Source organism: Microbacterium sp. SLBN-111 (genome assembly GCF_049739645.1).
In the GTDB taxonomy this organism is placed as follows: Bacteria; Actinomycetota; Actinomycetes; order Actinomycetales; family Microbacteriaceae; genus Microbacterium.
This window is the reverse complement of the sequence record NZ_JBMGQH010000001.1, coordinates 3,636,837-3,693,092: the sequence shown is the minus strand read 5'-3', so window position 1 is coordinate 3,693,092 and position 56,256 is coordinate 3,636,837. Positions and strand designations below refer to the sequence as shown.

The following is a 56,256-nucleotide window of genomic DNA, read 5'->3' as shown; positions in this document are numbered from 1 at the left end:
GCGCCTCCTCGGGGTGCCCGATCGATCGCGCGAGACCGATCGATCGCAGCAGTTCGTCGCGGGCGAGTTCGCCCTCACCGGCGAACAGGGCGCGGCTGCCGTTCCATCGACGCAGCTCCACCTCGCAGAGCGCGGCCTCGTCCTCGGGCACGAGCGGCAGCAGGGCGCGCGCGTCGTCGAGGTGGGCGCGCGTCTCCTCCAACGCTCCCTGCAGCACGCACAGCCACGCCGACACCAGGAGGGCCGGAACGCGGACCCTCGGGGCGCCGCCGGGGAGCGCGAGCACGCGCCGTCCCCACCGCCGTCCCTCGGTGAGGAATCCGCCGACGCCCCAGTGGTAGCGGAGATCCGAGAACAGCTCCAGCGCGCGGTCGGTGTCGACGGTGACGGCCGTGCGCAGAGCGGCATCCATTTCCGCCCGGTCCGCGCGCTGTCCGCGCAGGATCTTCCGCTGGGCCGGGCCGTACCAGTTCGTCCGGGCCAGGTGCGCGAGACCGGTGTAGTGGTCGAGGTGGCGGCGGACGAGCTGCGGCTGGTCGCCGGACTCCTCCGCGCGGTCGCGTCCGTAGCTGCGGATCGTCTCGAGCAGGTGGAACCGTCCCGAGTCGCGGTCGGCCTCCACCAGGGACTGCTCGATGAGCTGATCGAGGGTGTCGACGGTGGACGTGTCGTCGCCCCCGGCCACCGCGATCGCCGCCGGAAGATCGAACGGCCCGGCGAACACGCTGAGCGCGGCCCACAGCGAGCGCTCCGCCGGCGTGCACAGCTCGTAGCTCCAGTCGACGACGGCGCGGAGCGTCCGCTGCCGCGACACGGGGGCGCGCGTCCCCGACCGCAGCAGGGTGAACCGCTGCGACAGCCGCCGCCCCAGCTCGGTGACGGACAGCGTCCGCAGCCGCGCCGCGGCCAGCTCGATCGCGAGCGGGAGGCCGTCCAGCGCCCGGCACAGTTGCGCCGCGGCGGCGAGGTCGGTCCGCGCGAGCGCGAAGCCCGCGTCCCCCGCGCGGGCGCGCGCGAGCAGCAGGGCGAGGGCGTCGGCGGGCTCGTCGCCCGCGGTGTCGGTGGCCAGCGGCGGGACCGCGAACACCTGTTCGCCGTCGACGTCCAGGCGGCGCCGGCTCGTCGCCACGATCGTGACGTCGGGGAGCGCGTCGAGCAGTTCGTCGACGACGGAGGCGACGGCGTCGATCAGGTGCTCGCAGTTGTCCAGCACGATCAGCGACTTCTCGCCGCTGAGCACGTCCACGACGAAGCTGAGCGGTTCGCGCGCCGACAGCTCGCCGTATGGCAGCGCCTGCGCGATCGCGTCGGTGACGCGGCGCGGGTCGCTCACGGCGTCGAGGCCCACGAAGACCGCGTGAGTGGAGGTGCGCCGGGCGTGGGCGTTCGCGGCGCGGACGGCCAGGCGCGTCTTGCCGACACCCCCGACGCCGGTGAGGGTGATCAGGCGCGCGTGGGTCAGCTCGTCGGCGAGCGCCGCCAGCTCTCGGCGACGCCCCACGAACTCGCTGCGCGGCTCTCTGATCACGACGGGCGTCCTTGCTCTCGGTGGCTCTCATTATGTGCGTGCGCGGAGTCCACCGGTGGGGATCCGGGGCCGATTACGTCATTTCACGGATAGACGGGACGGATCGCCGCCCTCCGACAATGGCCGCCGGACCCGCCGGGTCCTGTGTTCAACGACGAACCGGGAGAACTCCATGCGCAGAACCGTCCCTCTGGCCGCCACGGCGGCCCTCGCCCTCGTCCTCACCGCCTGCTCGGGCGGCACCGCTTCCGGTTCCGCTTCGGGGCCGGTGAAGATCGGCATGGTCGTCCCGCTCACGGGTTTCCTCTCCGCGCTCGGGCAGGGCGACAAGGAGGCCGCGGAGCGCGCCGTGGCCGACATCAACGCGGCGGGCGGCATCGACGGACGTCAGGTCCAGCTCACGGTCGTCGACGACAAGGCCGACGTGACCGAGTCCGTGAAGCAGTTCAACCAGCTCGCCTCCGACCCGTCGTACTCGGCGATGCTCGCGAGCAGCTTCGTCTCGGCCGCGACCGCCGTGGGCAGCACCGCCCAGTCCGCGAAGATCCCGACGATCGCGCTCGGCCCCGTCGACGCGTTCGCCGACGGCAGCAACCCGTACGCCTTCACGTCCCCGCCGGTGCCCGCCGTCTACGCCCGGGCCCTGGTGGACTACTGGGTCGCGCAGGGCGTGAAGACCCTCGCGATCGGCTATACCGGCGGCGACCTGTACGGCGGGAACGGCGAGAAGGCGACCGTGGAGTTCGCGAAGGAGGCCGGCATCCAGGTCGTCCTCGACGAGGCCTACGACCAGACCTCGACCGACTTCACGCCGCTCATCACCAAGGTGGTCGCCGCGAAGCCGGATGCCTTCGTCGTGTGGGGAGCGGGACCGGCGCCGGTCATCATCACCAAGCAGATCGCAGGCAAGGGCATCCCGACGTACTTCACCGGGGCCGAGGCGTCCGACCTGTACCTCCAGCCCGCGGGGGACGCCGCCGAGGGCGTCGTCGCCGCGGCGACCGTGGCGCTGGCGGGTGACGCGTTGCCCGACGGACCTTACAAGACCAAGGTCATGGCGGTCGCGCAGCCGTGGAAGGACGCCAACGGCGGCGCCTACCCGCCGGAGTTCGCGTTCGGCGGAGCGTCGGGCGTGGAACTGCTCGCCTCGGCGATCGACCGCGCCGACTCGACCGATCGGCAGAAGATCCGCGACGCTCTCGAGCAGACCGACCTGCTGACCTCGAACGGGCACTACTCCTACAGCGCCACCGACCACATGGGCCTGGATGCCACCTCGCTGGCGATCTTCCAGGTCAAGGGCGGGAAGTGGGTTCCGACCGAGTACGCGACGAAGAAGTTCGCGACCGAGCTGCCCCAGTGAACGACACCGCACCCTCCGCGGGCCTCTCCGCCGGCCTCGAGCTCTCGGGTCTGTCCCGTCGCTTCGGCGGCGTCTACGCCAACCGCGACGTCTCCTTCACCGTCGCCCCCGGCGAGGTGCGGGGCGTGATCGGGCCGAACGGGGCCGGCAAGTCCACCCTGTTCGGCCTGATCAGCGGTCACGTGCGTCCGCAGGAGGGCAGGATCCTGCTCGACGGCGCGCGCATCGACCGTCTGCCCCCGCACCGCCGTGCCCGCCGTGGCATCGCGATCGTGTTCCAGGGCGCGCGGCTCTTCCCCGGGATGACGGTCCTCGAGAACGTCGCGGTCGGCGCGCACGCCCGCACGCGGGCGGGAGCCGTGGATGCCGCGCTCCGCCTGCCCCGCCATCGCCGCGAGGAGAGAGAGATCCTGTTCGACGCGCGCGAGGCGCTCGAGCGCGTCGGGCTGTCGGACTGGGCCGACCGGGGCGCCGAGCAGCTGCCGCTCGGGCAGCAGCGGCGTCTGCAGGTGGCGCGGGCGCTCACGGCCCGGCCCCGGGTGCTGCTCCTGGACGAGCCCGCGTCGGGCCTCCGCGCCGACGAGCGCCGTGACCTCACGTCGCTCATCCGCGAACTCCACGCGGACGGCACGACGATCCTGCTCGTCGAGCACGACGTCGCGATGGTGATGTCGCTGGCCGACCGCATCGCCGTGCTGGACCTCGGACACGTGATCGCCGACGGCACACCCGAGGAGATCCGTCGGGACCCCGCCGTGATCGCCGCGTATCTGGGAAGCGAGGCCGCCGCATGATGCTCGACGTCGCCGATCTCGTCGTCCGCTACGGCGCGGCGACGGCCCTCGACGGGGTGTCGCTCCGCGTCGAACCGGGCGAGCTTGTCGCCCTCGTGGGCCCCAACGGGGCCGGCAAGACCTCGCTCGTCAACGCCGTCAGCGGACTCGTGCGCCCCGCGGCGGGCGTCGTCCGCGTGTCCGGGACCGTGGCGCAGGTGCCCGAGGGGAGGCAGATGTTCGGCGACCTCAGTGTCGACGACAACCTGCGCCTCGGCGCGTGGCGCCGACGACGACGGAACACGGATGCCGTGTACGAGCTGCTGCCGGACCTGCAGCGTGTGCGCCGTCAACGGGCGGACACGCTGTCCGGCGGTCAGCAGCAGATGGTCGCGGTGGGCCGTGCGCTCATGGCCGAGCCCGACCTCCTCGTCGTGGACGAGCTCTCGCTCGGTCTCGCCCCGCTCATCGCCGCCGACCTGGTCCGTCACCTCGCCCGGCTCAACGCCGATCGCGGCACGGCCGTCCTCCTCATCGAGCAGGAGGTCGGATTGGCCTTCGAGCTGTGCTCGCGCGCCTACGTGCTCGACGCCGGGCGCATCGTGGCGGAGGGGCCGACCGAGCAGCTGGCCGCTGCACCCGAACTGCGCGCCGCGTACCTCGGCGGCTTCGACGGACAGGAGACCCCCGCATGAGCGACCTCGTCACCTACCTCCTCAGCGGCCTCGCGCTCGCCGGGTCGTTCGCCCTCGTCGGGAGCGGCATCGTCGTCGTGTACCGCGTCACGCACGTCCTCAACTTCGCGCAGGGCTCGTTCGTGGTGTTCGGGGCCTTCCTCTCGCAGACCTTCCGGCAGATCGGTCTCCCGCCGGGGCTGTCCGAGCTGGCGGCCGTGGTGGTCGTCGGTCTCATCGGGTTCGTCGTCGGCGCCGTCGCCATCGGGAAGCCCGGAACGCACCCCATGACGTCGCTCCTCATCACCCTGGGCATGTCGCTGGTCTCCGCGGCGGTCATCATCGCGGTGTGGGGGCAGAACCCGGTCTCGCCGCCGGGATTGACGGGAACGGTCACCGTGCTCGGCGCCACGATCGAGGTGCAGCGCCTGCTCGTGCTCGTCGTCGCCGTCGCCGCGCTGGCGTCGCTGAGCCTGCTGTTCGCGCGCACCGACATCGGCCGCGCCCTCACCGCCGCGGCATCCAATCCGCGCGCCGCACGCCTCGTGGGCATCGACACGCGCGTGATGGGACTGCTGTCCTTCACGATCGCGGGCGTCCTCGGCGGCCTCGCGGGCGTGCTCATCGCCCCGACGACGGCCGTGTCGGTCACCTCCGACCTCCCGTTCGTGCTGAGCGCGCTGGCCGCCGCCGTCTTCGGGGGACTGCGGAACCCGTGGATGACGTTCGTCGGCGCCCTCGTGCTGGGCGTCACCGGGCAGCTCGTCGCCGGATACGCCAACGGCTCGTACCAGACCCAGATCGCGCTGATCATGATGCTCGTGCTGATGATCGCCCGCTCGCGCTCGTTCACCGCCGAGGAGGCGAAATGACCCGCATCGTCACCATCCTGGTCGCCGTGGCCGCCGCCGTGGCACCGCTCCTGCTGGTCGACCAGACCTTCTTCGTGCAGACCGCGCTCGCCGCGATCGTCGTCACGGGGCTGTCCCTGTTCATGGGGTACGCCGGTCAAGCGTCCCTCGGCCAGGGGGCGTTCGTCGCCGTGGGCGGGCTGACCGTCGCCGTCGGCACCGTCTCGCTCGGCATCCCTCCACTGGTCGCGCTCGTGCTCGCGCCCGTCCTCGGTGCGGCTGCCGCGGCTCTCGTCGGCTGGCCGCTGCTGCGACTGCGCGGTCACTACCTCGCGTTCGGCTCCCTCGCGGTGCTGCTGATCATCCAGACCGTGATGGCGACGGTCCCGCTGTTCGGCGCGGGCGTCGGCATCTTCGGCATCCCTCCGCTGTCGGTGGGCGGCCTGGTCGTGACCGACCAGCGCGTGTACTCGTACCTCGCCCTGGCGGGGCTGGCGCTGGCGCTGCTGGTGTGCCGCAATCTCGTGCGGTCGCGATTCGGCCGTGGCATCCGAGCGCTCGCCGGCAGCGAGTCCGCGGCGGCGTCGAGCGGTGTCCCCGTGCTGCGCAGCAAGCTCACCGTGTTCGCGGTCGCCGGGGCGTTCGCCGGGTTCGCGGGTGCGCTCGGCGCCTTCTTCACGCCGTACGTGAGTCAGGACACCTATCCGCCGTTCGTGTCGTTCGGCTACGTCGTGATGGCGGTCGTCGGCGGCCTCGGCTCGGTGTGGGGCGGCGTCGTCGGAACGCTGGCGCTGAGCCTGTGGCTGCAGGTGCTCAGCACCCTCAGCGCGACTCCGGGGATGCCGGCGGCGGCGGGGCCGATCCTGCAGTACGCGGGCTACGGGGTGGTGCTCGTGCTCTTCCTCCTCTTCGTCCCCCGGGGGATCGTGCCGACCGTCGCGGGGCGCTGGGCGGCCCGGCGCGGGAGACGTTCCCGGACGCGCGAGAGGGGACGAACCGCCCCGGAGGTGGACGATTCCCTCGCCGCATCGTCGGCCGCTCGCTGAGTCGCCCGGCCCCTCTCCGCGCCGAAAGTGACCATGTATACGTGGTATATCTGAAGGGGGCGACGATACTGCTGCGAGAGGGGCCGGATGCAGGACGGGGCGAATTCCTCGCGGATCGGCGCGAGTGCGCCGCGATTGGACGCGAGGCGCATGGAAGCGAATGCTGCGATCCTCAGCGTGCTGCGTTACATGACGGGCGACCTGTCCCTGACGGAGGCGGCCTCACGTGCCGAATTGCCGCGCAGCGTCGTGGCGGAATTGAGTAGCGAGTTCGCGGGGTTCCTCCTGCCTCGCGCGCTGCGGTCGATTCGTCATGCGAAAGATCAGGCGAATCCTAGCGACGGCCGGGAGCGCGCGATTACGAATCGTTAACGTGCCACACTGGCGGGGCGATGTGTACGTGGAATTCCGACAACCTGGTCCCGTGGTAGGCGGCGGCTCGATCGACCCGTGGGCGGAGTACTCGCGGGTCCTGGGATTGAACCTCCAGAGCGCGCGCCTTCGCGCCGGGCTCACGCAGGAACGCGTGGCCCACGCGGCGGGGCTCTCGACCTTCACGTACCAGAAGCTCGAGAAGGGCGAGTCGAACCCGGGCACCGCGGCGAACCCCCGGATGCAGACGCTGGTGTCGCTCTCCCTCGTCCTCGAGGTGACGGTCGGCGACCTCCTGCCGGTTCCGACGCTGGAGCTCTTGCGCGGCGGAAGCTGACTCCGGCGGGTTCGCTCGCGTCAGGGGACCAGGTCCTCGAAGATCCTGGTCAGCGTGCGATGCAGGCGATGCGCGCTCTCGACGGTCAGCACGAGGCTGCGCCGGACGCTGTCCTCGGGCGAGATCCAGACCCAGGTGTCGCCCCAGCGCTGTTCGACTCCGACGGTCAGGTCCCCGGCGGCGACGCGATCGAAGCCCGCGCCATCCGGGCCGGGGCGCCGTTCGACGACCGGGGCGAAGGAGGCGTCGCTGCGGTGCGACACCACCTGGCCGTCCACGTGGTCGTGTATGCCGTTGCACCATATCGGGCAGGTCGCTTCGGACGGCGACGGCTCTGCATGCATGGTGCACCTATCTCGCGGGCATCTCTGCCGGGTGGGTCGTGCCGTCGGTCGCGCGCCGCCACCGTGAGGCCCCCCAGCGCTTTGGGGGGACAATACCACGCATACATGGTGTGTGAATTGCGCTATCGGGCCGTCAATTGTCCCACCCGTGGATTTCCACATGCCACTCGCCGGTCGTGAGGTGCCACCGTGCCGTCCCTCCGCTCACGGGCTCGAGGTGGAGGCCGGCGGCCCAGCGATTGGCCACCGAATTCTTGCGCAGGGACCCGCGGGTAGGGGTCCCCACGACCGTGACATATCCCTCCCAATGGTCGACCGACCAGGACAGGGGAGGGAGGTGCAGGGTCCGCCCCCACTCATTGAGCGCGCGTCCGATCGCCGTTCGCAGAGTGGCGTCGATTTCGCGCGCGACGATCTCGGTCGGGAGTTCCCGCGCATTGTTCACCATGTATGCATGGTAGGGAGGAATGTGGTGCGGCCCCAATTCGAGAACCTGTGGGGGAGCGCCCGACGCGGGCGCCGCCTCGTACGATCGAAGGACCGTCCACACCCCCCCCGGAGGCCCTCATGCCCGAATTGAGCAAGGACACCACCGTCTGCATCTCGCTCGCCGGTCGTCCGTCGAACATCGGCACGCGCTTCCACAACTTCCTCTACGCCGAACTCGGTCTCGACTTCGTCTACAAGGCGTTCACCACGACCGACATCGCCGCGGCCATCGGCGGGGTACGCGCACTCGGCATCCGGGGCTGCTCGGTGTCGATGCCGTTCAAGGAGGCCGTGATCCCGCTCGTCGACCGCATCGAGCCCTCGGCTGCGGCGATCGGGTCGATCAACACCATCGTGAACGACGGGGGAGTCCTCACCGCGTCGAACACCGACTACGAGGCGATCGCGAGCCTCATCGAGAGTCACGGTCTCGACCCCGCGGCATCCGTCCTCGTGCGCGGCTCGGGAGGCATGGCGAAGGCCGTGGTGGCGGCGTTCCACGGCGCCGGGTTCCACGACCTCACCGTCGTCGCCCGCAACGACGTCGCCGGCCCCGCTCTCGCCGACGCCTACGGGTTCCGGTGGGTGGCCGACGATCCCACCCCCGGCGCGGACATCATCGTCAACGTCACCCCGCTGGGGATGACCGGACCGGATGCCGAGGCCCTCGCGTTCTCCCCGCAGCACATCGACGCGGCGACCACCGTGTTCGACGTGGTCGCCTTCCCCGCCGAGACTCCGCTGATCCGCGCGGCACGCGCCGCCGGACGGGACGTCATCACGGGCGCGGAGGTCATCGCCCTGCAGGCCGCCGGGCAGTTCGCGCGCTACACCGGGGTGACTCCGACGCCCGACCAGGTCGCCCGGGCGTCCGCCCACTCGCGCTCCTGATGCGGCGAAGGCCCCGCGATCGTCGCCGACCGCGGGGCCCGAGGTGCGCGACGGTCACTCGTACCGCAGCGACTCCACCGGGTCGGCCCGCGCCGCTCGGGCGGCCGGAAGGCTGCCGGCGAGGAACGCGATGCCCATGATGACCAGCGACGTCACGACGATCGACACGGGGTCGAACGCGATCAGCTGCAGCCCGGGCAGGTTGCTGAACAGGGTGCGGGCGAGCCCCGCGCTCACCGGCACGCCGACCGCGATCGCCACGACCGCGCCGAGCACGCTGCCGAGGAGTCCGAGGACGACCGCCTCGAGGCTGAAGAGCGAGAAGACGCGGCCGCTGCCCATCCCCATCGCCTTCATGAGGCCGATCTCCCGCGTCCGTTCCTGCACCGACATGAGGAGGGTGTTGACGATGCCGAAGCTCGCGGCGAGGAGGGCGATGACGGCGAACGCGTTCAATACCAGCACGATGCCGTTGATGACGGCTTGGAACGTGCCGAGCTGGTCGGCGACCGTGCGGCCCGTGTATCCGGCATCCGTCAGCGACGCCTTCACCGCGTCGATCTGCGCCGGCGTCGCCGACGAGGCGACGGTCACGTTCGCGGTGGCGTAGCGGTCGAGTTGGTCCTGCGGGACCCCGGTGTTCTGCGCGGTGTACAGGGCGTCCTGCAGCGCGGTGTTCGTCGTGAGGGCGGTCGTCGTGGTGAACGCCGCCTCGGTGACGCCGGTGACCGTGGCTTCGACCAGGTGCTGCGTCCGCAGCGGATCGGTGACGGCGATCGTGACGGTCTTCCCCACCGCGTCGGCGTCGTCGGAGAAGCCCAGCGGCCCTACCAGGGCGGTCGGCAGGGCGACCTGCAGCGCGTCGGCGGCGTTGTCGGGGGCGTCGCCGGCCGAGAGCTGCGGCGTCTGTCCGCCGATGAGACCACCGGCCGACGCGACATAGCGGTCGCCGCCGTCGTACTGCACGTAGTCGACGGTCGCGGAGCGGACGGGAGTCACGCTCTCGACGCCGTCGATGCCCTCCAGGGTGGTGATGTCGGCATCGGTGAGAGCGGACACCTCGCTGCGGGCACCAGGGCGGCCCGGGCTGGTCTGCGCCGTCGCGATGGCATCCGGATCGTACTTCTGAGGCGTGTCCGACGTCGCATCGGCGGTCGACGTCTTCGACACCGTCAGCACGTTCGACGCCCCGATCGACGACACGGTCGAGTCGATGAAGCGGTTGATGCCGGTGCCGAGGCCGTTGGTCAGGGTCAGGGTGAAGGCACCGACGAAGATCGCCAGCACCGTGAGGATCGTGCGCGTCTTCGAGCGGAACGTGTTCGAGAACGCGGTGGCGATCAGGTCGGTGGTCTTCATGCTGCGCGTCCCTCCTCGGAGACGATCACGCCGTCGCGGATCTGGATGCGGCGGTCGCAGCGCGCCGCCAGGTCGTCGTCGTGCGTCACGACGATGAGGGTGATCCCGTGCTCGCGGTTGAGTCGGAAGAGGATGTCCTCGACGACCGCCCCCGTCTGGGAGTCGAGGTTGCCGGTCGGCTCGTCGGCGAAGATCACCTGCGGGTCGTTGACGAGCGCGCGGGCGATGACCGCGCGCTGCTTCTGCCCGCCGGAGAGCGCCGTCGCCTTGTTCTTGGCCTTGTCCTGCATGTCGAGCTCGGCGAGGGCCGCGAGACCCCGGCGCTTGCGCTCGGCGCGTCCGACCCCGGCGATCTTGAGGGGCAGGACCACGTTCTCCAGCACCGTGGCGTTCGGGGTGAGGAAGAACTGCTGGAAGACGAAGCCGAACGTCTTGTTGCGCGTGCGGTTCAGGCGACGGCCGCGGAGGGTGCCGGCATCCGTTCCGTCGAGGGCCACCGTGCCGGTCGTCGGGGCGTCCATCAGGGCGAGCAGGTGCATGAGGGTGGACTTGCCGGAGCCGCTCTTGCCGACGATGGCGACGCTCTCGCCGCGCCGGATGTCGAGCGAGACGCCGCGCAGGGCGTCGAAGCGGGCGGATCCGCGGCCGTAGGACTTGTGCAGGTCGACGATCGAGAGGAGCGGGGGTGGGGTGTCGGGTGTCATGGCTCCACCCTCGTCGGGGCCGTGGTTCCGCGCGTCCCGTCGGAGGGGTGGATGCCTACCCCCACGGGGGGATCCGTGTCTGCCCCGGAACGGCGATGGCCCCGCACCGTGTGGGGCGTCAGACTGGGACGATGCGACCCGCCCCCACGATCGACGCGGCCCCGCGCCTGCTGCCCTCGGTGCCGGTGTGGGTGCGCGACATCGTGACCGCCGTGCTCGTGATCGTCCCGGCTTTCGCCCCGGTGCCCTTTCCCGAGCTGCGCCCGTCGAGCCCGCTCGTGTTCGCGCTCGCCGTGCTGCCCGCGGCCGTCCTCCCGTTTCGGCGCCGCTGGCCCCGCGCGGCCCTCGCGGTGTGCATCGCGCTCTACGTCGCGGCCCTCGCCCTCGGCACCCTCGCGCCCGGGGCGGGCCTCGCGGTCGTCATCGCCGCGTACGGCGTGTCCAATCGCCTGGATCGTCGCGCCGCGTTCCCGGTGAGCGTCGCCGCGGTCGGGGTCGTCGTCGCCGCGAGCATCGTCGTCGAGGTCATGACGGGCATGGACACGCGCTTCCTCCAGATCGGACTTTCCGTCGCGCTCGCCGGAGCGGTGGGGGATGCCACCCGCTCGCGCCGCGCCTACGTGCTGGCCGTGATCGAGCGCGCCCGCCGCGCGGAGCAGACGCGCGAGGCCGAGGCGAGTCGCCGCGTCACCGAGGAGCGGCTGCGGATCGCGCGCGACCTCCACGACGCCGTGGCGCATCAGATCTCAGTCATCAGCTTGAACGCCGGCGTCGCGTCGTCGGCGCTCGAGACGCGGCCGGAACGGGCGCGCGAGGCGCTCGCCACGATCCGGACCGCATCGCGCGACGTGCTGGGGGAGATCGGGTCGATGCTGACCGTCCTGCGCACGCCCGACGAGGTCGGCGTCCGCGAGCAGCCGGGGCTCGCCCGCCTGGGCGATGTCGTGGAATCGGTCCGCGTCGCCGGGTGGGATGTCGTCGTGCGAGACGAGACCGCGGGGGAGCCGGTGCCGCTCGGCGTCGACATCGTCGCCTACCGCGTCGTGCAGGAGGGCCTCACGAACGCCCTCAAGCACGGCACGGCGCGCCGGGTCCACGTCCTCCTGCGGCGGGACGGCGACGTGCTCGAGGTGGTCGTGACCAACCCGCTGGACCACGTTCCCGCGGACCCCGAGCTCCCGCCGTCGGGCTTCGGCCTGGTCGGGCTGCGCGAGCGCGTCGACTCGGTGGGCGGTGCGCTGGAGGCGGGTCCCGCGCCCGGCGGGTTCCGGCTCGCCGCGCGCCTTCCTCTCGCGGCCCCGGCGACCGGTGCCCGCCCCGCTTCCGGAGGTGTCGCGTGACCACGGTGCTCGTCGTCGACGATCAGGCCCTCATTCGATCCGCGGTGCGCGACCTCCTCGACGCGGCGCCCGGCGTCGAGGTCGTCGGGGAAGCCGCGGACGGCGAGGCGGCCGTCGACCTCGCCCGCACCCTGCGCCCCAACGTCGTCGTGTGCGACATCCGGATGCCACGGATGGACGGCATCGAGGCGACCGAGCTCATCTGCGGCGACCCGGCCCTGAGCGACACGCGCGTGCTCATCCTCACCACGTTCGAGGAGGACGACTACGTCGTCGCAGCGCTCCGCGCGGGAGCGAGCGGCTTCATCGGGAAGGGCGCCGAGCCCGAAGACATCGTGCAGGCCGTGCACGCCGTGCACGACGGCGGCGCGCTGCTGTCGCCGGCGGCCACGCGGGCGATGATCGAGAAGTACGTGCGGGGAGCGGCATCCGAGGCTCGCCGTCCGTCGCCGGCCCTCGACGTCCTCACCGAGCGCGAGCGGGAGGTGCTGCGGCTCGTCGGCCGCGGGCGCTCCAACGATGAGATCGCCGCGGATCTGTTCATCTCGCCGCACACGGCCAAGACCCACGTCAAGAACACGATGATCAAGCTGGGCGCGCACGACCGGGCGCAGCTCGTCATCGCGGCGTACGAGAGCGGGCTGGTACAGCCCGGGCACTGAGCCCGGGTCAGCGGAGCCGGTGCAGCAGCCGCGCGGCGAGGTAGCGCGCGCGACCCCGGGGTGAGAGCGGGTCGTAGCCGAGGGCGCGGGTCCACGTCTCGTGCCGCGCCTGCAGCGTGCTGTGGTGCAGGAGGAGCGTCGTGGCCGCGGATCGGATGCTGTCGCTGTCGACCACCACGTCGAGAGCGTCCAGCGTGCGCGCGTCCAGCGTGGCGAGGACCTCGACGTCCGGGTACGCCTCGGTTGAGCGTTCGTGGGCGCGGGCCAGTCCGATGAGGACGCCGAGGTCGGCGGCGTCGACGACGGGATGCCGGGCGTCGGTCAGGCGCAGGGCCAGGAGCGCGTCGGCGCACGCGCTCGGGATGCCGTCGAGATCGGCGGCGAGGCTCACGCCCGCGGGAGCGGTCGGCGCGGGGCCGTTGCCGAGCCCGATCCAGACCGGCCCTCGCGGAGTCGCGAGGACGGTCGCGGGCCCGACGAAGGGCTGCGGTCCCGGCGGGGGAGCCGCGACGATCCGGACCGGTCCGTCGAGCTTCAGCCGATGCGCCGCGGCCTGGCGATCCACCGATGACGCACCCGCGTCGATGACCCGATCCACGGCGCTCGTCATCGGCGCACTGCGCATCTCCACGATCGCGAGGGCGAGACGCGCACGATCGAGGATCATCGCGTCATTGACGGTCGGCTCTCCGTCTCGCTCCAGCCAGACGCTCTCGGCCGGCGTCGCTCGGTCGCCGTCCCCGTCGTCGACACGCGCGCCGTCGGCGTCGATGCGGACGACCCGTCCCCGGACGCGCGCCCCCGCGGTGGTCGCACCCAGGATCGCCGCGGCCCGGACGATCGCCTCCGCCCCGGCGCCACCGGCGACGAGCGCGTCGAAATACTCGATGATCTTCAGCGACTCGCTCGCCGCGGGATCGAGCACCGTCAGTCGGCCCAGCAGTTCGCGCATGAGGTCACCCCCGTCTCGCGCTCAGCTTAGGACCGCGCTCACCCCCACAGGCGTCGGATCCAGCGGTCGCGAGCGTCCACGGCATCCTGGGACAACGCCGCCTGCGGCGCCAGTCCGTCGAACGCATGGAATCCGCCCGGCCACACGTGCAGCTCGGCGACGCCGCCGGCCGCCCAGATCGCCGAGGCGTAGGCGACGTCCTCGTCGCGGAAGACCTCGGCGCTGCCGCATTCGATGAACGCCGGCGGGAGTCCCGCCAGGTCGGTGGCACGTGCGGGTGCGGCGTAGATCGAGACGGAGTCGGTGCCGACGCGGTCGCCGAGCAGCGACGTCCAACCCAGGACGTTGCTGCCGCGATCCCACACGCCCACGCCGTCGATGTCGTGCGTCGATCCGGTGGCATCCCGATCGTCGAGCATCGGGTAGAGGAGCACCTGACCGGCCAGGTGCGGTCCGCTCCGGTCACGGGCGAGGAGCGCCACACCCGCGGCCAGGCCGCCCCCGGCGCTGCCCCCCGCGATGATCAGCCGGTCGGCCTCGATCCCGAGCTCGTCGGCGTGCGCCGCGGTCCAGACGAGCCCCGCGTAGCAGTCCTCGACGGGGTACGGATCCGGGAACTCGGGGGCGAGGCGGTACTCGACCGTGACCATGACGGCGTTGTACGTGTGCAGCCATCCGGCGAAGCCGAGCGCGGCGGTGAACCGATCGCCGATGATCATGCCGCCGCCGTGGGTGTGGAAGATCCCCGGTCCGGTGCCGGTGCGGCCACGGGCCTGGATGACGGAGACGAGGATCTCGTCGCCGGCGTGTCCCGGGATGACGACGTCGCGGGATTCCAGGTCGAGTTCCTCCATCTGCTCCTGCGGGGTCGGCATCCCCGGGACCCCGCCGGCGCGCATCGCGGGGATCATCTCCGCCGTGAGGGTCGGCGGCATCATCGCGGAGATCACCTCGAGCATCGGGGCGAGTTCGGGGTCGAAAGGGGGTCGCGTCATCGGGAATCCTTCCTCGGGAACGCCTCGTCGCGTTCCCCTCGATTCTCCGACGCACGCGGGACCGCCACCCCCGCCGGGTGGCGGAGGATGTCGCCGACGGACCCGACGACCGGCGGGCGGCGTCGGCTCGTCGGGTGTCGGCCGCGCTCGCGCGCGGGCGGGAGCGTTCGCGCGCCGGCGTCGGCTGGAGAGCGTGCGGCCCTGACCGCGCTCGCGCGCCGGCGCCGGGTGCTGGTAGAACAGTTCGCGTCCCCCCGACGACTCCCCCCGGAGGTCTTGCGTGTTCCCCCGACCGCCGCGATCCGCTGTCCTTCTCCTCTGCGCCGCCGCCGCCGTCGCCCTTGTCGGGTGCGGCGCGGTCGCTCCGGCCACCGACGCGCCACCGGCACCCGCGGCCGGCGCGGAGGACGCCGCATCGACCGACACCCCCGACACCCCCGACGCCGGTGCGTCCCCCGCGACCGGGGGAGGCGACTACCCGACCTGCGACGAGGTGTACTCGGCGCTCGGTCCCGAGGCATCCGATCTGGTCATCGCGGCGGATGCCGACAACGGCGAGGTCGAGGGCTCGAGCGGGCGCGAATTGAGCTGCACCTGGATCACTCCGCAGGCCGCCGCCAATTCTCTCGACATGCAGAACTACGGAGGGTTCGGCGTCGGCATCCACCGTGACCCGAGCTACATCGAGAGCGACTACGACGCGCTCGGGTGGACGATCGACGACCCCCGTCTCGGTGCCGAGGGCGCCTGGGCGCTCACCGCGGGAGGGAACTACGACGGCGGGGCCGTCGTCGACATCGGCAGCGTCCAGGTCGTCCGCGACGGCACGATCGTCACGATCTCCGCGACCGGCGCGATGCTGAACAAGGTTCCGCAGCTGGCCGACCTGACGCAGTCGTGGGCCGTGGGAGCGGGGCTGCGGATCCTCGATCTGATGCGCTGACACGCGGGGTCCGACGGCCGCCGGTCAGCGCTGCGCGGATTCCAGAGCGGCGTCCCGCTCGGCGCCGGAGGGTGCTGCCCCGGAACGGCGCCCACGCGTCATCGTCGCGGCGAGCACGATGACCGCCGCCGCGGTGATCCCGGCACCGATCCACAGCGGGGACGTGTACCCGAGGCCGGCCGCGATGCCGATGCCGCCGGCCCAGGCCCCGAGGGCGTTGCCGACGTTGAAGGCGGCGATGTTCGCACCCGAGGCGAGCGTGGGTGCCGAGCCGGCGAAGACCATCGTGCGGCTCTGCAGCGCGGGGACGGTGGCGAACCCGAACCCGCCCATGAGGAACAGGGCGATGATCGTCGCGACGCCCGATCCCGCGAACGCCGCGAACGCGACGAGGACCACGAGGAGCGCCGACACCGCGACGAGCAGCGTGCCGTCGATGGAGCGGTCGGCGAGGCGGCCGCCGAGGGCGTTGCCGATGACGAGACCGATCCCGAACAGCACGAGCAGCCACGGCACGGCGCCGCTGTCGAAGCCGCTGACCTCGGTCAGGGTGTACGCGATGTAGGTGAACGCGCCGAACATCCCGCCGTAGGCGAGGACCGTGACCACCAGCGAGATCCACACCTGGCCCGAGCGGAACGCCCGCAGCTCGTGGCGGAGGCGGATCTCGGCATCCGGTCGGGGGAGTTTCGGGACGAGCGTCAGGATGCCTATGAACGCCAGGATGCCGATCCCCGCGATGACCCAGAACGTCGAGCGCCAGCCGAACTGCTGGCCGAGGAACGTGCCGAACGGCACGCCGAACACGTTCGCCGCCGTGAGTCCGGTGAACATGAGCGCGATCGCGCCGCCGCGCTTCTCGGGGGCGACGAGGCTCGCCGCGACGACCGACCCGATGCCGAAGAACGCGCCGTGGCAGAGCGCGGCAATGATGCGACCGACCATCGCGACGCCGTAGTCCGGGGCGAGGGCGGTCAGCGCGTTGCCCAGGACGAACAGAACGAGGAGGCCGAGGAGCACGGGCTTCCGGGGGAGCCGGGTCGTCGCGGCGGTGAGGCCCAGGGCGCCCACCACGACGCTCAGGGCGTACCCGGAGATGAGCCAGCCGGCCGAGGACTCGGAGACGGCGAAGTCCGTCGCGACCTCCGGCAGGAGTCCCATGATGACGAACTCCGTGAGTCCGATGCCGAATGCGCCGACGGCGAGGGCGATGAGTCCTAGGGGCATGAGGGGTCTCCTGATACACTCGAGATAGTTGCACGCGCGCTCTTTTGCAGCGGCGAGGGAAATAATTGCACACGCAAGTAAAGCGCGCAAGCAAGTATCGAGGAGGAGTGCGCCCATGGGAATCGCTGACGACGCCGTCGAGATCCGCGCACGCGGCTGGCGCACCCTGGCGGCGCTCCACGGGCTCATCGAGGCCGAGCTCGAGCGAGCGCTCGGCGTGGTCGAGTTGTCCGTTGTCGAGTACACGGTGCTGGACGCGCTCGACCGCCAGGACGGGTGGCACATGCGCATGCAGCAGCTCGCGCGGGCGGCGGCACTCAGCCCCAGCGCGACGACGCGACTCGTGAACCGCCTCGAAGACCGCGGCCTGCTCACGCGCGTCCTGTGCGCCGACGACCGACGCGGGATCTACACCGAGCTCACCGTGGCCGGGCGCTCACTGTACGAGCGCGCGCGGCCGGTCCACGACGAGGCGCTCGAGCGCGTGCTCGCGGATGCCGAGAAGCAGCCCGAACTGGCGCCGGTCGTCGACGCACTGCACGGGGTGGCGCTGCCGGCCTGACAGCCGTTCTTCCGGCGGGGGCGACCGGCGCGGTCGTCCGGCGGCGGTGACCCGCCGCGGTCGTCAGGCAGCGGTGACCGCCGCGGGCGTCAGACGATGCCGCCGATCATGGCATCCCGTCGGAGCTGATCGTGCGTGGCGTGGAACTTCCCGTCGGCCGTCCACCAGGCCTCGTGCCCCGCGGCATCCGGATGCTGCTCGACCACGACGGGCCAGTGGGCCTTGATGTCCTTGAGGTAGTAGCGGATCTCGCCGCCGATCGTGCGCTTCTCGACCTTGTCGGAGGCTTCCAGCTGGTCCTGCGTGGGCTCGCTCATGGCGTGAGCCTAGGGCCGGGCTCGGCCGGCGGGACAGGGGTTGCGGGCAACGGCTGCCCCGCGCGCAGGAGGTCTTTGAGCTCCGCGATCTCCGCCCGCATCGCCTCGACCTGCGCCTCGGTCGCCGCCGTCGCCTGCTCGTTCTCCATCGAGACGCGCTGCACGATCCACGACGCGAGGGTGGCCGTGACGACACCGATGAGCGCGATCCCTCCGATCATCAGCCCCACGGCGACGATGCGGCCGCCGATCGTGACGGGGAAGTAGTCGCCGTAGCCGACGGTGGTGATGGTCTCGAACGACCACCACACGGCGTCCCCGAACGACGAGATCGGACCGTTGCTGCCTTTCTCCTCGTCGTACACGGCGAGGGCGGCGACGAACACCGTGAGCGCGGTCGCCCCGATCGTGTAGATCGCCACGCGGCCGCGCAGCATCGACTCGGTGTTGCGCTGGATGAGCGCGATGATCGTGAAGAAACGCATGAGGCGAAGCGGTCGGAACACCGGCAGCGCGACGATCGCAAGGTCGAGGAGGTGACGCCAGAACCAGCGCCACCGGTTCTCGGCGATCGAGATGCGCACCACGTAATCGACGGCGAAGGCGACCCACGTCACCCGCTGCAGGATCTCGGCGATCGTGCCCACCACGCCGCCCGGGTGCGCCAGGATCTCCGCGGCATACGAGGCGAGGAACACGACGGCCGCCACGACCATCGGCCACTGTGCCGCACGTTCCCAGCGTGCGAGACGTTCTCCGTACATGGGGTGATTATGGCGCAGCCGCGGGGCGGCGCCGGCCGCGGGTTTCCGCGGCTCGCGGCCGCGGCTCCGGGCTCAGTCGGTGGCGCGTTCCATGCCCCGTGCGCGGATCTCCTCGATGTCGAGATCGGCGAGGATCCGGCGGGCGACGAGGTCGTCGATCGTGCCCTCGCGGCGCAGGCGCAGCAGCACCTCGCGCTTGCGGTCGAGGATCGCCAGGCGCAGGCGGGTCGCCTCCTTGTGGCGCAGGATCGGGGACCGCTGCGTGAGGTCGATGTCGTCGCTCACGGCGATCATCTCGAGCTGCCCCGTGGGCCGGCGGCCGTCGTCGTCTCCGTCCATCCCGGGAGGAATCGGCCCCATCCGGGACGCGGCGTCGTCGCCGCCGGCATCCATGTCGTCGTTCTCGCGGTCGCGCTCCTCGGCCGCGCGCTGACGCGCGACCGCGCGGGCGTTCGCGAGTTCGAGGCGCTCGTAGCCCTCCTGTCGTGCCCGGTCGCGGACGAGGTCGCTGACGCCGTGCTCGGCCGCGAGATCGTCGAGGGCGGTGAGCGCGGCACCCGAGATCGCGCGCTGGGCGAGCTCGAACTCCTCGATCGCCGCGTCATCGGCGGGGAGCTTGGCCCACCGGATGACGGCGGGGAGGAGTGGACCCTGCACGAGCAGGGTCAGCACGATCACGCCGGCGGTGATGAAGACGACCGCGTCGCGTCCGGCCACGGGGGTGCCGTCGGCCGTCGTCAGGGGCACGGACAGCGCGATCGCCAGCGACACCGCGCCGCGGAAACCGGCCACGGTGCTGACGACGCGGGACCGATGTCGCAGGGAGCGCGACGATCCGGTGCCCGGCCGGGAGAACGGCGAGAAGAACCACTGGAACATGTACCGCACGATCGCGAGGACGATCCACGCGGCCACCGTGATGAGCAGCAGCATGCCGATCTCCGACGGCGAGATCTCGTGCAGCACCAGCTGGATCTCGAGGCCGATGAGCACGAACAGCGCACCGTTGAGGAGATAGACGCCGAAGGGCCAGGTGGCATCCGCCGCTCTGCGCGACATCGCGGTCGTGATGCGGGGCGCGATCCACGCGACGATGAGTCCCGCGAAGACGACCGCGAGGACTCCGGACGCGTGGGCGACTTCGGCCACCAGGAAGGCCACGAACGGGACGAGGGCGAGGGTCAGGTTGATCGTGAGCGTCGATTCCATGCGGCGCAGGGCGAGGTATGCCAGTGCGGCGACCGCGACACCCGCGGCGGCACCGCCCACGTACGACAGGACCACCATGCCCGTGATCTCCCACGGGGTGACCTGGTTGCCGATGAGGAGCGATACCGCGATCGAGTACAGCACCAGCGCCGTTCCGTCGTTGGTGAGGCTCTCGGCCTTCAGCTTCATGAACGTGCGTTCGGGAAGCAGGCGACCGAGGGCGGCGACGGCGGTGGCGTCGGGGGGAGCGACCGCCGCGCCCAGCACGAGTGCGGCCTCCCACGGCACGCCCATCCACGTCGCGACGCCGGCGACGGCGAAGGCGGATGCCACGACCAGCAGCGTGCTCATCGGCACGATGTAGCGCAGTGACCGGCGGACCGAGCGCAGCGACGTCGTCCACGCCTCGCGGAACAGCAGGACGGGGAGGAACAGCAGCAGCACGGTCTCGGGCGGCAGCTCGATCTGCCGCAGCTCGGGCACGAAGCCGAGCGCGAGCCCGATCACCAGCAGCACGAGCGGCGTGGCCACCCGCAGCCGCGGGGCCAGCACCGTCCCCACGAGCATCGCGAGCCCGAGCAGAACCGTGACCTCGAGTCCTTGCATCCGCAACCGCCTTTCCCGCGCCCTCAGCACACAGCGTAGAGAAGGGGTGGTACATTCCCTCGGCCGTGTTCGCTGTGAGCGTGCGGACCCGGTGCGGGTGCTCGGCGGCGCTCGCTCAGTGATTCGCGGGATGTCGGTCGCGTGCCGTGGATTGCGGCTGAGGTTGTGCGGATCGCTGAGGTTGCGCGCGGCCGGATGCCCGGGCTGCGATCGCGCAGGCTCAGTGATCCGCCGGATGTCAGCCGATCGCCGCAGGGTTTGGCTGCCGTTGCGCGGATCGCTGAGGTTGTGCACGCGAATGGATGCCACGGGTGCCGAACTGGAATCTTTCGCGTCGTGGTCGGATAGGTGAAATTGGTCCAATGACCCGCTCTTTACGCCCTTTCGATGCATTTCCCAGTCCAATCGCCGCCGATTGGACCCTCATCGAGCTTCTGGAGTGGATCGGTGCGGACGACAGCCGGTGTCACGACGACCGGCTGCGGGGACTCCTGGATGCCATCGACCCCGGCGCCCCGGTCGGCTCGGGCGCGGTGGTCGTGCTGGTCCGGTCGCTCGCCGCGCGCGTCGTGGCCGACCCGGCGCTGGGTGCGATGAGGGTCGGGGATGCCGTCGGGAACCCGGACGAGGTCGTCGACGCCGAGCGGGTTCTCGTAACCGTGTGAGGGCCCCGGTCGCGCGCACAGCGACCATGGTCAAACGGGCAGCCTGGCGTGCTGACCCCTCAGAGTTCCTCGGCGACGTTGACTTCGAGTCCGTCCTCGGAGATGAGGTTCCGAGGATGAGACGGGTCCGACAGATCGACGACCGGAAGCGCTGCTGCGACGTAGCGAGCCGAGTTGTCGGGGAACGTTGCAAGGAAGGTTTGCGCAGCGACGGCAACTCGCTCGTCGGCCGTCGTCGAGGCCAACCGGTCCCGCAGCGTCGTGACGTCCACAAGATTCCCCTCGATCAACCCCCGCACGAAGGTGTGGTCTTTTGTGCGATTGGCCAGCAGTTTTGATGCGCAGAGATCGTGCACGTCCAAGCACCAACCGATGCAATACGAGGTCGCCTCGCTGGAGATCGGCACGAGGCGGTCCAGCCAGCCGTGTGGGAGAACGGCGGTCCGCGGTCCGACACCCTGCGCGTAGCTTCCGTGCAACTGGTGAAACTCCGACATCTCGCCGAGGACACCGTCGATGACGGTCGCCAGATGTTCGTCGGCGTCGTCCTGCACCGGTCGGACGTCGGCCTCGGCCGAGAACGTCGCCACCTCGGGCAGCTCCTACTCGTTGTACGTTCCCAGAATCGCCTGCGAGCCGATGATGATGATCTGGTTCTCGCCGATGACGGCGCACGCCGCCCGGATCAGGTGCTCGAGATCCTCACGAAACACGACGGAGGCCCATAGCGATGTCCGCGCGGATGTCGAAAGGGAGAACTCCCGCCAAGGGAGTCATTTGCCGCAGATCGTTGCCGCGTTCTCCTCGCATCCGAGCCACGGCCACGATGCCCTCCGGGCCAGCAGCCCACGCGCTTTCCCACTCGTCGATCCATTCGTGAGCGAGAGGACCGCGTGCCCGGGTGCGAAGTTTCGCCAGGTTCTCGCCGATGATGCGGGAGGCCCTGCCCCAGTCGGAGCGGACATACGGAATGGCTGCTTCGTGCAGAGCGATGCTCAGTACCGACGTGCGATCCGCGTAACCGTCAGGTCCGACAGGCTCATGCCCGGAATCTCGGTCGGTGACCACAGCAACCCTCACTCCCGTGGTGGAGATTATCTCAGGTCCTTCCCCGAGGCGGCAGGGTCGCGGAGGGGCTGGCCGTCCGCGACCGGGATCTCCCGCGGCGTGCGCACCCGGCAGCAGCCTCACGCCCCGGCCGGCAGCGCCACCTTCGCCTTCGCCCACGACCGACCGCGGGTGTCCTTCAGGATGTCGTACTCGACGTCGACGTGCGGCTCGATCGCGCTGTACTTGTCGTTCGGCGCGCCGATGACGAGCTGGAACCCGAGGCCGCGCCACGCGCCGATCGCGCGCTTGGTGAAGTGCGCGTCGGCCTTGATGAGCGCCTCGTCCAGGAACACCGGGGCGTAGCGCGGGCGCTCGGCGCCGGCATCCCCGAGCTGGTAGCGCAGAGCCGCGCCGACGATGAACGCGATGAGCTCCTGCGACTCGCCGCCGGACTTCTCGCCGATGTGGTCGTACAGCGCGACGTGCTCGCCGGTCGCGGCGCGGAAGCGCTCGGCGCTCACCCGCACGTGGTTGCGGACGTCGACGAGGTCGGCGAAGTCGGGCGCGGTGGGCCGGATGCGGCCGATGAGCCGCGCCATCCGGCCGTACACGGCCTCGCGCTCCTCGTCGGTCGAGGCGGCGTCGATCGCGGCGCGCACGTCGCGCAGTTCGCGGCGGAACCGCCGGCGCACCTCGGACTGGCTCTCGCGCGGCACGATCTGCAGACGGTGCTCGTCGTCGTAGAACGGCAGGTCGCGCATGATGTCGTTGATCGGCGCGATGCGGTCGCGGATCTCGCGCAACGCGCGAGTGAGCGACGCATCGAGGTTGGTGAGGTCGTTGCCTGAGAGGCGCAGCAGGCTGTCGCGCCACTCGGCCTCCAGCTCGTGCAGCCCGCTGGCTTCGAGGTCGGCGAGGATCCGCTCGAAGTCGCCGAGCGACTCGTCGGGGTCGGCGAGCAGGTTCGGGCTCGGCCACCGGTCGAGGAACGCCGTGAGCGTGCGGCGCAGGCTTTCGCGCTGCTCGCTCCAGGTCTCCTGCGCGACGCGCTGGTCCTCCAGCAGCCGCTTGGATGCGGATTCGAGTGCCGCGTCGAACCGGGCGAGGCGCTGCGAGGGAGACGCGTCGTCCCCGGAGGGCGCGACGAACAGCGCGTCGAGGTACGCGGCTTCCTCTTCGGTGAGCGCGATTCCCGCGTCCTCGGCGCGTTCGAGCAGGATCTGCGCGGCATCCACCTCGTCCGTGACCTCGGCCCAGCGGGCGGCGAGACGCTGCTGTTCCGTCTTCGCGCCGCCGATCTCTTCGCGCAGCCGCGCGGCGCGGGCGCGCGTGCCCGAGATCTGCTCCTGCAGCTCGGCGATGCGGGGGTTGCCGGCGGTGATCTCGGTGAGCGTCTCGGTCCAGCGCTCGATCTCGCGATCGACGGATGCCGTGTCCACCTCGTCCCAGGCGAGGTCGGCGATCTTCTCCAAGGCGCTGCGGCGATCGTCGAACGCATCGAGGGCGGCCGCGGCCTCGTCGACGGCGGCCTGGGCCGCGGCGAGGTCGCGGCGGACGGCGGCGATCTCGTCGCCGAGCTCGCTCAGACGGACCCGGCTCGAGAAGCCGAGGATGCTGTGACGGGAAGAGCCGCCGTGAGCGCCGCGCGCGCCCTGGCTCGTCTGCCCCGAGATCGTCAGCGCCATACGGTGCCGGGAAAGGTCGGAGACACTGTCCACGCACACGAACGCGAACTGCTGCTCGAGCCGGTCCTGCAGCCAGCCGGTGAAGGGCGAGGGGCGGTAGTCGAGGCGCCCGGGAAGCGTGGCGGGGTCGAGGCCGGTGCGCTCGGGAAGACCGGTCGTCACGCCCTCGAAGCGCAGACGCTCCGAAAGGCGGACGCCGTCGATCGCGGCCCGGAAGGATGCCAGGTGCGCGGCGTCGACGAGGAGCGTCGTCGCGAAGCCCCCCAGCGCGAGCGTGAACGCTCCGCGCCACGGCTCGAACTCGGTGCGGACGTCCACCAGCTCCGCGACGAACGGCAGCTCGGCCGCGGTGAGACCCGCCGCCTCCGCCAGCGCTTCGCGCGCCTCGTGCAGGCGCGGCGGGATGTTGTCGTCGCGGGTCTGCGTGCGGCGGTGCTCGGTCTCGAGCGTCGCGAGCTGCTGACGGAGGGCCGTGTGCCGGCTGCTGGCGGCGACGAAGGCGTCGCGCACGGCGGACTTGGCATCCGTGTCGCCGAGGGTCCGGCGCGCCTCGTCGACGAGCGCCGCGAAGCCCTTCGCGTCGGCGACGTCGGTGCCGAGCGTCGCGAGCGCGGCGTCGAAGCGGTCGCGGTCGCGCTGCATCCCGGCCCGGCGGCGTTCGAGCCCCCGCAGTTCGCGCTGGGCGGCGTCGAGTCGATCGCCGCCCGCGGCGCGCAGCACGTCGACGAGACCGTCGCGCTCCGCCTCGGCGGCGTCGGCGAGCGCCTGACGTTCGCGCACCAGGGCGTCGGTGGCGTGGGTGCGTTCGCGCAGCTCGTCCTCGACGGCGCCGAGCAGGTCGATGCGGCGCTGCGCGCGCCACAGCGACGCGCGCGACGCGGGATCGCCGAAGCGCCCGAGCGCCTCGATGATGCCCACGCGTTCGGCGGCGTCGTCGATGCGCGCGGTGATGGTGCGGATCGGCTGCAGCGCCCGCACCTGCTGGCGCGCCTCGAGCATGCGGGTGCGCGTCGACTCCAGACCGTCGAAGTGCGCGACGACGGCCTCGGCGGTCGCGAGGGTCTCGGGCTCTTCGAGGACCATGCGCTTGTACAGGTCGTCGACGGTGGTGATCTGCTGCCCGGCCTGGATACGGGCGAGCAGGCTCATCGCCTTCGCCCCGGCCCCGGCCGCGCCGATCCCGAGCACGGCGTGCAGTCGGGCGGAGAACTCGCGGTCGGTCGCGAGCGTGTCGAGACCGGTCGCGCGGACCGCGGAGTCGGACAGATGCTGGGATGCCGCCCGCTCGAGCGCGCGCAGGTCGAAGGCGCCGTGGATCGTGCCGCGCACCTTCACCGCGTCGTCGAGCACGCGCGCCGCGGCGGGGATGTACCAGGCGCGCACCGCGGTGAAGCGGGCGCCGTCGTGGTCGACCCAGGTCATCGCGATCGCCGTCCACGTGTCGGTGCCGTCGCCGCGCAGCACCCGGACCTTCGTGCCCTCGTCGGTGCGCGACTCGTCGAGCTTGCCGCGGCCGTAGGACAGGATGTTGCGCTGCTCCTGCCCTCGCGGGCGGCCGACCACCGCGCCGTTGGAGGCACCGTTGAACGGGGTCGTGTGCGGCATCATGAGCGCGACGTACGCGTCCATGAGCGTCGACTTGCCCGACCCGGACCCGCCGCACAGCAGCGTCGCAGTGGGCGCGAAACGCACGCGGTGCTCGCCGTCGTAGCCGCCCCAGTTGATCAGCTGCAGTTCCTCGGCGACCCACTGCTGACCGCGCGACGCGGCGGGGATCAGACCGAACAGCGTCTCGAGCATCGTCATGCGTTCTGCTCCTCGCGAAGGGATGCCACGGCCTCGACGTCACCGGACGTCGCGGGCTCGGCATCCGGTGTCTGCTCGTCCAGCCAGCGCTGCAGCTCGCGCAGCACCTCGGCGCTGAGCACGATCTCGATGAGCGGCCCGATGCGGTAGCGCCCCTCGGACTCCTCCTCGATGATCCCCTCGCGGTCGAGGCGCGCAATGGCGGTGCGCACGGCGCGCTGCTGGCTCGCGCGCGTGCCGTCTGATTCGGCGAAGTACGTGAGGACCGTCTGCTCGACCTCTTCGACGTCGACGCGGGCCGACGGCGCACCCGAGGTCGTCTCGCGCTGGAACACCGTGCGGAGGTACACGAGCACGAGTGTCTCGGCGCGCGAATACGCCTCGTCCTTCAGGAGGATCGGCACGTCGACCTCGTCGCTGCGGACCTGCTCCTTGTACGCGACGCCGCGATCGTGGTCGACGACGAGCCGCACGAACAGGTCGTTGAGGCGCGACTCGATCATCTGCTGGTGCTCCAGCAGCAGCTTCCACTCGGCGGGGGAGTTCTCGGCGAGCAGGAACCGGCGCTGCAGGATCCGCACGAGCACGCGTCGCACATCGGCATCCAGGATGCCGCGATCCCCGGCGAACAGAGCGTCGGGGTCGTTCTCCATCGCGACGGGGGCGATGAAGGCGGGGGTGTCGTCGGGGGTGGGAGCAAGCGCGGACGTGTCGACGTCAGTCATCGGCATCCGTTTCTGTCGGGCGGACGGCGGTGACCGCCGTGAAAGCGAAGCGGCGGGTCGTGCCGTCGGGGCGGACCGCCTCGACCACGGAGACCTCGTCGCCCTCGGCGAGTCCGCGTCGGTGGGCGATTTCGAGGAGGCCGACGAGATCGACGGGGCGGCGCGTGTACTCCTCCGCTCCGGCGAAGGCCTCGGCGAGGTCGAAGCGCTCGCCGAGCGTCTCGACGTAGCGTTCCAGCTCGGCGTAGTGCGGGCCGCCCCACGCGCGGGTGTCCGCGTCGACGAACTCGACGTCGGCCTCGTCGGTCGAGAGGGGTTCGGGTGCGCCGGCCGGGCGGATGTCGCTGAGCGAGCGTCGCAGGTGGCCGATGTCGGCGAGGGGCAGGGTGCGCACCGGCTCGACGCGGCCGGGGGCCTTGGTCTGGCTCCACCGGTGCAACCCCGCCATGACGGAGCGGAGCAGGTCGTCGACCTGGCGGTCGCGGATCGGATCGTGCGTCTTCACCTGCACCGTGATGACGTGCGAGGCGCGCCGCTGCGCCGTGAGCACCTCCAGCACGCCCGCCTCGACGCGGCGGGCGATGGCATCCAGTTCTCCGCGCTGCTCGGGGGTCATGAGCCGCGCGAAGGGCTGGGTGAGCACGGCGTGCAGCTGTTCGGTGAGGTCGTCGATGTGCTCGGGGTCGCCGATCAGGCGCAGCGCGCCTTGGAACGCCCGACCCTCCGGAGTGGCCTGCATGACGTGCCGGCCGCGCTCGAGGTACTCGCGCAGGACGTCGCCCGTCGGGCGCGCGTCGCGACGCAACTCGGCGACGACGTCGCGCTGCATCGCGGTGATCGACTCCGCGACACGGGAGAAGTCCGCCGGGAGCTCGCGTGCGAGGTGGATGACGTTCTCCGCCTCCTCGAGGAGGTGCTCGTCGTCGGGCGGCTCGATGACGCCCTCGTCGAGCGCGGCGATCTCGGCATCCAGGGCCGCCCGCTCGGCGAGCAGGGCCTCGCGGCGCCGCTCGGGATCGGTCTCGGCGTCGCGCGCGAGCCGCTCGACGGCGTCGAGCAGCGTCCGGACGCGGGACCGTGACACGCGTGCGCGCCCGCCGCCCGCGCGCCCGGCGATCTCGAGCGCTCCGACGGCGTGGGCGGAGAGGCGGTACACCTCGACGTCGTCCTCGATCTGGAGGCTCAACCAGCCCACGCGCACCCAGCCGCGGCAGATGTCGCGCGCGGACCCGGCGGGGATGCGACGGTCGTCCTCGGTGTCGTACCCCGCGGCGCGCAGCTCGTCCATCGCCTCGGCGACCTCGACGTGCGCGTCGGCGACCGCGACCGCGGGACGGTCGGGCGAGAACACGTTCGACAGCACGGCCACGACGAACGGTGCGAACCGCCCGTGCAGCAGGTCGAGCATCGGGTTCTTGAACGCCGTGACCGAGCGCAGGTAAGCGGCTTCGGCGCGGGTGGTGGTCACTGGCTCGAGTCTACCGGCGGGGCGGGGCGGCCCCGATTCGCCTGTGAGTGGCCCGCGCCCACGTCACCCCCGCGTGGCCCGCGCCAGCCCCGAGTCGGCCCGACGTCACCGGCAGGTGTAGAGGGTGAACGACGTCACCCCGAACATCTCGCCGCCCTCCCTCGGTGCCGTGAGGTTCCAGGTGCTGTCGCGGCGGCAGTGGTCGTCTCGTACGAGCGCCCGGACCGGGTCGCCCTTCCGCGTCGTCGACGCGACGACGAAGAGGTGAGCGCGACCGCTGGCGACCAGGGAGCGCAGAGCACTTTCGCTGAACACCGGAGCGGACCCCGAGTACCCGCCGTCCGTCAGCACACTGTCGCCCGTCGCGACGATGACCGGTGCCGAGAGCGCCCACGAATCGCTCACGAACAGCGGGCGTCCGTCGACGCCGCCGCCGTTCTTCTGGGCGGTCTGGATGAGTTGCGTGAGCGCCGGCGACCTCGACGGCTCCCCGCCCCATGGTGACCACGCCGACGGGGTGAAGGTCTCGTCGGGGTGCGCCGACCTGGGTGAGACGCCGACATAGGCGTCGCCGCCGCCGCCATCGCGCGCGGAGTCGAGGACCTGGGTGCTGAACGCGATCGGACCGCACAGGACCGCCAGCGCGAGCATCGCCGGGATCACCGCGTCCCGGGGACCCCGGACCGGATGCCACAGCCGCGCCGCCGCAACCATCGCCGCGATCAGTCCCGCAGCCCAGACCGCGACCGTTGCGGCGACGAGGAGAAGCGGCATCCGTCCGGCGACCGAGAGGTACGTCCACCACGCGCCCTGCGCGACGAGGAGCAGGGGAGCGGCGAGCCGCGGCCACAGCCGCGCCGCAGCCCGCAACCGCACGACCTCGCGCCAGGCGAGGGCCGCGAGCAGCGCCAGCGGCACGCCGAGCCCGGCCACGTACGCGGTGTGCGGAACCCTCGCCGCGCTGAGGAAGGTCGCCGAGACGACCGTCCAGGAGGCCAGCGCGACGAGCATCGCGCGGTCGACCCGCGCGGCGGCTTCCCGGCGCGGTCCGGCCGGGCGAGCCCGTCGCGGCCACCACCGCACCGCCCCGAGGACGATGCCCGCGATCGCCGCGGGGTACAGCCACCCGATCTGCGTCACGAGCGGCGACTCGAGGAGCTTCGTCATGGAGGCCGCTTCGCCGCCGCTTCCCGCGTTCGCGGCGGAGTTCTGCGCGGCGAGCATCAGGGCGCCCAGGATCCCGCCGTCGGTGGGGTGCGACCCCACCGCTCCAGCGACGGCATTGGGCACCAGGCGGTCGATGCCGTTGTAGCCGAACACCATCGCGAAGATGTCGTTGTCGGTCGAGCCGTCGACGAACGGGCGGGCGCCGGCGGGGGTGAGCGCGAACAGGAACATCCACGAGAGCGAGGCTGCGATGCTCGACGCCGTGAGCGCCGCCGCATGACCCCATGCCCGCCGTGCGCCGGCAACGGCGAGGAACGTCGCGACCACGAGCCCCGGGAGCACGAACCAGGCGGACATCATCTTCGCCTGGAACCCCACCCCGATGAACAGCCCCGCCACCAGCAGGGGCCACCACCGGCCGGTCAGGATCGCCCGCTGCCACCACACCAGGGCGACGGCGAGGGCCATCGTCAGCAGTCCGTCCTCCATGGGATGCCCGAACATCGACACGAAGATCGGCGTCGAGGCGGCCGCCGCAGCCGCGACCAGGCCCATCCCGCGCCCACCCCAACGCAGACCCACGACCGCGCACGCGAGGATCGTGACGACGCCCTCCACCACCTGCGGCAGCGCGACCGACGAGGTCGACATCCCGAAGAGGTCGATGCCGAGCGCCTGCGGCACCGCGAACCCGGAGAGCTTGTCGAGCGTCACGGTGGCCGCGGGGTCGAAGGCGCCGAAGAGGAGCGCTCGCCACGACTCGGACATCGAGCGCGCTGAAGCCTCGTAGAAGGAGGAGTCGCCGCCCTTCGACAGGTTCCAGGTCATCAAGACCGTGGCGGCGACGACGATGCCGAGGAGCGTGAGCCGCGCCCACCAGGGTTCGCGCCACCAGCGCGCGAGAGGGACGGGTGGAGTCACGCCGCTCAGGATGGAGCCGGTGCTCCAGGGTGGCATAGGGAGGGGTTATGAGAGCGCTGTGACTCCGCGCGACTCCGTCGGAACGCGGCGGCACCCGGTGTCACAGCCGGTGCGGCGCGGTTTCTGCAGGAGTCGTGCGGCGCTGGGACTCCGGAAACGCGAAGGCCGCGGCATCCCTCCCGGAAGAGGGGATGCCGCGGCCGAGGCGGTGCGGGTCAGATCTCCGAGCGCGGGCCCGGGACGGTCTTGTTCACACCCGTGACGGGCTGGTTCTCGTCGAACGAGGCGATCGGGCGCTGGAAGCCCCGGGTGAGGACGACGAGGTACACCACGCCGATACCGGTCCAGATGAGACCGCCGATGAGCGCGTGCGCGTCGAGGTTCACCCACAGCAGGCCCGTGAGCAGCATGCCGATCCCGGGCATCACGATGTAGCGGAAGATGTCGCCCGGCGTCTTGCGCAGGCCCTTGCGGATCGCGAACCACGCGATCACCGAGATGTTCACGAACGTGAACGCGATGAGCGCGCCGTAGTTGATGTACGCGGAGATCTGCTCCAGCGTGAACGCGATGGCGAGCAGGCTCACGACGCCGACGATGATGATCGAGATCGTCGGGGTGTGCGTCTTCGGGTTGATGAACCCGAAGATCCGACGGGGGAGCACGTTGTTGCGGCCCATGACCATCAGCATGCGCGAGACCGAGGCGTGCGAGGCCAGCCACGAGGCGAGCGTCGCGGCGAAGCCGGCGGCGGTCAGCACGGCCTGCAGCACCGGGCCGCCCACCTGGACGCCGATCTCGGGCAGCGTGCTGTCCTCGATCGCCTCCTGCGGGAACGCCGTCGAGTCGGGGAAGCGCAGCTGCGTGAAGTACGCCGCGACGAGGAAGATGACGCCACCGGCGACGAGCGTGAACAGGATCGCGCGCGGCATGATCTTCGGCGTCTTGGCCTCCTCGGAGTACATCGACACCGCGTCGAAGCCGATGAAGGAGAAGCAGACGACGGTCGCGCCGGCGAGCACGGCGCCGAACTGCACGTCGCTGTGCGCGAAGGGTGCGAGGGACACGGGCGTCCCGGCGCCCGCACCACCGACGAGCTGCACGATCACCATGACCACGAAGACGGTCATCACGAGGATCGAGAACACCAGCAGGATCATGTTGACGTTCGAGGTGCCGCGCATCGTGAGGTAGATGACGCCGGTGACGCCCGCCGTGAAGACGACGACCCAGATCCAGCCCGGGACGTCGGGGAACAGCGCCTCCATGTAGCTGCGCAGGATCAGCGCGTTCACCATCGGCAGGAGCATGTAGTCGATGAGGGCGGTCCACCCGACGACGAAGCCGACGCCCGGGTGGATCGACTCGCGCGCGTAGGTGTACGCGGAGCCGGCGCTCGGGATGACGCGCACCATCTTGCCGTAGCTGATGGCGGTGAAGACGAGCACCACGAGGGCGAGCGCATACGCGGCGGGGACGACGTTGTTGGTCTTGTCGGCGACGAGGCCGAAGGTGTCGAAGACGACGGTCGGGGTCATGTACCCCAGGCCGAGCCCCACGATCGACCACAGGCCGAGGGTGCGGGCGAGCTTGGCTCCCGAGTTGGACGGGGGCGCCACGGCGGCGCCGATGTTCTCGTTCGTGGCTTCTCCTAGGAGGGAGGGTCGGAATCGGGTGGATCCGACCGGGCGAGTGGTGTCAGGGTGGTGCGGCGGTGCACCGCTCCGTTCGGGAGCGGGTGGGGCGGGAGCGGATGCCACCGGGGTGGGGCGGCATCCGTTCCGGGTCAGAGGCGCGTCCAGGCCTCGGTGAGGACGGAGCGGAGGATCTGTTCGATCTCGTCGAATTCCGACGGACCGATGGTGAGCGGCGGAGCGAGCTGGATCACGGGGTCGCCGCGGTCGTCGGCGCGGCAGTACAGGCCCGCGTCGTACAGCGCCTTCGAGAGGAAGCCGCGCAGCAGCCGCTCGGACTCGTCGTCGTCGAAGGTCTCCTTGGTGACCTTGTCCTTGACGAGTTCGATACCGAAGAAGTACCCGTCGCCGCGCACGTCGCCGACGATCGGGAGGTCGAGGAGCTTCTCGAGAGTCGAGCGGAAGACGGGGGAGTTCGTGCGGACGTTCTCGAGCAGCCCCTCCTCCTCGAACACGTCGAGGTTCTCCATCGCGACGGCGGACGAGACCGGGTGGCCGCCGAACGTGTAGCCGTGCGGGAATGAGGCGTCGCCGTGCGCGAACGGCTCGTACACGCGGTCGCTGACGATCGTGCCGCCGAGCGGCGAGTACCCGCTGGTCACGGCCTTGGCGAACGTGATCATGTCGGGCTGGTAGTCGTACGCCTCCGCGCCGAAGTAGTAACCGAGGCGACCGAAGGCGCAGATGACCTCGTCGCTGACGAGCAGCACGTCGTACTTGTCGCAGATCTCGCGCACCCGCTGGAAGTACCAGGCCGGGGCGGGGAAGCAGCCCCCGGCGTTCTGCACCGGCTCGAGGAACACCGCGGCCACGGTCTCGGGACCCTCGAACTGGATCATCTGCTCGATGCGGTCGGCCGCCCACAGCCCGAACTCCTCGGGCGTCCCGCCGCCGAATCCCGACTCCGCGGCGCGGTAGTAGTTCGTGTTGGGGACGCGGAAGCCACCGGGGGTGACCGGCTCGAACATGTGCTTCATCACGGGGAGTCCGGTGATGGCGAGGGCACCCTGCGTGGTGCCGTGGTACGCGATCGCGCGCGAGATCACCTTGTGCTTGGTGGGCTTCCCCTGCGTCTTCCAGTACTGCTTGGCGAGCTTGAACGCGGTCTCGACGGCCTCGCCGCCGCCGGTGGAGAAGAACACGTGGTTGAGGTCGCCGGGGGCGAGGTGTGCGATGCGGTCGGCCAGTTCGATCGCCGCGGGGTGGGCGTACGACCACAGCGGGAAGAACGCCAGCTCCTCGGCCTGCTTCGCGGCGGCCTGGGCGATCCGGCGGCGCCCGTGGCCGGCGTTGACGACGAAGAGGCCCGCGAGGCCGTCGATGTAGCGCTTGCCCGCGGCATCCCAGATGTGATGTCCCTCGCCCTTGACGATGATGGGGACGCCCGGGCCCTCGGTCATGACGGACTGGCGCGCGAAGTGCATCCAGAGGTGATCGCGCGCCTTCGTCTGGAGGTCGGACTGCAGGTCGATTTCGTGAAGCGTCATCGCGTTCCCCAGTTGTAGAGCTGTCGGTGGAGTTTCAAGTACACGAACGTCTCGGTCGCGACGACGTCGGGCAGCGACCGGATGCGGTCGTTGAGCAGGTCGATGAGGTCGTCGTCGCTCTCGCAGACGACCTCGACGAGGAGATCGAAGGAACCGGCCGTGGAGACGACGTAGATCACGCCCGGCAGTTCGGCCATCTCGGCCGCGATCACGCGGGTGTCTCCCGACACCCGGACCCCGATCATCGCCTGCCGCGCGAAGCCGAGCTGCAGGGGGTCGGTGACGGCGACGATCTGCAGGACGCCGGCGTCCTGCAGCTTCTGCACTCGCTGCCGAGTCGCCGTCTCGCTGAGACCCACCGCCTTGCCGATCTCGGCGTACGAGCGGCGGCCGTCTTCCTGCAGCTGCTCGACGATGGCCTTCGACACGCTGTCGAGGACCGGACGCCGTTCCGCGGAGATGCTCATGATGTGGCGACGGTATCAGCGCTCACACCGGTTACTCAATGATGAAATCGAGACTTATTCAGGTGTAACAGCGCGGAAACCGTCGTTCCTGGGCCTTTCGGTGCCGAACCGGGCCGGTCGTCCCGGCGCATGGCAAGCTGGGCGGGCGACGAACGGGAGGGCCGCGCATGGCCGACGGCGAGATCACGGCGGGCCTTCGAGCCGCCCTGGAGCGGGACGACGCGTCGCTGCGCCTGCGCGCGGCGATGGATGCCGGGACCCGCCCGAACGACGCCTTCATCGCCGTGCTCGTCGCCCGGTGCGCGGTCGAACCCGACTTCTTCGTCCGCGACATGCTCACGTGGGCGCTGACGCGGCACGACCCGGAGCTCGTCGTCGCCGCGATCCGTCCCGAACTGGGATCGCCGTTCCCGCAGGCCCGCAGCCAGGGCATGCACACGCTGTCGAAGATCGGCGACCCGGCCACGTGGTCGGCGATCACCCCGGCCCTCCTTCACGACGAGGAGACCGCCGTGGCACGTGCGGCGTGGCGGGCGGCGGCGGGCCTCGTTCCGGATGCCGAGCGGGCGGGCCTCGCCGCCGCGCTCGTGCAGCATTTCGGTCAGGGCGACATCGAAACGCGCCACAGCCTCAGCCGGGCGTTCGTCATGATCGGCGAGGAGGCGCGGGCCGCGATCGACGCGGCGGCGGAGTCGGACGACGAAGCGGTCCGCGTGCACGCCCTCGCGACGCACGCGCTCATGGACGACCCGGATGCCGGTTTCGAGGGCGCGGTCGACCACGCGCGGCGCGTGAACGCCCAGCGCCACGCGCCGACGGTGCCGGAGGCGGGCCCGGACGCGGGCCCGGAGGCAGCGCAGCCGACGCCGGACGCCCCCGAGGAGACGGGGACGCCCGGCGCCTGAGCCGCGTCAGGCCAGGCTCGACATCACGTGCTTGATGCGCGTGTAGTCCTCGAAGCCGTAGACCGAGAGGTCCTTGCCGTAGCCCGAGTGCTTGAACCCGCCGTGTGGCATGTCCGACACGAACGGGATGTGGGCGTTGATCCACACGCACCCGAAGTCGAGGTCGCGGCTGAAGCGCAGCGCGCGGCCGTGTTCGCGGGTCCAGACGGATGCCGCGAGTGCGTACGGCACGCCGTTCGCCATCTCGAGCGCCTCGGCGTCGTCCTCGAATGCCTGGACCGCGAGGACGGGACCGAACACCTCCTGCTGCACCAGTTCGTCGTCCTGGCGGAGGCCCGTGACGATCGTGGGCGCGAAGAAGCAGCCGGTGTCGCCGACGCGGTGCCCGCCCGTCGCCACGCGCGCGTGCGCCGGGAGGCGGTCGACGAACCCCTGCACCCGCGCGAGCTGGTCGGGGTTGTTCACCGGGCCGAAGAAGGCGTCGGGGTCGTCGGGCGCGCCCACCTTCACGCTCTCCGCGACGTACGCCACGAGACGTTCGACGAGGGCGTCGTGCAGTGACGCGTGCACGAGCACGCGGGTCGCGGCCGTGCAGTCCTGTCCCGCGTTGAAGAACGCTGCCTGCGCGATCCCCGCGGTCGCGGCATCCAGGTCGGCATCGGGGAAGACAATCGCGGGCGCCTTCCCGCCGAGCTCGAGGTGCACGCGCTTGACCTGCCGCGCCGCCGACTCGGCGACCTGCATGCCCGCGCGGACCGACCCGGTGATCGCGACGAGCTGCGGGGTGGGGTGCTCCACGAGCGCCCGACCGGTCTCGCGGTCGCCGAGGACGACGTTGAGAACGCCCGGCGGGAGGATCCTCGCTGCGAGCTCGGCCAGCCGCAGGGTCGTCTGCGGCGTCGTCTCGCTGGGCTTCAGCACGACGGTGTTCCCCGCGGCGATCGCCGGTGCGATCTTCCAGATCGCCATGTTCAGCGGGTAGTTCCACGGCGTCACCTGCGCCACGACACCGATGGGCTCGCGGCGCACGTAGGACGTGAACCCCTCGGCGTACTCCGCGGCCGCGCGGCCGTCGAGGTCGCGCGCGGCGCCGGCGAAGAAGCGCAGCTGGTCGACCGACTGGTCGATCTCGTCGGCGACGAGCGTCGCGCGCGGCTTCCCGGTGTCCTCGGACTCCAGGTCGGCGAACTCCTCCGCGTGGTCGGCGAGCGCGTCGGCGAGGCGGAAGAGCGCCAGCTGGCGCGCGGCCGGGGTCGTCAGCCGCCACGACGCGAAGGCCCGGGATGCCGCCTGGAAAGCGGCATCCACCTCCTCCTCGGTCGAGCACGGGGCCTGGGCGTACACCTCGCCCGTGACGGGGCTCACGAGGTCGAGCAGCCGCCCGGTCGACGGCGTGCGGCCGCCGTCGACCAGGTTCGTCAGCGTCTTCACGCCGCGGCCGCTTCGTCGGCGACGGACAGGGCCTCGTCGATGACGTCGAGGCCGCGGACGAGCTCGTCCTCGGTGATGACGAGCGGCGGGGCGACGTGCACGCGGTTGAAGTGCGTGAACGGCCACAGGCCGGCCTTCTTGCACGCGGCGGCGAACGCGGCCATCGGGGCGGCGTCGGCACCGGCGGCGTTGAACGGCACGAGTGGTTCGCGCGTCTCGCGGTCGCGGACGAGCTCGATCGCCCAGAAGAGGCCCCGACCGCGCACCTCGCCGACCGACGGGTGCTTCTCGGCCATCTCGCGCAGGCGCGGACCGACGACGCGCTCGCCGAGGTCGCGCACGCGCTCGAGGATCCCGTCGCGACGGAACACATCGAACGTGGCGATGCCGGGTGCGCACGCGAGCGGGTGGCCCGAGTACGTCAGGCCGCCCGGGAAGGTCACGGTGTCGAAGTGGTGGGCGATGGCATCCGAGATCACCACTCCGCCGAGCGGCACGTAGCCCGAGTTCACGCCCTTCGCGAAGGTGATGAGGTCGGGGACCACGTCGAACGCGTCGACCGCGAACCACTCGCCGATGCGGCCGAAGCCGACCATGACCTCGTCGGCGATGTAGACGATGCCGTACTTGTCGCACAGGGCGCGGACGCCGGGGAGGTAGCCGGGCGGCGGAACGAGCACGCCGTTGGTGCCGACGACGGTCTCGAGGATGATCGCGCCGATCGTCGAGGCGCCCTCGAGGATGATCGTCTGCTCGAGGTGCTCGAGCGCGCGGGCGGTCTCCTCCTCCTCGGACGCCGAGTGGAACGCCGAGCGGTACGCGTACGGGCCGAAGAAGTGCACGACCGAGGCGTCCGCGGGCTCGTTCGCCCAGCGCCGCGGGTCACCGGTGAGGGTGATCGCCGTGGAGGTGTTGCCGTGGTAGCTGCGGTACATCGCGAGCACCTTGCGCTTGCCGGTGACCAGGCGCGCCATGCGGACCGCGTTCTCGTTGGCATCGGCTCCGCCGTTGGTGAAGAACACCTTCGAGAAGCCCTCGGGCGCCACCTCGGCGATGAGTCGCGCGAGCTCGCCGCGCGTGCCGTTGGCCATCGCGGGCTGGATCGTGGCGAGCTCGCCGGCCTGCCGCTGGATCGCCGCGACGAGGTCGGGGTGCTGGTGGCCGAGGTTCAGGTTCACCAGCTGCGACGAGAAGTCGAGGTAGCTGTTGCCGGCGTAGTCCCAGAACGTCGAGCCCTCGCCGCCGGCGATGGGCAGCGGGTCGATGAGCGCCTGGGCGCTCCAGGAGTGGAAGACGTGCGCGCGGTCGTCGGCGCGGACCTGCGCGTCGGCGGCGAGGTCGGGGGAGGTGAGCGTCATGATGCGTTCCTTTCCGGATGCCGTGCGGTCAGTGGTTGCTGGGGAAGCCGAGGCTGATCTGGCTCTCGCTGGGGTCGGGCCAGCGCGTGGTGACGACCTTGCTGCGGGTGTAGAAGTGGATCGACTCCGGCCCGTAGATGTGCGAGTCGCCGAACAGCGAGTTGCGCCAGCCGCCGAACGAGAAGGCGCCGACCGGGACCGGGATCGGCACGTTGACGCCGACCATACCGACCTCGATGTCGAACTCGAACTGGCGGGCCGTGCCGCCGTCGCGCGTGAACACCGCGGTGCCGTTGGCGAAGGGGCTGGAGTTGATGAGCTCCACGGCCTCGTCGTAGGTCTTGACGCGGACGACCGAGAGCACGGGGCCGAAGATCTCGTCGTCGTACACCTTCATGCCGGGGGCGACGCGGTCCACGAGCGAGACGCCGATGAAGAAGCCGTCGCCCTCGAACTGCTGCGTCGTGCCGTCGACGACGACCTCGGCGCCCTCGGCGGCGGCTCCGGTGACGTAGGAGGCGACCTTGTCGCGGTGCTCGCGCGTGATGAGCGGACCCATCTCGCTCGTGGCATCCGTTCCGGGTCCGATCTTCAGACCCTCGATGCGGGATGCCACCTTCTCGACGAGCGCGTCGGCGACGTCGTCGCCCACGGCCACGAGCACCGACACGGCCATGCAGCGCTCACCGGCGGAGCCGTACGCGGCGGACACGGCGGCGTCGGCCGCGGAGTCGAGGTCCGCGTCGGGCATGACGACCATGTGGTTCTTCGCTCCGCCGAGGGCCTGCACGCGCTTGCCGTTCTCGGCGGCGCGCGAGTAGATGGACTTCGCGATCGGCGTCGAGCCGACGAAGCTCACCGCGCGGACGTCGGGGGAGTCCAGCAGCGCGTCGACCGCGACCTTGTCGCCGTGCACGACGTTGAGGACACCGGCGGGGAGCCCGGCCTCCTCGAACAGCTTCGCGAGGAAGAGCGACGCGGACGGGTCCTTCTCGCTCGGCTTCAGGACGACGGTGTTGCCGCACGCGATCGCCGAGGCGGTCATCCACAGCGGCACCATGACGGGGAAGTTGAACGGCGTGATCGCCGCGACGACACCGACCGGCTGCTTCACGGAGTGCACGTCGACGCCGCGGCTGACCTGCTCGGCGTGCTCGCCCTTGAGGAGGTGCACGAGGCCGGCGGCGAACTCGACGTTCTCGATGCCGCGGCTGATCTCGCCCTTGGCGTCCGAGAGCACCTTCCCGTGCTCGGCGGTGATGATGGCGGCGAGCTCGTCGGTGCGCTCGACCAGGAGGTGGCGGAGGCGGAAGAACACGTCGGCGCGCTTGATGAGGCTCGTCGCCCGCCACGCCGGGAGGGCGGCCTTGGCGACGGCGATCGCCTCGTCGACCTCGGCGGTGGTGGCGAACGCGACCTGCGCCTGCACGCGTCCGGTGGCCGGGTCGAACACGTCGCCCGTGCGCTCCGCGGCACCGCGGGCCTCGCCGTTGATGTGGTGGTGGATGACGGTCATGCGGATCCTCCTCGAGATTCCCGGCCGTCCGGACAGATCGACCGGGAGCGCCGTAGGGTGTTCACTGCCGATTCTGCGGCACAGGGAGGGGCTGGCGCGCATGGCTGATCGTCGCGAAGAACGTTCGGACCGGACAGATCGTCCGGAGGCCGCGGATGCCGTGCTCGACCGCGGTCTCCCCACGCTCGCCGAGGTGCTGGAGTCGCCGGCCCTGACCGCGGGCGCACCAGAGGTGCTCGTCGGCGGGGACGCGCTGTCGACGCCCGTGCGGTGGGTGCACGTGTCGGACAGCCCCGGGGTGGCGCGGCTCCTCGAGGGCGGTGAGCTGCTCCTGACGACGGCGTCCGCGTGGCCGGCCGAACCGGCGGACCTGCGCGCCCTCGTCGCCCAGTTCGTCCGCGCGGGCCTGGTCGGGATCGTCATCGAGCTCGGCGCGCACTACCGGTACGTCCCCGCCGTCGTGGTCCAGGCGGCGACCGCCGCGGGGCTCGCGCTCATCGCCCTGCACCGCGAGATCAAGTTCGTCTCCGTCACCGAGCAGGTGCACCGGCGCATCATCGACGACCAGACCGCCGCCCTGCGCGCCCGGGACGAGGTGCGCACGCTCTTCACCTCTCTCGCGCTGCGCGGCGCGCCCGCCGACTACGTCGTGGAACGCCTCGCCCACACGCTCCGCGCGCCCGTCGTCCTGGAGTCGCTCGCGCACGAGGTCATCGTGGCCGAGCTCGCGGATGCCACTGCCTCGGTGCTCGACGACTGGCAGGAGCGGTCGCGGCGGTTCGGCGACGACGGCGACGACGGCCGCTCGATCGTGGCCGTCGAGGCCCGTGGCATCCGGTGGGCGACGCTCGTGGCGCTCGCCGGGCCCGGGCACCCGGCGGGGCGTCGCGCGGTGCTCGAGCAGGGCGCGACCGCGCTCGCGCTCGGGCGCCTGGCCGACCCGGACGGCGACGACTGGGCGCGTCTCGGTCGCCGGCGGCTCATGGACGCGCTCCTCGGCGGCCGCTACGGCTCGGCGGAAGAGGTGGTCGCCCTGCTCGGTGCCGCAGGCGTGGATCTCGGCCGGGCAGCCCTCTTCGGCCTCGCGACCGATAGCGCCACGGTCGCCGCCGTCGAGGCCGCCGCGTCCGAGCTCGGTGGCCGCGCACTCTGCGGGACACCTCGCGGGTCCACCGAGCGAGCGGCGGGATGGATGCCGGTCCTCGCGGCTCTTCCCGCGTCGATGACCTTCGCGGGGGCGCCCGCCGACCGCTTTCTCGCCCGCTCGCGCGGCGACGGGCCGCCGGCGCGGCTGTCCGTCGGCCCTCGGGTCGAGGGGGCGACGGGCGAAGCCGCCGTGCCCCGCCTGCTCGATTCCCTCGAGCAGGCGCTCGACCTCGCCGAGGTGGGCGACCTGCCGGAGGGCGAGGTGCACTGGGTCGTGCGGCATCCGCTCGTCCGGTTCGTCTCCGCGCTGCGCGGCGACCACCGTCTGCTCGAGCACGGCGAGAACCTCCTCGCCCCGGTCCTCGCCGCCCCGGTGGCGCGGCGCCGCGACCTGCTCGCCGCCCTGTCCGCGGTCGTGGCGCATCCCGGCAATCGCACGGCGGCGGCCGCCGCCGCGCACGTCTCGCGCTCCGTGTTCTATCAGCGTCTCGATCTCGCGGAGCGGGTGCTGGGCGTCGACCTCGACGACGGCGAGGTGCTCGCAGCTCTGCATCTCGCGCTCGTCGTGCACCGCGCGCACCGTTCTCCCGGGTCCGCGGACGGGCGCTGAGCGTGCCCGCGCCCGCCCGGGGTGACCTCGGCCGATACGATGACCCGAACGGGCAGGGGCAGGCATGGCGGAACACCGGACGTGGTCACGGCGCGCGTGGACGCGCGCGGTGTCCCTCGCGTCGATCGTGGGTCTGCTCGTGGCCGGCGCGGTGACCGCACCGGCCGCCTCGGCCGCGGGTCAGCCGGGGTGGCTGTCCACCCGGGGCTCGACGATCGTCACCTCGACGGGCGCGCCGTACACGATCAAGGCCGCCGCGTGGTTCGGCATGGAGACGTCGAACTGCGCGCCGCACGGGCTGTGGTCGATCTCGCTCGATGAAGGGCTCACGACCATCGCCGAAATGGGGTTCACGACCCTCCGGCTGCCGTTCTCGAACGAGTGCCTCTCGGCGTCCGCGACGTCGTCGATCAACGCGAACGTCAATCCCGGGCTCGAGAAGCTGACGCCGCTGCAGCTGTTGGACACCGTGATCGCGCGGGCGAAGGCCCACGGCCTGTCGGTGATCCTCGACCGGCACCGCCCCGACTCCGGTGCGCAGAGCGAGCTCTGGTACACCGCGCAGTACTCGGAGAAGCGCTGGATCGACGACTGGACGATGCTCGCGTCCCGCTACAAGAACGACTCGACCGTCATCGGCGTCGACCTGCACAACGAACCGCACGGGCAGGCGTGCTGGAACTGCGGCGACCCCGCGCGCGACTGGCGCGCGGCGGCCACTCGCGCGGGCAACGCCGTGCTGGCGGTCAACCCGCGGCTGCTGATCGTCGTCGAGGGCGTCGAACGGCAGAACGACGGGTCGAGCACCTGGTGGGGCGGCGGCCTGAAGGACGCCCGTTCCGCACCGGTCACGCTCTCGGTCGCGAATCAGGTCGTCTATTCGCCGCACGACTACCCGGCCTCCGTGTTCGCGCAGTCCTGGTTCTCCGACCCCCGTTACCCCGCCAACCTGGAAGCGCTGTGGGATGCCAACTGGGGCTACCTCGCTAAGGAGAACATCGCTCCGGTGCTCCTGGGGGAGTTCGGCACGAAACTCGAGACCGCGAGCGACCAGAAGTGGCTGTCGACCCTCGTGGGCTACCTCGCGAACCGCGGGATCAGCTACGCCTACTGGTCGTTCAACCCCAACAGCGGAGACACCGGCGGCCTCGTCGCCGACGACTGGCGCACCCCGCAGACCGCGAAGCTGCGGGCGCTGGCGCCGATCCTTTCCCCGGTCCCGCAGCCGACGCCGACCGCGACCCCGAAACCCACGGCGACGGCCACGCCGAAGCCGACGGCGACCCCGAAGCCGACGGCGACCCCGAAGCCCACGGCGACCCCGACCCCCAAGCCCACGGCGACCCCGACTCCCAAGCCTACGGCGACCTCGACTCCCAAGCCCACGGCTACGCCCTCCCCGACGCCGACCGCCACGCCGAAGTCGACCGGCGTCTCCGCTCCCGCGGCGATCACGGCCACGTGGATTCCCCAGAGCACGTGGGGCGAGGGGTACGTCGCTGAGCTGACGGTGACCGCGACCGGCGGCCCCGTGACGGCGTGGACGGTGTCGTGGTCATCGCCGGGCGCCACGGCCGTGGTCAACGCGTGGGGGATGGTGTGCGGCATCCAATCGTCGACCGTGACGTGCCGCGGGGACGGGTGGGCGGCCGCTCCCGCGCCGGGGCAGACGGTCCGGGTCGGTCTGCAGGTGGCGGCCCCCTCGGCGCCGAGCAACCCGCGCCTGACCGTCACCGCCCGATGATCCGGTTCGTCGTGGCATCCATAGCTCGCCCATAGGCTCCGCTCGGCACCGGTTAGTGGTCGGCTGCCTACGATGCGCCGGTGACCGCCGCACTCAGCATCCCGCAGACCCCGATCGCCCGGCCCGCCATCGCGAGGGCCCCGAAGCAACGCGCGTGGCCGTGGGGGCTCGCCGCCGTCGCCGCGCTCGCGCTCGTCCTGACGGCGTGGCAGGTGTGGGACGGCGCGCCGTCGGATTACTACGCCTCCATCGCGGTGTCGATGAGTCAGTCGTGGTCGAACTTCTTCTTCGGCTCGATGGACCCGGCCGGCACGGTCACGCTCGACAAGATCCCCGGGTCGTTCTGGATCCCCGCGCTGTTCGTGAAGGCGTTCGGGTACTCGGCGTGGACGGTGATCCTGCCCAACGCCCTCGCGGCCGTCGGGGCGGCGCTCATCACGGCGGTGACGGCCCGGCGCCTGGCCGGCGTGCGCGCGGGGCTCATCGCGGGGGCCGTCGTCGCGGTCACGCCCATCCTCGTCGCGGTCGCGCGATCGAACCAGCCCGAGGCGTTCTTCGTGCTCGGCTTGTCGATCACGGCGTGGTCGGCGGTGCGCGCGATCCAGGCCCGCAGCCTCGGATGGCTCGTGGTCGCCGGCGCGGCGATCGGCCTGTCGTTCCAGTTCTACATGCTCGAAGCGTGGGCGGTCTGGCCCGCGCTCGCTGCGGCATACCTGTGCACCGCGCAGTCGTGGGGCCGCCGCATCGGGCACCTGCTGGTCGCCGGGGCGGTCAGCGCGGTCGCCTCGCTGTGGTGGGTCGCGATCGTGTCGCTGATCCCCGCGAGCAGCCGCCCGTACATCGGCAGCACGCTGGGCAACAACCCGTGGGAGATGGTGTTCGGCTACAACGGGCTCGGGCGCTTCGGAGCGACGGACGACAGTTCGTCCTACGAGTCGTTCACCCCGCCGTTCTCGGGCAGCCCGGGCGTGCTGCGCCTGTTCAACGCCCAGCTCGCCGGGCAGATCGCGTGGCTCATCCCCGCGGCGCTCATCGCGCTCATCGTGCTCTGGATCCTGCGCTTCCCGCGGGCCCTCACGGTGCTGCTGACGGTGTGGACCCTGACGTTCGCGGCGATGTTCTCCGTCGTCGCCGGGATGCACCAGTTCTACACGGCGGCTCTCGCCGTGCCGCTCGGCCTCGCGGTGGCGACCGCGCTCGCGTGGAGCGCGCGGCAGGGCAGGACGTGGCCCGCCGTGACCATCGTGGGCGTCGGTGCGGCCACCGCGGTCGGCATCGGCATCTCGGTCGGTGGGTACAGCGTTCCCGTCGCGCTCGCGCAGGCCGCCGTCGCGATCGTCGCGATCGTGCTGCTGCTCAGTCGGCACCGCGCACGGTTCGTGACCACCTCGGCGATGCTCGTGGGCCTGCTGCTCACGCCCGCGGTCTGGTCGGCCGTGACGATCGCGCACCCCAGTTCCATCAACCCCGTGGCCGGGGGAGTGTCCGAGATGGCGTCGAGCTTCGGCGGCGCGGGCTTCGGCGGTCGTACGGGCGGCGGCGGATTCCCCGGTGGCCAGAACGGCGCGCAGGGCGGGGGCGGTTTCGCGGGCGCACCGAACGGCGGCCCCGGCGGCGGCGGTTTCGCGGGCGCGCCGAACGGTGGCACGGGAGCCCAGGGCGGCACACGTGACGGCCGCGGCGGGGGCGGCTTCGCCTCCGGGTCGACGGACGGCCGGGGTACGGGCGGCCGCACCGGCGGATTCGGCGCCGGCGCGGGCGGGTTCGGCGGGGACACGAGCGCGCTGCTGTCGTGGCTCGAGACGAACCGGGGCGGAGCGTCCTACCTCGCGGCGACGTTCGGGGCGCAGACGGCGGCGCAGCTCATCGTCGCCTCCGACGGCCAGTCGGTCCTGCCGATCGGGGGATTCAACGGCACGGATGCCGCTCCGACGCTGGAGACGTTCATCTCGCTGGTCCAGAGCGGTGAGCTCCGATACGTCATCGGCGGTCAGGACCGAATGGGCGGCCCCACCGGCGGAGCGTTCGGCGGCAGCGGCTCGGGTGCCGCGACCACGTCGACGAACACGGTCTCGGAGCAGATCCGGGCGTGGGTGCAGCAGAACTGCGAGACGGCGACCGACGCGCCCACGACGGTCTACGTCTGCAGCGCGGCTGCCGCGGGCGGTGGTGCCTGACCCGGGTTCGCTCTCGCGTCAGAGATCGTGCGAGAGGAACGCGACCCCGGCCTCGCGGAACGTGCGAGCGCCGGGCGCGTTCACGTGGTGGCGCCCCGGGATGTCGGCGAACTCGCCTCGCGGCAGGAGTCCCGCCAGCCGCGCGGACTGGTCGTGGATCGGATCCTCGGTCCCGGTGGCGATGAGTACCGGCTGCTGCGGCGGCGACGCGGGATCCGGGTCGGTCTGCCCGAGCCGCATGCCCTCCGCGACGGCGACGAGCGCGCGCAGGTCGTTGCCCGGGACACGGTCGGCGAGCGACATGTAGCGCAGGGTCGTGGCATCCTGAACCGGCTCGCCGTGATCGAGGAACGCCCGGGCCTGATCGACCTGGAGTCGCGCGAGCGGACGGCCGTCCGGGATGCCGCCGAGCACCGCGCGCTCGACGTGCTCGGGCGCGTCGACGGCGAGCTGCCAGCCGACGCGGCCGCCGAGCGAATAGCCGAGGTAGCGCACCTGGTCGAGGAGGTAGGTGTCGAGGACCGCGACGAGGTCGGAGACGAGCGCGTTCATCTGGTACGACGCGGGGTCGTGCGGCTTGTCGCTGAGGCCGTGACCGCGCTGGTCGACCGCGAGCACGCGGAACCCGGCCCGCAGCAGGTCGCGCACCCAACCGGTGTTGACCCAGTTGTCGCGCGTCGACGACCCGAAGCCGTGCACGCACAGAACCGGGGGAGCCTCGGGGTCGCCCCACGAGTACGTCGCCAGGCGGATGTTGTCGCCCACGATCACGAACTGCGCAGGGGGGACCTCGGTGAGGGCGGGCACGGCATCCATTCCGCCGATCCTGGCACAACGGGGCATCGCCCGCGCGGATGTGGTCATAGTGGTCGCATGGGCTATTCGCGCGCCGAGCTGGAGTCGTTCCGGGATGCCACGATCCCCGACCTCGTCGGGCCGGGGCTGCGGCTGCTCTTCGTCGGCATCAACCCCGGGCTCTGGACGGCCGCCACAGGGACGCCCTTCGCGCGGCCGGGCAACCGGTTCTGGCCGGCGCTCGTCGAGGCCGGGATCCTGCCGCGGCTCCCCGCGTACAGCGGCCCCCTCGACGACGCCGACCGCGCGATGATCTTCGCGGCGGGCGTGGGGGTGTCGAACCTCGTCGCGCGGGCCACGGCGCGCGCCGACGAGCTCGGCCGCGACGAGCTGCGCGACGGCGCGCGCGCCCTCGAGACCCGCGTGGCCGCCCTCGCCCCCCGTGCCGTCGCCGTCGTCGGGCTCACCGCGTACCGTCAGGGCTTCGACCGCCCGAAGGCGGTGGCGGGGCGGCAGGACGAAAGCATCGGGGGAGCGCCCACGTGGGTGCTGCCGAACCCCAGCGGCCTGAACGCGCACGACACCGTCGCCTCCCTCGCCCGCGCGTACGCCGAGCCCGCGCGGGCGGCGGGGATCCTCGCGGGCTGACCCCTCCTCCCCAGGGGAGAACGCCGAACACCGTCGCCGGTGCCGGGCTACGGTGGACCGGGTCGGAAGGGGACGCGCGTGATCGTGGAATTCGAGGGAGAGGTCTTCCGCTGGGCCGCGCGGCTCGACAGCGACTGGTACTTCGTCGCTCTGCCGCTCGAGCTGAGCGAGGCCGTCCGCGAGACGCAGACGTTCCGGCGAGGCTTCGGCGGCGTCCGCGTCGAGGCGACGATCGGATCGTCGACCTGGCGGACGTCGGTGTTCCCGCAGTCCACGGGCGAGTACGTGCTCCCGCTCAAGCGCGCCGTGCGCGACCGGGAGGGCATCGTCCCCGACGGCACCGTCCTCGTGCACCTGTCGGTCCTCGACGCCTGACCCACCTGGTCGCCGCCGTGCTCCCCGCCGCGCTGGGCGTATTCGCGGTCCTCAGCGTCGTCCTCGCCGTCATCGACCACCGCCACCACCGGCTCCCGCACGCCCTCGTGCTCCCCGGGCTCGCGCTCGCGCTGACGCTCCTGACCTCCGCGGCGCTCGCCGCGGGCGAGGCCGATCGCGTTGCGGGAGTGTGGGGCGGAGCGGCATCCGCGTTCCTCGTGTGCCTCGCGCTGCGGTCTGTTCGCCCCGCCGCGTTCGGCGGGGGAGACGTGACGCTCGCGGCCCTCGCGGGCGCCCACCTGGGCTGGTTCGGACCGGATGCCGTGGTCTCGGGGCTGGCCGCCGGATTCGTGTGCGGCGGAGCGGCAGGGCTCGGCGCCCTCCTCGCCGCCGGCCGCCGCGCCGAGTTCGCGTTCGGCCCGCCGCTGCTCCTCGGGACGTGGTGGGCGCTGCTCCGCGCGCTCGCGTGAGCGGCCGATGTTCGCAGAATCCGCCGGTTCTCACAGATTCCGGCCGGGATCCTGCGAGATCGGGGCCATTCTGCGAATTCCGGTGCACGGTCAACCCCGCGGGGGCAATCCGACGCCCGCGCTTAGCCTGAGGGAATGGCTGACCTCCTCCGTCGCGTCACCGCGTGGGCCCTGCGGCAGCGTCTCGTGCGCGGCTATCTCGTGTACGCGGGCCGGCGCGGACCGATGCTCGCCGACAGCGTGACGTACCGCACGCTCTTCAGCGTCTTCGCCGGTGTCCTCATCGGGTTCTCGTTCGCCGCCGTCTGGCTCGCCGACAACCCCGACGGACTCGCCGCCCTCACGCGCGCGGTCAACAGCGCGATCCCCGGTCTCGTCGGGCCCGACGGCCTCATCGACGTCGCCGCGATCAAGGCGCCCGCAGGATTCACGGTCGCGGGCATCCTCGGATCCCTCGGTCTCGTCGGCGCCGCGATCGGCGCGATCGGCTCGCTCCGCTCGGCCCTCCGCCAGATCGCGGACGTCACCACCGAGGACACGTTCATCGTCTGGGTGATCCTGCGCAACCTCGCGCTCGCGATCGGCGTGGGCGTCGCACTCGCCGCGGCCGCGGGCGTGACGTTCCTCGCCACGGCGGGGCTGACGTGGGTACGCGGTCTCCTCGGCATCTCGGCGGACTCGTGGGTCACCGGCATCCTGACGTGGCTCCTCTCGACCCTCGTCGTCCTGGCGCTCGACACGGCCGTCGTGGCCGCGGCCTTCGCGCTCCTGTCGGGCCTGCGGGTCCGGCGAGGGACGCTGCTGCGCGGTGCCCTTCTGGGCGGCGTCGGACTCGTGGCGCTGCAGCAGCTGTCGGGGCTGTTCGTCGGGGGAGCGAGCAGCAATCCGCTCCTCGCGACGTTCGCCGCCCTCATCGCGCTGCTCCTGTGGCTGAACCTCTCGAGCCAGGTGATCCTCCTCGCCGGCGCCTACATCACGGTCGGTCACGAGGAGGACGAGGATCGCGAGCGCGCGAAGTTCGGTGCGACGACGTTCGCGCAGTTCCGGGTGCAGCGCGCCGAACGGGCCGTGCAGGCCGACGTGGGCGAACTGGATGCCGCCCGCGAGGCGGAGGCGAAGGAGCGCGAGGCGGCGGCGAAGAATACCGCCCCGGCCTGACCCGCACGCACGCGTCTAGGGTGGGGACCATGACCGAGCGCACCGCCGCGTACACCGCCGATGCGGTCCGCGCCGCGGAAGCGCCGCTGCTCGCCGCGGGCCGTCCGCTCATGCGCGAGGCCGCTCACGCCCTCGCCGCCCTCGTCATCGACGAGCTGACCGCCACGCGCGGACCCGTCCTCGTGCTCGCCGGATCCGGCGACAACGGCGGCGATGCGCTGTTCGCCGCGGCCGAATTCGCCGCCTCCGCGACGCGCGTCGACATCGTGCTCACGCGCGACCGCGTGCACCGGGAAGGCCTCGACGCGGCCCTCGCGGCGGGCGCCCGGATCAGGGATGCCTCGGACATCTGCGCCGCCGTCGCCGATCACGTCCTCGTGGTCGACGGCATCCTGGGGATCGGCGCCTCCGCCGACCCGCGGCTCCGCGGCACGTCGCGCGCGGTCGTCGAGGCCCTGCTCCCGGCGGTGGTCGCGGGGCGCGTCCGGGTCATCGCCGTGGACGTCCCGAGCGGTCTGCATCCCGATACGGGCGAAGCGGATGCCGCCGTCCTCCCCGCCGCGACCACGGTGACGTTCGGTGCCGTCAAGGCCGGGCTGGTGCGGGGCCGGGGGCCGGAGCTCGCCGGGGGCATCGTCCTCGTCGACCTCGGGCTCGAGCCGCAGCTGCGGCGCGTGCGCCCCGCGGTCACCGCGGCCGTGCCGATCGTGCGGACCGCGCCGGCGTCGCAGCCGTAGCCGCGGTCGCGGTCAGCGGGCGTAGCGCTCGACGAACGCGCGCAGGATGCGTCCCGTGTCGGTGACCGGCGCGCGCCGCACGGCCGCGAGGGTCAGGTCGAGCTCGTCGGGCGCGAAGTACCCGTACGACGCGTACGCGTGGATCCGCGTGACGATGCCGTCGACATCGAGCTCGGGGTGGAACTGCGTCGCGTAGACGTTCTCACCGACGCGGAACATCTGCACGGGGCACGTGGGGGACGAGGCCAGCAGCGTCGCCGCCGCGGGAAGCGCTGCGATCGCCTCCTTGTGGCCTACGAACGCCGGGAACGTGTCGGGCAGGCCGACGAGGAGCGGGTCCGCGCGGCCGGCGTCCGACAGCGACACGTCCACGACGCTGATCGGCTCGGCGTACGTGCCGTCGATCGGGGCGCCGAGGTGGGTGCCGAGCGTGCCGACGCCGTAGCAGGCGCCCAGGAACGGCGCGTCCCGCGCGACGACGCGATCGACGAGCGCCGCCATCTCGGCCTCCACCCGCCGCTGGACCGCCGACTTCTTCTCCCACGGGTCCGACGCGTTGAACGGGCTCCCGCCGACGAGGATCCCGGCGACGTCGTCGAGGTCGATGTCGGGCATCGGCTCGCGCTCGAGACGGACCCTCCGCAGCCGCTCGGGAGGCAGTCCCGTGAACCGCAGGAACAGCGCGTACTCCTCGTCCGCGGGGAGGTCCTGCGCGCGGGTCGCGAGGAGCACGAACGGCTTGTCACCGGGGAGGTCCGCGCTCGTCACCCCAGCGAGTCTAGGCGAGGGGTGTCAAGGCGCGGGCGGCGCGCGGAGGCCCGGTCTACGCTGGGGCCATGGCTATTGCACGACTGACCGGAGGCCCGCTCGACGGGCAGGTGATCCCGCTCGAGAACGAGTCCGACGACTCGCTGATCCTTCCCTACAGCGAAGGCCAGCTGGTCTACCGCCGCGAGGGCGGGCTCGAGCACACGGGGGAGTCCGACGGTCCGACCCAGGCGGTCTTCGCCTACGTCGAGGAGACCGAGGACATCAACCCGGACGTCGACGGACGCGACGATTGAGCAAGAGCGCGCCGGGCTCGTCGTCGGTCGAGGTCGAGTCGAAGTACGACGTCGAGACCGACACGCCCCTCCCGGACTGGTCGGGGGTGCCCGGCGTCGCCCGCGTGGGTGAGGCCGAGCCGCGCGACCTCGACGCACGCTACGTCGACACCGCCGGAGCCGACCTGGCGCGCAACGGCGTCGCCGTGCGGCGACGTCAGGGCGGCCCCGACGAGGGCTGGCACATCAAGGCGCCCGCCGAGGGCGGACGCTCCGAGACGCAGTGGCCGCTCGGCGACATCGGCGCCCCGGACGCCGACCCGGTGGTCCCGGACGAGATCCAGGATGCCGTCGCGCCCTGGGCCCGCGGACCGTTCCTGCCCCTCGCGCGCGTGCGCAACCACCGCACCGCCTACGCCCTGCTCGATGCCGAGGGTGGGGTCGTCGCCGAGTTCGTCGACGACCGCGTCCGGGCGCGCGATGAGCGCCGCGGCGTGGAGTCCGAGTGGCGCGAGTGGGAGGTCGAGCTCGGGCCCGCCGGCCCCGCCGACGACGCCGGCCGCGAGGCGCTGTTCGCCGCGGTCGATGCGGCCGTGTTCGCGGCGGGCGGTCGGCCCGCGGCATCCGGTTCCAAGCTCGCCCGCACGCTCGGTCACTGACCTCTTCTCAACGCGAAAGCCCGCCCGGCGAACCGGGCGGGCTTTCGTCGTGAGGGTGATCAGAGGTTGATCATGTGGCCTACGAGGCCGTGGAAGGCCTCCTGCAGACCCTCCGACAGCGTCGGGTGCGTGTGCACGTTGCGGGCGGCCTCGAGCGCGGTGAGGTCCCACTTCTGCGCGAGCGTGAGCTCGGGGAGCAGTTCGGAGACGTCGGGGCCGATGAGGTGGCCGCCGATGAGCTCGAGCGTCTCGGCGTCGGCGACGAGCTTGACGAAGCCGACGGGCTCGCCGAGGCCGTTGGCCTTGCCGTTGGCGGAGAAGGGGAACTTCGCGACCTTGATGTCGTGTCCGGCGTCGCGGGCCTGCTGCTCGGTGAGGCCGAAGGAGGCGACCTGCGGGTTGCAGAACGTGGCGCGGGGCATGTTGCGGTAGTCGCCGAGGGTCTGGGTCTCGGCGTTCCCGATGGTCTCGGCCGCGACGACGCCCTGGGCTTCGGCGACGTGCGCGAGCTGGAGCTTCGCGGTGACGTCACCGATCGCGTAGATGTGGGGAACGTTGGTGCGCATGTGGTCGTCGATGTCGATCGCGCCGCGCTCGGTGAGCTTCACGCCGGTGTTCTCGAGGCCGAACCCGTCGACCTTGGGCGCGAAACCGATGGACATGAGCACGCGGTCGGCGTCGATGGAGCCGGTGGCGCCGTCCTTGCCGGTGTAGGCGACGGTGACCTTGTCGCCGTGGTCGGTGACGGAGTCGACCTTGGTGGAGGTGAGGATGTCCACGCCGTAGCTCTTGTACTGGCGCTGGATCTCCTTGGAGACCTCGGCGTCCTCGTTGGGGAGGGCACGGTCGAGGAACTCGATGATCGTGACCTTCACGCCGTAGTTGGTCAGCACGTACGCGAACTCCATGCCGATGGCGCCGGCGCCGACGATGACGATGGAGCCGGGGAGCTCGCGGTTGAGGATCTGCTCCTCGTAGGTGACGACGTTCTCGGACAGGGTCACGCCGGGGAGGAGACGGACCGTGGAGCCGGTGGCGATGATGACGTTGTCGAAGGTGACCTGCTCCTTCGACCCGTCCGCCTTGGTGACGTCGAGGGTGTGGTCGTCGATGAAGTGGCCGCGGCCTTCGTATTCGGTGACCTTGTTCTTCTTCATCAGGTAGTGGATGCCCTTGACGTGGCCGGCCGCGACCGACCGGGACCGGTCGAAGGCGGTGCCGAAGTCGAAGTGCACGTCACCCGAGATGCCGAACAGGTCGGCCTTCGCGTGGAACGTGTGCGCGAGGTCGGCGTTGCGCAGCAGAGCCTTGGAGGGGATGCAGCCGACGTTGAGGCACACACCGCCCCAGTACTTCTCTTCGATGACCGCGACCGACAGCCCCAGCTGCGCGCCGCGCACGGCTGCGACGTACCCGCCGGGACCCGCACCAAGAATGACCAGATCGTAATGAGGCATGGTCTCAGCCTATCGTCCGGCGGTGCCCGCGGAGCCGCTTCCCGGGGTGCCCCCGCGGCCCCGCACGACGAACAGCCAGACCACGAGCCCGACGACGACGAGGAGCGCCGCGGCGAGCAGGATCCAGGGCAAGGGAGAGGCCTCCGAGGTGGTCTCGACCGGGGCCGGGGTCTCGGTGACCGTGACGGTCGGCTGCGGGGTCGAGGCGCTCGTGGGCGTCGCGGTCGGAGTGGGGGTGGGCGTCGGCGTGGGCGCCGCGGGGACGGTGAAGGAGAACGTCCCGTCGATCGGGTGTCCGTCGCCCGAGACGACGCGCCACACCACGGTGACGACACCGGATGCCGGTCCCGCCAGCGCCTGCGTCACGACCGGGCCCGACACGGTGGGGGCGCCGTCGGCCAGCGTGGTTCCGGCCGCGTCGGTGACCTGGATGACCGTCGCGCCGGCGGCATCCAGGATGTCCGCGCTGTAGGTGAGGGTGATCTGCGCCGGCAACGCGTCGAGAACGGCGTCGGCCGAGGGGTCCGACGACACCAGCTCGTCGTGGGCGAACGCGGGAGCGGCCGGGAGGAGCAGCGCCGCGAGCGCGACGGCCGCGGCGGCCAGGACGGCGGGCAGGGAGCGCCGACGCGGCGCGGGAGTCGTGATCACGCCACCGACCCTAGCGACCGCCCCTGCGTCGGACCGGTGAACCGTGCCCGCAGGGATGACGCGCGGGGTGATCCGGACTCGACAGGGCCGACCTGGATCGGTAGGTTCGAGTGTCCCCCCGTCACTGCAAGCCGCTACCCGAAGTGGTGCGCGTCCCGACGTCGGACAGACGTATACCCCATGGCCTGCGAGAGGTCGATCGGCCCCTCCGGCTCGGAGGCGGTCGGCTATGGTGGAAATGAAGGAGAAGCCGTGGACGAGACCCGCAGATTCGAGCGCGACGATATTCGACGCGCCGCCGACGCCGCCGCGTCCGACCGCTCGCACGACACGACTCAGACGTTCGGCCACGACGCCGATCTGTCCTTCGTCCCGTTCGGGGCCGACCTCACCGAAGCCGAGCTCGAGGCGATCGACGCCCTCCCCTCGGGTGCCGCTCTCCTGATCGTCCGCTCCGGCCCGACGACCGGTGCCCGGTACCTGCTCGACACCGACGTCACCACCGTCGGCCGTCACCCCGAGGCCGACATCTTCTTCGACGACGTCACCGTCTCCCGTCGTCACGCCGAGATCACCCGCTCGGGCAGCTCGTTCGAGATCGTCGACCAGCGCTCGCTCAACGGGAGCTACGTCAACGGCGAGCGGGTCGACCGTTCGGCGCTGCTCAACGGCGCCGAGGTGCGCATCGGCAAGTTCCGCCTGAACTTCTTCGGCTCGCCCGTCGACCTGCCGCCGGCAGAGCACTGATGGCGGCAGCCCCCGCCCGCGGTCGTCCGGCGGCCTCGGGGCTGTTGAGCATCGGACAGGTGCTCGCGCGACTCACCCCCGAGTTCCCCGCACTGTCGTCCAGCAAGCTGCGTTTCCTCGAGGTGCAGGGCATCGTCTCGCCGACCCGCACCGAGTCGGGTTACCGCAAGTTCTCGCCCGCCGACCTGGAGCGGCTGCGCCTCGCGCTGACGCTGCAGCGCGACCACTACCTGCCGCTCGCCGTGATCCGCGAGTACCTCGCCGACGTCGACGCGGGCCGCAATCCCGCGCCGCCCACGGCGATCGCGTCCATGACGAACGCGCCGCGCCGCTACCGCCGCGACGAACTTCTCTCGGCGGCCGGAGCGGCACCGCAGCTCCTCAACGACGCGATCAGCACGGGCGTGATCACCGGCGCCGAGACGTACAGCGAGCAGACCGTCTCGCTGCTGCGCACGCTCGTCGCCCTCGATCGGCACGGCATCGAACCGCGGCACGTGCGCTCGCTCCGGCAGAGCGCAGAGCGCGAGGCCTCCCTCGTCGAATCCGCCCTCGCGGCGCTGCTCCGCCGTCCCGACGCGGCCTCGCGGGCGCGCGCGAGCGAGCTCGCGCCCGAGCTCGCGGCACGTCTGGACGAGGTCCGGACGCTGTTCGTGCGCGAAGCCATCGACCGGATGCTGTCCTGATCGCGACACGCCGACCCCCTCGGCCCGGATGTCGTTGCCGGGGGACCTCCGCTGATCTAGCGTGGGAACAACGAGCCGATGAGGAGGGACGCGAGCATGACCGCTGGCGACGCACTCGGTGAACCCCCGTTCGCCACCGAACTCCTCTTCACCGACGGACTCCCCGAGATGGACGACGACACGGGCTACCGCGGCGCCGTCGCGGCCCGCGCCGCCGGTATCACGTACCGTCAGCTCGACTACTGGGCCCGCACCGAACTCGTCGTCCCCACCGTGCGCGGTGCGAGCGGCTCCGGTTCGCAGCGGCTCTACGGCTTCCGTGACATTCTCGTCCTGAAGCTCGTCAAGCGTCTGCTCGACACCGGCATCTCGCTCCAGCAGATCCGCACCGCCGTCGACCAGCTGCGCGCGGCCGGCATCCGCGACCTCGCCGGCACGACGCTCATGAGCGACGGCGCCTCGGTGTACCTGTGCACGTCGAACGACGAGGTCATCGACCTCGTCAGCCGCGGCCAGGGCGTGTTCGGCATCGCCGTCGGCAAGGTCCTCCGCGAGGTCGAGTCGACGCTCGTCGACTTCGAGTCCGCGACCGAGGCCGTCGACGAGCTCGCCGCCCGTCGCGCCGCGCGCACCGCCTGACGCGCCCCCGATACGAAAGAACCCCGGATGCCGTGGCATCCGGGGTTCTGCTTTCCCTACGCGTGAGGGGTCAAGAATTGTCGCCTGGGCGGTACGCAGGCGACAAATATTGACCCCTCACGCGCGAGGGACTGCGCGAGAAGCTACGCCTGGGGGGAGTCGGATGCCACCGGGATGCGGCCGGTGCGGACGATCCGGTCGAGCAGCGCGTCGAAGTCGGCGGCGAGCTCCTGCGCGGAGTCGCCGGGCCACACATGCAGCGGCTTCGCGGCGCCCTGTGCCTGCTGGAGCGACGTGCGCTCGGGCAGCTGCGGGTTGAGGACCAGCGGGCCGAACATGTCGCGCAGCTCCTTGATGCGGAACTGGTGTTCGATCGACTGCGGGCGCACGCGGTTCACGACGACGCCGAGCGGCTGCAGACGGGGGGAGAGGCCGCGACGGATCTCCTCGATCGCGCGGAGCGCGCGGTCGGCGGCGGCCACCGAGAACAGGCCGGGCTCGGTCACGACGATCACGCGGTCGCTCGCGGCCCACGCCGTGCGGGTCAGCGCGTTGAGCGAGGGGGCGCAGTCGATCAGGACGAGGTCGTAGTCGGCCTCGATCGTGGCGAGCGCCTCTTCCAGCTTCCACACGTCGCGCACGCTCGGGTGCGGACCGTCGAAGTTGATGGCCGACGGGCTGCCGATGAGCACGTCGATCGTGCCGGGGTGGACCTTCGCCCAGCCGCTGGAGGTGATCGCCTGACGGACGACCTTCTCCTTCGGGTTGGCCAGGACGTCGGCGATGTTCAGCCGACCGGCGACCTGGATGTCCATACCGGTGGACACATCGGACTGCGGGTCGAGGTCGACGACGAGAGTGCGAACGCCACGTGCGAAGGCGGCGGATGCCAGCCCGAGCGTCACGGTCGTCTTGCCGACCCCGCCTTTCAAAGAGCTGACGGAGAGTACGTGCACGAGCGTCTACGTTACCTTCCCCTAGGCTGTGAGCACATTCAGCTCCGTCGGCTTGACGTAAGGGTGCGCATGTTCTCGAAAATCCTGGTCGCCAATCGCGGAGAGATCGCCATTCGAGCGTTCCGCGCCGCCTACGAGGTGGGAGCCCGCACCGTCGCGGTCTACCCCTACGAGGACCGCGCGTCGCTCCACAGGCTGAAGGCCGACGAGGCGTACCAGATCGGCGAGCGCGGCCACCCCGTGCGCGCCTACCTCGACGTCGACGAGATCATCCGCGTCGCCCCCGGGAGTGCGGAGCGGATGCCATCTACCCCGGCTACGGCTTCCTCTCGGAGAACCCCGAACTGGCGGAGAAGGCCGCGGCGAACGGCATCGCCTTCATCGGGCCGCCCGCCGAGGTGCTGTCGATGGCGGGGAACAAGGTCACCGCGAAGGAGCACGCGATCGCGGCCGGGGTTCCGGTGCTGCGTTCGACCGCGGCATCCGCCGACGTCGACGCCCTCGTCGCTCAGGCCGAGGGAATCGGCTTCCCGCTGTTCGCCAAGGCGGTCGCCGGCGGCGGCGGGCGCGGGATGCGCCGCGTCGAGTCGATCGGCGAGCTCGCCCCGGCGTTGGCCGAGGCGATGCGCGAGGCGCAGAGCGCGTTCGGCGACCCGCGGATGTTCCTCGAGCAGGCCGTGCAGCGCCCGCGTCACGTCGAGGTGCAGATCCTGGCGGATGCCACGGGCGAGACGGTCCACCTCTTCGAGCGCGACTGCTCGGTGCAGCGGCGGCACCAGAAGGTCATCGAGATCGCTCCGGCTCCGAACCTGGACGACGCGGTGCGGGCGGACCTGCACCGCTACGCCGTGGCGTTCGCCCGATCGATCGGCTATCAGAACGCGGGCACCGTCGAGTTCCTCCTC

Annotated in this window: 54 protein-coding genes and 1 pseudogene (2 of these 55 running past the window's edge); 28 read left to right on the top strand and 27 right to left on the bottom strand. The window is 71.6% G+C overall.

Going from position 1 to position 56,256, the window contains the following annotated elements; all coding sequences use genetic code 11:
• A protein-coding gene (locus tag RKD05_RS17340) for an ATP-binding protein (RefSeq protein ID WP_424711679.1) crosses the window boundary here: on the bottom strand, positions 1-1,528 show its 5' portion. It extends 707 nt beyond the left edge of the window; 1,528 of the gene's 2,235 nt are visible here — the first part of the coding sequence; its start codon is at positions 1,526-1,528; its stop codon lies beyond the left edge, outside the window.
• A gap of 172 nt (positions 1,529-1,700) precedes the next feature.
• Here RKD05_RS17340 and RKD05_RS17335 point away from each other — a divergent pair, with 172 nt between their 5' ends.
• The 7 genes from RKD05_RS17335 to RKD05_RS17305 all read left to right on the top strand — a co-directional run bounded on the left by RKD05_RS17335 (position 1,701) and on the right by RKD05_RS17305 (position 6,944).
• On the top strand, positions 1,701-2,891 hold the full coding sequence (locus RKD05_RS17335) for an ABC transporter substrate-binding protein (protein WP_424711677.1): 1,191 nt from the start codon (positions 1,701-1,703) through the stop codon (positions 2,889-2,891).
• Positions 2,888-3,685 carry an ABC transporter ATP-binding protein gene (locus tag RKD05_RS17330; RefSeq protein WP_424711676.1) on the top strand — a complete coding sequence of 266 codons (798 nt, stop codon included), beginning with the start codon at positions 2,888-2,890 and terminating at the stop codon, positions 3,683-3,685. Before RKD05_RS17335 ends, RKD05_RS17330 begins: the two co-directional genes overlap by 4 nt.
• Positions 3,682-4,359, top strand: a complete 678-nt coding sequence (locus RKD05_RS17325) for an ABC transporter ATP-binding protein (RefSeq protein ID WP_424711674.1) — start codon at positions 3,682-3,684, stop codon at positions 4,357-4,359. The genes RKD05_RS17330 and RKD05_RS17325 overlap by 4 nt, the downstream gene beginning before the upstream one ends.
• Positions 4,356-5,210 carry a branched-chain amino acid ABC transporter permease gene (locus tag RKD05_RS17320; protein WP_424711673.1) on the top strand — a complete coding sequence of 285 codons (855 nt, stop codon included), beginning with the start codon at positions 4,356-4,358 and terminating at the stop codon, positions 5,208-5,210. The genes RKD05_RS17325 and RKD05_RS17320 overlap by 4 nt, the downstream gene beginning before the upstream one ends.
• The gene (locus RKD05_RS17315) at positions 5,207-6,235 is read left to right on the top strand and encodes a branched-chain amino acid ABC transporter permease (protein ID WP_424711671.1); all 1,029 of its coding nucleotides are present in this window, start codon (positions 5,207-5,209) and stop codon (positions 6,233-6,235) included. Before RKD05_RS17320 ends, RKD05_RS17315 begins: the two co-directional genes overlap by 4 nt.
• 150 nt (positions 6,236-6,385) lie before the next feature.
• Positions 6,386-6,607 (top strand): hypothetical protein, encoded by a 222-nt coding sequence (locus tag RKD05_RS17310; RefSeq protein ID WP_424711669.1) that lies wholly within the window; start codon positions 6,386-6,388, stop codon positions 6,605-6,607.
• Between the two features lie 52 nt (positions 6,608-6,659).
• Entirely contained in the window at positions 6,660-6,944 is a 285-nt protein-coding gene (locus tag RKD05_RS17305; RefSeq protein WP_424711667.1) for a helix-turn-helix domain-containing protein, read from the top strand.
• Between the two features lie 20 nt (positions 6,945-6,964).
• Here RKD05_RS17305 and RKD05_RS17300 read toward each other — a convergent pair whose 3' ends face one another.
• Positions 6,965-7,222, bottom strand: a complete 258-nt coding sequence (locus RKD05_RS17300) for a hypothetical protein (protein WP_424711665.1) — start codon at positions 7,220-7,222, stop codon at positions 6,965-6,967.
• Between the two features lie 199 nt (positions 7,223-7,421).
• Positions 7,422-7,736 (bottom strand): hypothetical protein, encoded by a 315-nt coding sequence (locus RKD05_RS17295; RefSeq protein ID WP_424711663.1) that lies wholly within the window; start codon positions 7,734-7,736, stop codon positions 7,422-7,424.
• 119 nt (positions 7,737-7,855) lie between these two features.
• On the opposite strand from RKD05_RS17295, the gene RKD05_RS17290 reads away from it, so the two are divergent.
• Positions 7,856-8,668, top strand: coding sequence for a shikimate 5-dehydrogenase (locus RKD05_RS17290; protein WP_424711662.1), 813 nt, complete (start codon positions 7,856-7,858; stop codon positions 8,666-8,668).
• 54 nt (positions 8,669-8,722) lie between these two features.
• Here RKD05_RS17290 and RKD05_RS17285 read toward each other — a convergent pair whose 3' ends face one another.
• Both RKD05_RS17285 and RKD05_RS17280 read right to left on the bottom strand, forming a co-directional pair.
• Entirely contained in the window at positions 8,723-10,027 is a 1,305-nt protein-coding gene (locus RKD05_RS17285) for an ABC transporter permease (RefSeq protein ID WP_424711661.1), read from the bottom strand.
• Complete coding sequence (locus RKD05_RS17280) at positions 10,024-10,731, bottom strand: ABC transporter ATP-binding protein (RefSeq protein WP_424711659.1); 708 nt, start codon at positions 10,729-10,731, stop codon at positions 10,024-10,026. The genes RKD05_RS17285 and RKD05_RS17280 overlap by 4 nt, the downstream gene beginning before the upstream one ends.
• A 131-nt stretch (positions 10,732-10,862) precedes the next feature.
• Between RKD05_RS17280 and RKD05_RS17275 the strand changes: the two genes are divergently transcribed.
• Both RKD05_RS17275 and RKD05_RS17270 read left to right on the top strand, forming a co-directional pair.
• The gene (locus RKD05_RS17275) at positions 10,863-12,071 is read left to right on the top strand and encodes a sensor histidine kinase (protein WP_424711657.1); all 1,209 of its coding nucleotides are present in this window, start codon (positions 10,863-10,865) and stop codon (positions 12,069-12,071) included.
• Positions 12,068-12,733, top strand: a complete 666-nt coding sequence (locus RKD05_RS17270) for a response regulator transcription factor (protein ID WP_424711655.1) — start codon at positions 12,068-12,070, stop codon at positions 12,731-12,733. The genes RKD05_RS17275 and RKD05_RS17270 overlap by 4 nt, the downstream gene beginning before the upstream one ends.
• Before the next feature lie 7 nt (positions 12,734-12,740).
• Here RKD05_RS17270 and RKD05_RS17265 read toward each other — a convergent pair whose 3' ends face one another.
• Together RKD05_RS17265 and RKD05_RS17260 are read right to left on the bottom strand one after the other, a co-directional pair.
• Complete coding sequence (locus tag RKD05_RS17265) at positions 12,741-13,685, bottom strand: hypothetical protein (protein ID WP_424711653.1); 945 nt, start codon at positions 13,683-13,685, stop codon at positions 12,741-12,743.
• 38 nt (positions 13,686-13,723) lie between these two features.
• Entirely contained in the window at positions 13,724-14,680 is a 957-nt protein-coding gene (locus RKD05_RS17260; protein ID WP_424711652.1) for an alpha/beta hydrolase, read from the bottom strand.
• 280 nt (positions 14,681-14,960) lie between these two features.
• Here RKD05_RS17260 and RKD05_RS17255 point away from each other — a divergent pair, with 280 nt between their 5' ends.
• Complete coding sequence (locus RKD05_RS17255) at positions 14,961-15,623, top strand: hypothetical protein (protein WP_424711650.1); 663 nt, start codon at positions 14,961-14,963, stop codon at positions 15,621-15,623.
• 24 nt (positions 15,624-15,647) lie between these two features.
• Here the strand turns inward: RKD05_RS17255 and RKD05_RS17250 are convergent, their stop codons facing one another.
• On the bottom strand, positions 15,648-16,850 hold the full coding sequence (locus tag RKD05_RS17250; RefSeq protein ID WP_424711649.1) for an MFS transporter: 1,203 nt from the start codon (positions 16,848-16,850) through the stop codon (positions 15,648-15,650).
• Between the two features lie 115 nt (positions 16,851-16,965).
• On the opposite strand from RKD05_RS17250, the gene RKD05_RS17245 reads away from it, so the two are divergent.
• Positions 16,966-17,412, top strand: a complete 447-nt coding sequence (locus tag RKD05_RS17245; protein ID WP_424711648.1) for a MarR family winged helix-turn-helix transcriptional regulator — start codon at positions 16,966-16,968, stop codon at positions 17,410-17,412.
• Between the two features lie 89 nt (positions 17,413-17,501).
• On the opposite strand, the gene RKD05_RS17240 is transcribed toward RKD05_RS17245, so the two are convergent.
• The 3 genes from RKD05_RS17240 to RKD05_RS17230 form a co-directional block, all read right to left on the bottom strand.
• Positions 17,502-17,729, bottom strand: a complete 228-nt coding sequence (locus tag RKD05_RS17240; RefSeq protein ID WP_022878215.1) for a hypothetical protein — start codon at positions 17,727-17,729, stop codon at positions 17,502-17,504.
• A complete protein-coding gene (locus RKD05_RS17235; protein WP_424711646.1) occupies positions 17,726-18,493 on the bottom strand; it encodes a potassium channel family protein in 768 nt (255 codons plus the stop codon). The genes RKD05_RS17240 and RKD05_RS17235 overlap by 4 nt, the downstream gene beginning before the upstream one ends.
• 72 nt (positions 18,494-18,565) lie before the next feature.
• Entirely contained in the window at positions 18,566-20,308 is a 1,743-nt protein-coding gene (locus tag RKD05_RS17230) for a Na+/H+ antiporter (protein ID WP_424711644.1), read from the bottom strand.
• A 362-nt stretch (positions 20,309-20,670) separates the two neighbouring features.
• On the opposite strand from RKD05_RS17230, the gene RKD05_RS17225 reads away from it, so the two are divergent.
• Positions 20,671-20,973, top strand: a complete 303-nt coding sequence (locus RKD05_RS17225) for a hypothetical protein (RefSeq protein ID WP_424711642.1) — start codon at positions 20,671-20,673, stop codon at positions 20,971-20,973.
• A 59-nt stretch (positions 20,974-21,032) separates the two neighbouring features.
• Here RKD05_RS17225 and RKD05_RS17220 read toward each other — a convergent pair whose 3' ends face one another.
• From RKD05_RS17220 to RKD05_RS17185, 8 genes are all read right to left on the bottom strand, one after another.
• Entirely contained in the window at positions 21,033-21,563 is a 531-nt protein-coding gene (locus RKD05_RS17220; protein WP_424711641.1) for a DUF6036 family nucleotidyltransferase, read from the bottom strand.
• A gap of 597 nt (positions 21,564-22,160) precedes the next feature.
• Positions 22,161-25,514, bottom strand: a complete 3,354-nt coding sequence (locus tag RKD05_RS17215; RefSeq protein WP_424711640.1) for an ATP-binding protein — start codon at positions 25,512-25,514, stop codon at positions 22,161-22,163.
• Entirely contained in the window at positions 25,511-26,239 is a 729-nt protein-coding gene (locus tag RKD05_RS17210; protein ID WP_424711639.1) for a DUF4194 domain-containing protein, read from the bottom strand. Before RKD05_RS17210 ends, RKD05_RS17215 begins: the two co-directional genes overlap by 4 nt.
• Positions 26,232-27,707, bottom strand: coding sequence for a DUF3375 domain-containing protein (locus RKD05_RS17205; protein ID WP_424711637.1), 1,476 nt, complete (start codon positions 27,705-27,707; stop codon positions 26,232-26,234). The genes RKD05_RS17210 and RKD05_RS17205 overlap by 8 nt, the downstream gene beginning before the upstream one ends.
• Positions 27,708-27,812: 105 nt before the next feature.
• Positions 27,813-29,795, bottom strand: a complete 1,983-nt coding sequence (locus RKD05_RS17200; RefSeq protein WP_424711636.1) for an ArnT family glycosyltransferase — start codon at positions 29,793-29,795, stop codon at positions 27,813-27,815.
• 215 nt (positions 29,796-30,010) lie between these two features.
• Complete coding sequence (locus RKD05_RS17195; protein WP_424711885.1) at positions 30,011-31,366, bottom strand: APC family permease; 1,356 nt, start codon at positions 31,364-31,366, stop codon at positions 30,011-30,013.
• Between the two features lie 215 nt (positions 31,367-31,581).
• A complete protein-coding gene (locus tag RKD05_RS17190) occupies positions 31,582-32,976 on the bottom strand; it encodes an aspartate aminotransferase family protein (RefSeq protein WP_424711634.1) in 1,395 nt (464 codons plus the stop codon).
• The gene (locus tag RKD05_RS17185) at positions 32,973-33,443 is read right to left on the bottom strand and encodes an Lrp/AsnC family transcriptional regulator (RefSeq protein ID WP_022878024.1); all 471 of its coding nucleotides are present in this window, start codon (positions 33,441-33,443) and stop codon (positions 32,973-32,975) included. Before RKD05_RS17185 ends, RKD05_RS17190 begins: the two co-directional genes overlap by 4 nt.
• A gap of 167 nt (positions 33,444-33,610) precedes the next feature.
• Here RKD05_RS17185 and RKD05_RS17180 point away from each other — a divergent pair, with 167 nt between their 5' ends.
• The gene (locus RKD05_RS17180) at positions 33,611-34,348 is read left to right on the top strand and encodes a HEAT repeat domain-containing protein (protein ID WP_424711633.1); all 738 of its coding nucleotides are present in this window, start codon (positions 33,611-33,613) and stop codon (positions 34,346-34,348) included.
• Positions 34,349-34,354: 6 nt separating this feature from the next.
• On the opposite strand, the gene RKD05_RS17175 is transcribed toward RKD05_RS17180, so the two are convergent.
• Genes RKD05_RS17175 through RKD05_RS17165 form a run of 3 tightly spaced genes read right to left on the bottom strand, consistent with a single transcriptional unit; the run spans position 34,355 to position 38,653 of the window.
• Positions 34,355-35,770, bottom strand: a complete 1,416-nt coding sequence (locus RKD05_RS17175; protein WP_424711883.1) for an aminobutyraldehyde dehydrogenase — start codon at positions 35,768-35,770, stop codon at positions 34,355-34,357.
• A 5-nt stretch (positions 35,771-35,775) separates the two neighbouring features.
• Positions 35,776-37,137, bottom strand: coding sequence for an aspartate aminotransferase family protein (locus tag RKD05_RS17170; protein WP_424711631.1), 1,362 nt, complete (start codon positions 37,135-37,137; stop codon positions 35,776-35,778).
• A gap of 28 nt (positions 37,138-37,165) precedes the next feature.
• Positions 37,166-38,653, bottom strand: coding sequence for a CoA-acylating methylmalonate-semialdehyde dehydrogenase (locus RKD05_RS17165; protein ID WP_424711630.1), 1,488 nt, complete (start codon positions 38,651-38,653; stop codon positions 37,166-37,168).
• A gap of 100 nt (positions 38,654-38,753) precedes the next feature.
• Here RKD05_RS17165 and RKD05_RS17160 point away from each other — a divergent pair, with 100 nt between their 5' ends.
• The 3 genes from RKD05_RS17160 (at position 38,754) to RKD05_RS17150 (ending at position 44,330) form a co-directional block, all read left to right on the top strand.
• Complete coding sequence (locus RKD05_RS17160) at positions 38,754-40,409, top strand: PucR family transcriptional regulator ligand-binding domain-containing protein (RefSeq protein ID WP_424711629.1); 1,656 nt, start codon at positions 38,754-38,756, stop codon at positions 40,407-40,409.
• 64 nt (positions 40,410-40,473) lie between these two features.
• Positions 40,474-42,153 carry a cellulase family glycosylhydrolase gene (locus RKD05_RS17155; protein ID WP_424711627.1) on the top strand — a complete coding sequence of 560 codons (1,680 nt, stop codon included), beginning with the start codon at positions 40,474-40,476 and terminating at the stop codon, positions 42,151-42,153.
• Positions 42,154-42,233: 80 nt separating this feature from the next.
• Entirely contained in the window at positions 42,234-44,330 is a 2,097-nt protein-coding gene (locus RKD05_RS17150; protein WP_424711626.1) for an ArnT family glycosyltransferase, read from the top strand.
• An 18-nt stretch (positions 44,331-44,348) separates the two neighbouring features.
• On the opposite strand, the gene RKD05_RS17145 is transcribed toward RKD05_RS17150, so the two are convergent.
• Positions 44,349-45,146, bottom strand: coding sequence for an alpha/beta fold hydrolase (locus RKD05_RS17145; protein ID WP_022878016.1), 798 nt, complete (start codon positions 45,144-45,146; stop codon positions 44,349-44,351).
• Positions 45,147-45,203: 57 nt separating this feature from the next.
• Between RKD05_RS17145 and RKD05_RS17140 the strand changes: the two genes are divergently transcribed.
• From RKD05_RS17140 to RKD05_RS17120, 5 genes are all read left to right on the top strand, one after another.
• The gene (locus RKD05_RS17140; protein WP_022878015.1) at positions 45,204-45,773 is read left to right on the top strand and encodes a mismatch-specific DNA-glycosylase; all 570 of its coding nucleotides are present in this window, start codon (positions 45,204-45,206) and stop codon (positions 45,771-45,773) included.
• Positions 45,774-45,851: 78 nt separating this feature from the next.
• Positions 45,852-46,148 (top strand): DUF1905 domain-containing protein, encoded by a 297-nt coding sequence (locus RKD05_RS17135; RefSeq protein ID WP_424711624.1) that lies wholly within the window; start codon positions 45,852-45,854, stop codon positions 46,146-46,148.
• Positions 46,149-46,165: 17 nt separating this feature from the next.
• Positions 46,166-46,618, top strand: coding sequence for a prepilin peptidase (locus tag RKD05_RS17130; protein WP_424711622.1), 453 nt, complete (start codon positions 46,166-46,168; stop codon positions 46,616-46,618).
• 135 nt (positions 46,619-46,753) lie between these two features.
• Positions 46,754-47,776 carry a YhjD/YihY/BrkB family envelope integrity protein gene (locus RKD05_RS17125; RefSeq protein ID WP_424711620.1) on the top strand — a complete coding sequence of 341 codons (1,023 nt, stop codon included), beginning with the start codon at positions 46,754-46,756 and terminating at the stop codon, positions 47,774-47,776.
• A gap of 29 nt (positions 47,777-47,805) precedes the next feature.
• Entirely contained in the window at positions 47,806-48,513 is a 708-nt protein-coding gene (locus RKD05_RS17120; protein WP_424711618.1) for an NAD(P)H-hydrate epimerase, read from the top strand.
• A gap of 12 nt (positions 48,514-48,525) precedes the next feature.
• Here the strand turns inward: RKD05_RS17120 and RKD05_RS17115 are convergent, their stop codons facing one another.
• Positions 48,526-49,281, bottom strand: a complete 756-nt coding sequence (locus RKD05_RS17115) for a glutamine amidotransferase (protein ID WP_424711616.1) — start codon at positions 49,279-49,281, stop codon at positions 48,526-48,528.
• Positions 49,282-49,349: 68 nt separating this feature from the next.
• On the opposite strand from RKD05_RS17115, the gene RKD05_RS17110 reads away from it, so the two are divergent.
• Positions 49,350-49,577 (top strand): response regulator, encoded by a 228-nt coding sequence (locus RKD05_RS17110; RefSeq protein WP_134128895.1) that lies wholly within the window; start codon positions 49,350-49,352, stop codon positions 49,575-49,577.
• On the top strand, positions 49,574-50,215 hold the full coding sequence (locus tag RKD05_RS17105; protein ID WP_424711615.1) for a CYTH domain-containing protein: 642 nt from the start codon (positions 49,574-49,576) through the stop codon (positions 50,213-50,215). Before RKD05_RS17110 ends, RKD05_RS17105 begins: the two co-directional genes overlap by 4 nt.
• A 59-nt stretch (positions 50,216-50,274) precedes the next feature.
• Here the strand turns inward: RKD05_RS17105 and lpdA are convergent, their stop codons facing one another.
• Positions 50,275-51,672 (bottom strand): dihydrolipoyl dehydrogenase, encoded by a 1,398-nt coding sequence (lpdA, locus tag RKD05_RS17100; RefSeq protein ID WP_424711613.1) that lies wholly within the window; start codon positions 51,670-51,672, stop codon positions 50,275-50,277.
• Positions 51,673-51,681: 9 nt separating this feature from the next.
• A complete protein-coding gene (locus RKD05_RS17095; protein ID WP_424711612.1) occupies positions 51,682-52,323 on the bottom strand; it encodes a copper resistance CopC family protein in 642 nt (213 codons plus the stop codon).
• A 252-nt stretch (positions 52,324-52,575) separates the two neighbouring features.
• Here RKD05_RS17095 and RKD05_RS17090 point away from each other — a divergent pair, with 252 nt between their 5' ends.
• The 3 genes from RKD05_RS17090 to RKD05_RS17080 all read left to right on the top strand — a co-directional run bounded on the left by RKD05_RS17090 (position 52,576) and on the right by RKD05_RS17080 (position 54,395).
• Complete coding sequence (locus tag RKD05_RS17090) at positions 52,576-53,070, top strand: FHA domain-containing protein (protein ID WP_022878006.1); 495 nt, start codon at positions 52,576-52,578, stop codon at positions 53,068-53,070.
• Positions 53,070-53,756 (top strand): MerR family transcriptional regulator, encoded by a 687-nt coding sequence (locus tag RKD05_RS17085; RefSeq protein WP_022878005.1) that lies wholly within the window; start codon positions 53,070-53,072, stop codon positions 53,754-53,756. The genes RKD05_RS17090 and RKD05_RS17085 overlap by 1 nt, the downstream gene beginning before the upstream one ends.
• A 96-nt stretch (positions 53,757-53,852) precedes the next feature.
• A complete protein-coding gene (locus RKD05_RS17080; protein WP_424711610.1) occupies positions 53,853-54,395 on the top strand; it encodes a MerR family transcriptional regulator in 543 nt (180 codons plus the stop codon).
• Positions 54,396-54,538: 143 nt separating this feature from the next.
• Here the strand turns inward: RKD05_RS17080 and RKD05_RS17075 are convergent, their stop codons facing one another.
• Entirely contained in the window at positions 54,539-55,351 is an 813-nt protein-coding gene (locus tag RKD05_RS17075; protein WP_022878003.1) for a ParA family protein, read from the bottom strand.
• Between the two features lie 69 nt (positions 55,352-55,420).
• On the opposite strand from RKD05_RS17075, the pseudogene RKD05_RS17070 reads away from it, so the two are divergent.
• Positions 55,421-56,256 (top strand): annotated as a pseudogene (locus tag RKD05_RS17070) (pyruvate carboxylase); it runs 2,574 nt beyond the window's last position.

Excerpts from the sequence above, each read along its gene's own strand:
- RKD05_RS17335 (WP_424711677.1), top strand. The coding sequence starts at position 1,701 with ATGCGCAGAACCGTCCCTCTGGCCGCCACGGCGGCCCTCGCCCTCGTC.
- RKD05_RS17325 (WP_424711674.1), top strand. The coding sequence starts at position 3,682 with ATGATGCTCGACGTCGCCGATCTCGTCGTCCGCTACGGCGCGGCGACG.
- RKD05_RS17320 (WP_424711673.1), top strand. The coding sequence starts at position 4,356 with ATGAGCGACCTCGTCACCTACCTCCTCAGCGGCCTCGCGCTCGCCGGG.
- RKD05_RS17315 (WP_424711671.1), top strand. The coding sequence starts at position 5,207 with ATGACCCGCATCGTCACCATCCTGGTCGCCGTGGCCGCCGCCGTGGCA.
- RKD05_RS17310 (WP_424711669.1), top strand. The coding sequence starts at position 6,386 with ATGGAAGCGAATGCTGCGATCCTCAGCGTGCTGCGTTACATGACGGGC.
- RKD05_RS17295 (WP_424711663.1), bottom strand. The coding sequence starts at position 7,736 with ATGGTGAACAATGCGCGGGAACTCCCGACCGAGATCGTCGCGCGCGAA.
- RKD05_RS17290 (WP_424711662.1), top strand. The coding sequence starts at position 7,856 with ATGCCCGAATTGAGCAAGGACACCACCGTCTGCATCTCGCTCGCCGGT.
- RKD05_RS17285 (WP_424711661.1), bottom strand. The coding sequence starts at position 10,027 with ATGAAGACCACCGACCTGATCGCCACCGCGTTCTCGAACACGTTCCGC.
- RKD05_RS17280 (WP_424711659.1), bottom strand. The coding sequence starts at position 10,731 with ATGACACCCGACACCCCACCCCCGCTCCTCTCGATCGTCGACCTGCAC.
- RKD05_RS17275 (WP_424711657.1), top strand. The coding sequence starts at position 10,863 with ATGCGACCCGCCCCCACGATCGACGCGGCCCCGCGCCTGCTGCCCTCG.
- RKD05_RS17265 (WP_424711653.1), bottom strand. The coding sequence starts at position 13,685 with ATGCGCGAACTGCTGGGCCGACTGACGGTGCTCGATCCCGCGGCGAGC.
- RKD05_RS17260 (WP_424711652.1), bottom strand. The coding sequence starts at position 14,680 with ATGACGCGACCCCCTTTCGACCCCGAACTCGCCCCGATGCTCGAGGTG.
- RKD05_RS17250 (WP_424711649.1), bottom strand. The coding sequence starts at position 16,850 with ATGCCCCTAGGACTCATCGCCCTCGCCGTCGGCGCATTCGGCATCGGA.
- RKD05_RS17245 (WP_424711648.1), top strand. The coding sequence starts at position 16,966 with ATGGGAATCGCTGACGACGCCGTCGAGATCCGCGCACGCGGCTGGCGC.
- RKD05_RS17240 (WP_022878215.1), bottom strand. The coding sequence starts at position 17,729 with ATGAGCGAGCCCACGCAGGACCAGCTGGAAGCCTCCGACAAGGTCGAG.
- RKD05_RS17235 (WP_424711646.1), bottom strand. The coding sequence starts at position 18,493 with ATGTACGGAGAACGTCTCGCACGCTGGGAACGTGCGGCACAGTGGCCG.
- RKD05_RS17230 (WP_424711644.1), bottom strand. The coding sequence starts at position 20,308 with ATGCAAGGACTCGAGGTCACGGTTCTGCTCGGGCTCGCGATGCTCGTG.
- RKD05_RS17225 (WP_424711642.1), top strand. The coding sequence starts at position 20,671 with ATGACCCGCTCTTTACGCCCTTTCGATGCATTTCCCAGTCCAATCGCC.
- RKD05_RS17215 (WP_424711640.1), bottom strand. The coding sequence starts at position 25,514 with ATGACGATGCTCGAGACGCTGTTCGGTCTGATCCCCGCCGCGTCGCGC.
- RKD05_RS17210 (WP_424711639.1), bottom strand. The coding sequence starts at position 26,239 with ATGACTGACGTCGACACGTCCGCGCTTGCTCCCACCCCCGACGACACC.
- RKD05_RS17190 (WP_424711634.1), bottom strand. The coding sequence starts at position 32,976 with ATGACGCTTCACGAAATCGACCTGCAGTCCGACCTCCAGACGAAGGCG.
- RKD05_RS17185 (WP_022878024.1), bottom strand. The coding sequence starts at position 33,443 with ATGAGCATCTCCGCGGAACGGCGTCCGGTCCTCGACAGCGTGTCGAAG.
- RKD05_RS17180 (WP_424711633.1), top strand. The coding sequence starts at position 33,611 with ATGGCCGACGGCGAGATCACGGCGGGCCTTCGAGCCGCCCTGGAGCGG.
- RKD05_RS17170 (WP_424711631.1), bottom strand. The coding sequence starts at position 37,137 with ATGACGCTCACCTCCCCCGACCTCGCCGCCGACGCGCAGGTCCGCGCC.
- RKD05_RS17165 (WP_424711630.1), bottom strand. The coding sequence starts at position 38,653 with ATGACCGTCATCCACCACCACATCAACGGCGAGGCCCGCGGTGCCGCG.
- RKD05_RS17160 (WP_424711629.1), top strand. The coding sequence starts at position 38,754 with ATGGCTGATCGTCGCGAAGAACGTTCGGACCGGACAGATCGTCCGGAG.
- RKD05_RS17155 (WP_424711627.1), top strand. The coding sequence starts at position 40,474 with ATGGCGGAACACCGGACGTGGTCACGGCGCGCGTGGACGCGCGCGGTG.
- RKD05_RS17145 (WP_022878016.1), bottom strand. The coding sequence starts at position 45,146 with ATGGATGCCGTGCCCGCCCTCACCGAGGTCCCCCCTGCGCAGTTCGTG.
- RKD05_RS17140 (WP_022878015.1), top strand. The coding sequence starts at position 45,204 with ATGGGCTATTCGCGCGCCGAGCTGGAGTCGTTCCGGGATGCCACGATC.
- RKD05_RS17125 (WP_424711620.1), top strand. The coding sequence starts at position 46,754 with ATGGCTGACCTCCTCCGTCGCGTCACCGCGTGGGCCCTGCGGCAGCGT.
- RKD05_RS17120 (WP_424711618.1), top strand. The coding sequence starts at position 47,806 with ATGACCGAGCGCACCGCCGCGTACACCGCCGATGCGGTCCGCGCCGCG.
- RKD05_RS17110 (WP_134128895.1), top strand. The coding sequence starts at position 49,350 with ATGGCTATTGCACGACTGACCGGAGGCCCGCTCGACGGGCAGGTGATC.
- lpdA (WP_424711613.1), bottom strand. The coding sequence starts at position 51,672 with ATGCCTCATTACGATCTGGTCATTCTTGGTGCGGGTCCCGGCGGGTAC.
- RKD05_RS17085 (WP_022878005.1), top strand. The coding sequence starts at position 53,070 with ATGGCGGCAGCCCCCGCCCGCGGTCGTCCGGCGGCCTCGGGGCTGTTG.
- RKD05_RS17080 (WP_424711610.1), top strand. The coding sequence starts at position 53,853 with ATGACCGCTGGCGACGCACTCGGTGAACCCCCGTTCGCCACCGAACTC.